This window comes from Caulobacter ginsengisoli (genome assembly GCF_030814835.1).
Classification (GTDB): Bacteria; Pseudomonadota; Alphaproteobacteria; order Caulobacterales; family Caulobacteraceae; genus Caulobacter; species Caulobacter ginsengisoli.
In genome coordinates, this window is sequence record NZ_JAUSVS010000004.1 from 1 (window position 1) to 56,478 (window position 56,478).

Consider the following 56,478-nt stretch of genomic DNA (forward strand, 5'->3'; position numbering starts at 1 on the left):
AGCTCGCCAAGCGCCTGCCGCCCCCGCTCGGCAAAGGCTAAGCCACCCTCTTACCAACCTTCCGCGGCCATCGGCGGCCTTATGCAAAGGTCTCCGGAGGGGGAGGGGGACCGCGCCGAAGGCGTGGTGGAGGGGGTTGAAGCTACAACCACTTCTGCCTGCAAATCCGCGGCTGATCGGCTGCGTTCTATCCTGATGGCTGGATGTAGCGTCGGACCCCCTCCACCATGCTCCGCATGGTCCCCCTCCCCCTCCGGGGGAGGATTTGCCGAAAGGCGTCCTGAAATTACCGCGCCAGCCGCCCGTTCTTCAGCGCCGTCTGGTCGAACGGGAACAGGATCTCCGGGTCGACCGGGTCCAGGCCCTTGAGCAGCTTGCCGGGCGCCAGCTGGTCCAGCAGGTGGCGGATCACCGCCGGGCGGGCCTTCTTCTTCCTGTCGCCGCGCACGCAGGTCCAGGGCGCCACCGCCGTGGAGGTGCGCATCAGCATCTCGTCGCGGGCGCCCGAATAGTCGTCCCACTTCTCCTGGGCGACGGCGTCCAGGGGACTGACCTTCAGGGCCTTGACCGGATCGGTGCGGCGCTCGTCCAGCCGTGAGGCCTGCTCCTCGCGGCTGATGTCCAGCCAGATCTTGATCAGCTTGACCCCGTCCTCGATCAGCATGGTCTCCAGGGTGGTGACCTGGCGCAGGAACAGCTTGTGCTCGGCCTTGGTGCAGAAGCCCATCACCGGCTCGACCCCGGCCCGGTTGTACCAGCTGCGGTTGAACAGCACGATCTCGCCGGCCGCCGGCAGGTGGTCGATATAGCGCTGGAAATACCACTGGCAGCGCTCGCGGTCCGACGGTTTGGGCAGGGAGACCGCCCGGGTGTTTCTCGGCGAAAGGTGCTCGATGATCCGCTTGATCGTGCCGTCCTTGCCGGCGGCGTCGCGGCCCTCGAAGATGACCAGGGCGCGCTCGCCCTTCTCGATCGCCTGCTGCTGCCAGCGCACCAGCGCCACCTGCAGCTTTTCCATTTCAGCGTTATAGGCCTTGTTTCCCATCCCCCAACCCTAGCCCCAAGCCGAGCCAGGCCGCAAATGATCCGCCTCTTTGTCCCCGACGATCTTCGCGCCGGCGCCGGGTTGGCGCCGGCCCCGGACCAGGCCCGCTACCTGATCCAGGTCATGCGGCTGGGGATCGGCGACGCCATCGCCGTGTTCAACGGCCGGGACGGGGAATGGCGCGCGGTGCTGACCGAGGTCGCCAGGCGGGGCTGCCGGCTAACGCTGGAGTCCCAGCTTCGCACACAGGCGGCCGGTCCCGACCTGGAGCTGGTCATGGCCCTGGTCAAACGGGGACCGCTGGAGACGGTGATCGAGAAGGCCGCCGAGCTGGGGGCGGGCCGGGTGCGGCTGGTCGCCACACGCCGCACCAACGCCGACAAGGCCAACCTGCCGCGCCTGACCGCCATCGCCATCGAGGCCGCCGAGCAGACCGGCCGGCTGGACGTCCCCGAAATCGCCGCGCCCGAAAAGCTCGACCGGCTGCTGGACGGCTGGGATCCGGCGCGGCGGCTGCTGTGGTGCGATGAGAGCGGCGCCGCGCCCGCCGCCCTGGGCGCCCTGGCGGATGGGGGTCCGTGGGCCATCCTGATCGGACCGGAGGGCGGCTTCGCGCCGGAGGAGGCGCAGCGGCTGCGGGCCCTGCCGTTCGTGGTCCCTGTCTCGTTGGGCCCGCGCATCCTGCGCGCCGACACCGCCGCCATCGCGGCCATGACGCTCTGGCAGGCGAAACTTGGCGATTGGCGCTGAATGCCCAATTCGAGCCACCCGCGCCGCAATGCCGCCCCAGTCTGAGGAGATTCCGAGCGGCGCCTGGAACAAGATTTGCTATAAGGCGTTCGCTGCCGTGCAGCGCATGGGGGAGAGACCGTCCTGAAACTGTTTGGCATCGCCGTGCCGGAGCCGCTCGAGGAAGCGGTGAAGGCGTGCAAGCAGCACCTCGGGACGTCAGCGCTCTTCAGCGCGCTGATCAACATGCTGTACATCGCCCCCTCCATCTACATGATGCAGGTCTATGACCGGGTGGTGCCGACCGACGGCAAGCTGACCCTGCTGTTCCTGACCCTCGTCGTCGCCCTGGCCATGATCACCCAGGCCCTGCTGGAGACCATGCGCTCGCGCCTGCTGGCCCGCGCGGGCCTTAGGCTGGACCGGCTGCTGTCGGGCGACATCCTGGCCCGGCTGATGTCCCAGACCCGGCCGGTCAATGTCGGCCAGGCGATGCGCGAGTTCGACACCCTGCGCCAGACCCTGGGCGGACCGGCCGCCATCGCCCTGTTCGACGCCCCCTGGACACCGATCTACCTGCTGGTCGCCACCATGATCCACCCGCTGCTGGGCCTGATGACCCTGGTCGGCGGCGCGATCCTGTTCGGCCTGGCCGTCGGCAACGAGCGGGCCACCAAGCCCGGCCTGATGAAGGCCAACATGGCCAACGCCGCCGCCTATCAGAGCCAGGACGCGGCCATGGCCAACGGCGAGGTCGTCCGGGCGCTGGGCATGCGCGACGCCATCGTCAACCGCCAGCTGATCGACCGCCGCCAGGGCCTCAGCCTTCAGACCCAGGCCCAGTTCGCCGGCGGCCGCTGGAGCGCCGCCTCGAAATTCACCCGCATGTTCCTGCAGTCCCTGGCCCTGGGGCTGGGCGCGTACCTGGCCGTGGAGCGGCAGATCTCCTCGGGCTCGATCATCGCCGCCTCGATCCTGATGAGCCGGGCCCTGCAGCCGGTGGAAATGCTGGTCAGCGCCTGGGCCAGCGTGCTGCAGGCCCGCAGCGCCCTGACGACCCTGTCCAGCCTCTACGAAAAGACCGTCTCGCCCCATCAGCTGGACCGCACCCAGCTGCCCGACCCGCGCGGCGAGGTCGAGGTCGAGAAGGTCATCGTCCGCGCCCCGGGCCGCGAGGACTATCTGCTCAAGGCCGTCTCCTTCAAGCTGATCCCCGGCGAGACCATCGGGGTGGTCGGGGCCAGCGGCGCGGGCAAGACCACCCTGGCCCGCGTGGTGGCCGGGGCCCTTGTCCCCGACGCCGGCGCGGTGCGTATCGACGGCGCCAACATGACCGACTGGGACAGCGACAAGCTGGCCCGCCACATCGGCTACCTGCCGCAGGACAGCGCCCTGATGGCCGGCTCGATCAAGGACAATATCTCGCGCTTCGGCCGCTATGTCGGCGACGACGCCGAGGCCATGGACGCCGACGTCGTCAAGGCGGCCCAGGCCGCCGGCGTGCATGAGATGATCCTCAAGCTGCCCAAGGGCTACGACTCGGTGCTGGGCCCGATGGGCCGCGGCCTGTCGGCCGGCCAGGCCCAGCGGGTGGCCCTGGCCCGGGCCCTCTATCGCGACCCGGTGCTGCTGGTGCTGGACGAGCCCAACTCGGCCCTCGACGCCGATGGCGAGGCCAACCTGACCCGGGCCCTGCAGGGGGCCAAGGCGCGGGGCGCCACCATCATGATCGTCGCCCACCGCACCGGCATCCTGGCCGGGGCCGACCGACTGATGGTGCTGCGCGACGGCGCCATCGAGCGGCTGGGCCCCAAGGACGAGGTGCTCGACAAGCTGGCCGGCAAGGAGACCAAGCCACAGGGCAATGTGGTCCGTATTGAAGGAACCGCCCGCCCGTGACCGCCGCTGCTGACGCTCCGCTGCCGCCCATCAGCATGGGGGACGAGCCCGTCCCCGATCTGATGGCCGATGACGCCAAATTCGAAATGCGCTGGGGCGGGGCGATCGCCTTCGGCTTCTTCGTGCTGTTCCTGGGCTGGGCCGCCATCACCCCGCTGGACGCCGGCGCCTATGCGGTGGGCTCCATCGCCGTCACCGGCAACCGCCAGGCCGTGCAGTACCGCGAAGGCGGCACGGTCACCGCCCTCTACGCCAAGGACGGCGACACGGTGAAGAAGGGCCAGCTGCTGGCCGAGATCTCCACCGACGAGCTGCGCGGCGCCGAGCGCGGCATCGCCGCCCAGACCATCACCCTGCTGGCCCAGCGGGCCCGGCTGATGGCCGAGCGCGACGGCCGGGCCGGCTTCGCCGCCCCGCCGGAATTCGCCGCCCTGACCGGCGAGGACCGCCAGACCGCCAACGACGCCATGATCATGCAGCGCAAGCAGTTCGAGGTGCGGCGCCTGTCCCTGGTCACCCAGCAGGGCGTGCTGAACCAGCGGATCAGCCAGCTCTCGGAACAGATCAACGGTTTCAACCGCCAGCTGGACGCCAACCGCCAGCAGCAGAAGCTGATCGCCGACGAGCTGGTCGGCATGAAGAAGCTGCGCGATCAGGGCTATGCCCCGGAGAACCGCGTCCGGTCCCTGGAACGCGACGCCGCGGGTCTCGCCGGCGAGGACGGCTCCTACCAGGCCCAGATCGCCCGCTCCGGCGAGGCGATCGGCGAGGCCAAGATGCAGGGCGTCTCCCTCATCCGGCAGATGCAGGAAGAGGTCGCCACCCAGCTGCGCGACGTGCAGGTGCAGCTGGACGAACTGCAGCCCAAATGGATTTCCGCCAAGCAGCAGCTGGCCCGGGCCGAGGTCCGCGCCCCGGCCAGCGGCAAGGTGATCGGCACCACCATCTTCACCGTCGGCGGCGTTGTCTCGCCCGGCCAGGTGTTGATGGAGATCGTGCCGCAGGACAAGGCGCTGATCATCGCCGCCAACGTCAAGCCGGACGACGCCGATGACCTGCGGGTCGGCCAGAAGACCCAGATCCGCTTTTCCGCCCTGCATGAGCGCGACCTGCCCATCCTGATGGGCCGGGTCATGGAGGTGTCCCCCGACGCCTTCACCGACGAGAAGAGCGGCCAGCGCTACTTCAAGGCCCAGGTCAGCGTGCCGCCCGAGGAGCTGGCCAAGATCGTCAAGGTGCGCGGCACGGCCACGGGCCTGACCCCCGGCCTGCCGGTCCAGGTGCTGATCCCGCTCGAGAAGCGCACGGCCCTGGCCTATCTGTTCGAGCCCCTGCTGCAGACCTTCTGGAAGGCCGGCCGCGAGCACTGATTTCCGGGACCCGCTCTTGCGTACAGAGCTGCATCAGGCCCGCCGCGACCGGATCCTGGACGTGGCGGCCGCCACCTTCGCCGAGTTCGGCTACGAGCGGACCAAGGTCGAGACCCTGGCCCACGACGCCCAGGTCTCGACGGCCACCGTCTACAACTATTTCCGCACCAAGCCGGCCATCTTCGCCGCCGTCGTGGAGCGCGCCCTGGCCCCGTTCCTGGGCCTGTTCGACGAGATCGAGACCGATGAGGGCCCGGCCGAGGCCGTGCTGCTGGCCTATGCGCGCCTCTATTTCCGCTTCATGTCCGACCCGCGCATCCGCGGCGTCTACCGCACCGTCAGCGCCGAGGTGGCCCGCGAGCCGCATCTGGGCCAGACCCTCTACAACCAGGCGCACGGCATCCTGGGCGGAGCGCTGCGGCGACTGCTGAGCCGGTTCGCCGGCCGGGGCGAGCTGGTTTTCGACGACGTCGCCGTCACCGCCCGCATCCTGCAGGGCATGCTGGAGCATGTGACCCTGACCATCCCACTGCTGACCAGCGACGACGCCCAGCCGCTGCATCCCGAGGACAGCTACTGCGTCGAGGCGGTGCGGGTCTTCCTGGCCGCCTACGGCCGCTAGAGGCCCGCCAGGAACCCCAGCACCGCCGCATTGAACGCCGCCGGCTGGTCGATATTGGCCGCGTGGCCGGCGTCCGGCAGGACAACCTTCGTCGCCCCAGGAATCTTGGCGGCCATGTAGTCGCTGGCGGCCAGGAAGGGCGTGTCGTTGGCCCCGACCAGCACCAGGGACGGGACCTTCACGTTCGGCAGGCTGTCGATAACCGCCGAATTGCGCTGGGCCAGCATGCCGCGCGCCGCCCGGGCCAGGCCGTCGGCGGTGCGGTGGCTGGCGATGGCGACCTCGCCGCCGGCCCGTTTGGCTCTAGCCAGGCCCTCGGTTTCCCAGCCCTTTGCGGTGCGCTTGGACGTCTCGTTCCAGGCGTCGCGGGCCTCGTCCTTGCGGAAGCCCGGACCGGTGTCGATGATCAGCAGGGCCTTCACCCGGTCGGGATGGGCCCGGTTGAAGGCCAGCGACATGTAGCCGCCCAGCGACAGCCCGCCGACCACCGCCCTGTCCACGCCCACCGTGTCGAGGATGGCGGTCATGTCGTCGACGGTCAGAGCCTCGGAATAAAGGGCGTCATCGGCCGGGGAGTCGGAGCGGGCGTGGCCGCGCATGTCCCAGAGGATCAGACTATGTTCCTTTGAGAGCGCCTGGACCTGGCCGGCCCACATCTCGCCGCTGGCGCTGTAGCCGTGGGTCAGCAGGATGGCGGGGCCCGAGCCGTGGACCTCGTAATAGATGTTCACGCCATCGCGGTTCAGTAGGCTCATCGCTTCAGTCCCATCCGGTTGCGGGCAATCACCCAGCGGTGGACTTCGCTTGGGCCGTCATAGATGCGCATGGTGCGGACCTGGCTGGCCATGAACTGCAGCGGCAGCTCCTTGGTCATGCCCATTGCCCCGAAGGCCTGCATGGCGTTGTCGATGACCTCCCAGGCCAGCTCGGTGCCGAACACCTTGAGCATGGAGATCTCGGAGCGGACATCGCGGCCCTGGTCGATCTTCCAGGCGACGTCATAGGCCATCAGCCGGCAGGCATGGATCTTGGTGGCGGCGTCGGCCACCCACCACTGCACCGCCTGGCGGTCGGAGAGCTTCTGGCCGAAGGTCACCCGCTGGCCGGCATGCTCGACCATCATGTCCAGGGCCCGCTCGGCCAGGGCATAGCCCCAGATGCCCATCTGCAGGCGGCGGGTGGAAAGCCGCGTCTGCATCGGCGCGAAGCCCTCGCCCTCCTTGCCCAGCAGCTTGGAGCCGGGGATGCGGCAATCCTCATAGACCACCTCGTAGGTGGTCTGGCCGCCGATCATCGGGATGGCCCGCAGCACGTTGAAGCCGGGCGTGCCCTTATCGACCAGGAAGGCCGATATGCCGCCCCGAGCGCCCTTCTCGGCGTCGGTCACCGCCATGGTGACGGTGAAGTCGGCGTAGGAGGCCTTGCTGATCCAGATCTTGCGGCCCTTGATCACCCAGTCGTCGCCGTCGCGAACCGCCTTGGTGATCATCCCGGCCGGGTCGGCGCCCGCGCCGGGCTCGGAAATGGCGATGGCCGAGATGGCCTCGCCGGCCACGTAGGGGGCCAGATACTGGGCCCGCTGCGCCTCGTTCACCGTGGCCATCAGCATGCGCAGGTTCGGGGAATCCGGCGGCAGGACATAGGGGGTGATGGTGCGGCCCATCTCCTCATAGACCCCGACCATGGCCACCATCGGCAGGTCGGCGCCGCCGACATCCTCCGGCGCATCCAGGCCCCAGAGGCCGAGCGCCTTGGAGGCCTCGTCGACCGGCGCCAGTTCTTCCTTGGTCAGCGAGACCGGCTGGCCCTTGGCGTCGCGGTCGAGGATGACCCCCTCCAGGGGGATCAGCCGGTCGCGCACGAAGCGGGCGACCAGGTCCTTGAGCATGCGGTGTTCTTCGGCGAGTTCGAAGTCCAAGCCGTATCCTTCCCTGGTTCAGGCGGCGATGGGCGTCTCGCCCGCGACGGTGACGCGGTGCATCACCCGGCGGTGACCATCGTAGCCTCCCGTCGCGTTATGCAAGGCGCAGCGGTTGTCCCACATGATCAACATGTCGGGCCGCCATTTGTGGCGGTAGATGAAGGCCTCCTGCAGCATATGCTTGTAGAGGAAGCCCAGCAGGTTTCCCGACTCCGCCTCGGTCATGCCGGCGATCCCCAGGGTGTAGATCGGGTTGACGAACAGGCTCTTGCGACCGCTCACCGGGTGCACGCGAACCAGCGGATGCTCCTGCTGCGCGTCGGCCTCGGAGCAGTTGATGATCTCCATGGAGCGATGGCCGGCCGGTTCGTAGGCATACACCCCCTGGGCGCCATAGGGTCGCGTGGCCGAATGGATGGTGGTGAGACCAGAGAGAAGTTTCTGCATCACCGGGCTGAGGGTCTCGTAGGCGCGATAGGCGTCGGCGAACTCGGTGTCGCCGCCGACCGGCGGGACGATCTTGGCATGCAGGATGGTGGCGGCGGGCGGGGCGGGCTGGAAGCTCCAGTCGCTGTGCCAGGCGCCGCCGAACACGCTGGCCGTTTCGGTGGGCTCGCGGCGGACTTCCAGGATGTGGGGGCGGTCGGCCAGGGGCTTCACATAGGGGTCGTGGCCGAAGCCGCCGAACTGCAGGGTGAAGGCCTCCAGCTGGTCGTGGTCGAGCGGCTGATCGGGGAACCAGACCACCGAATGGGCGGCCCAGGCAGCCTTGACCTCGGCCAGGGTGTCGGCCGGCAGCGGCCTGGAAATGTCGAGGCCGGTGATCTCGGCGCCGAAACCGGACGGGTTGGCCGTGACGGTGATGCTCATCGCCTCCCCTTTATTTTTTGGCGCTGGCCGTAAACCTTGCGCGAGCCCCGATTGTCTCCCACCTGCTGAGCAGCGTAAAGATCGCGGCCGTTCGGGGAATTGGGCCCTCGCCGGACAGCAAGATGAGCCTGGGAGGGCAAGGAATGGCCGTGTTGGAGGATGATCGCCCCCTGACGCTCGATGACCTGACGGCCTATTTCGCTTCAGGCGGCAAGCCGAAGTCGAAATGGAAGGTCGGGGCCGAGCACGAGAAGTTCGTCTTCCGGCTCGCGGGTCACGGGCCCGTGGAATACGAGGGCGAGGCCGGCATCAAGGCGCTGCTGGAAGGCCTGATGGAGTTCGGCTGGAAGGCCGTGACCGAGACCCGCCCAGACGGCGGCGAGACCCTGATCGCGCTGAACCGCGGCGGCGGCAATATCAGCCTGGAGCCGGGCGGCCAGTTCGAGCTTTCCGGCGCCCCGCTCGAGACCATGCACGACATCTGCCAGGAGACCGGCCAGCACCTGCAGGAGGTCAAGTCGGTGGCCGACCGGTTGGGTCTGGGGTTTCTGGGCCTGGGCTTCCATCCCACGATGCGCCGCGAAGACGCGCCGATGATGCCCAAGGGCCGCTACAAGATCATGCGCCGCTACATGCCGCTGGTCGGCAATCTGGGCCTGGACATGATGTTCCGCACCTGCACGGTGCAGGCCAATCTCGACTTCCTCGACGAAGCCGACATGGTCGCCAAGTTCCGCATGAGCCTGGCCCTGCAGCCCATCGCCACCGCCCTGTTCGCCAATTCGCCGTTCACCGAGGGCAAGCCCAACGGCTTCCTCTCGGCCCGCGCCAATGTCTGGACCGACACCGATCCGGACCGCACGGGCCTTTTGGATTTCGTCTTCGAGGACGGCTTCGACTTCGAGCGCTACGCCCGCTGGGCGCTGGACGTGCCGATGTATTTCGTCAAGCGCGAGGGCCTCTATGTCGACGTGGCGGGGCAGTCGTTCCGGCAGTTCATGGAGGGCGGCCTGCCCGGCTTCCAGGGCCAGCGGCCCTCGATCAAGGATTGGGCCGACCACACCACCACCCTGTTCCCGGAAGTCCGCCTGAAGACCTATCTGGAAATGCGCGGCGCCGACGGCGGGCCCTGGAGCCGCCTCTGTGCCCTGCCGGCCCTGTGGACCGGCCTCTTCTATGACGACGCGGCCCTGGCCGCGGCCTGGGACCTCTGCAAGCACTGGACGGCCGAGGAGCGCCACGCCTTACGCAACGACGTGCCGCGCCTGGGCCTCAAGGCCGTGGTCGCCGGCCGCACCGCCCAGGACGTCGCCAAGGACATGGTCGCCATCGCCCATGAGGGTCTGCAGCGCCGGGCCCGGCTGGACGGCGGCTTCATCGACGAGTCCACCTATCTGGGCGAACTGCACGCCATCGCCGACAGCGGCCTGACCCCGGCCGACCGGCTGCTGGAGCTGTACCGCGGGCCCTGGCAGGGGGACGTGAACCGGGCGTTCCTGGAGTGTGCTTACTAGGCCCGGTGAGGGGGTTGTGGAGGCTCCGGCCCCCGCTGGCGGCCCCACAGGGTAAAGCCTTGCTTGTGAAACGCTCCGGCGCGTGATTTTCTCCCCGGCAAATCAGTGGCCGGGCAGCGGGGGAAACGACCGCCTGGACCACCCTCACCAGTCGGGGTCTTCAAGGCACAATGAACAGTATCGTCGTCATCGTTGGCGTCCTTATCACGCTGTTGACCGGGATTCCGGTCGTCATGCAGCTGGTCAAGGGCCATCCCAGGGGCCTCTTCATCCTCTTCTTCGCCGAGATGTGGGAGCGGTTCTCCTACTACGGCATGCGCGGCCTGCTGGTCTTCTTCCTGACCAAGCACTTCCTGTTCGACGACGGCTTCGCCAACACTCAGTACGGCTCCTACACCAGCCTGGTCTACCTGCTGCCGCTGATCGGCGGCATCCTGGCCGACCGCTATCTGGGCACCCGCAAGGCCATCGCCTTCGGGGCCCTGCTGCTGGTGTTCGGCCACCTGACCATGGCCGTCGAGGGCAAGCCGGCCCAGCAGGTGCTGACCTATCCGGTCTGCGCCGCCGCCGACACCGCCTGCAAGAGCGTCGACTACGGCTTCAAGGCCGAGGGCGTCGGCTCGGCCCGCAAGGTCAATCTGCTGATCGACGGCAAGACCTACGACTACGCCAGCACCAAGGACGGTGGCTTCGAGATCAAGGGCCTGGCCCCCGGCGGCGTCCTGCCGACGGTCCTGGCCAAGGACAGCTACAAGCTTTCCGTGGTCGGCCGCGACCAGATGTATGTGAACATCTTCTTCCTGGCCCTGGCCCTGATCGTCATGGGGGTGGGCTTCCTGAAAGCCAACATCTCCTCGATCGTCGGCCAGCTCTATCCCAAGGGCGATCCGCGCCGGGACTCCGGCTTCACCCTCTACTACTACGGCATCAACCTGGGGGCCTTCTGGGCCGCCATCCTCTGCGGCTATCTCGGTGAGAACTTCGGCTGGAGCTACGGCTTCGGGGCCGCCGGGATCGGCATGCTGCTGGGCTTCCTGGTCTTCGTGCTGGGCAAGCCCCTGCTGGAAGGCCATGGCGAACCGCCCAACCCCGAACTGCTGGCCAGGCCCGTGGCCGGCCCGCTGAACCGCGAGCACATCATCTATCTCCTGGGCCTGCTGGGCGTGGCCGGGGTCTGGTTCCTGGTGCAGCGTAACAGCCTGGTGGGCCTTGGCCTGGGGATCAGCTCGATCGCCGTGCTGGCCTATGTCGGCTTCTTCATGGTCACCAAATGCGACAGCCAGGAGCGGGGGCGGCTGCTGCTGGCCCTGTTCCTGGTCGCCGGCTCGGTGGTGTTCTGGACCCTGTTCGAACAGGCCGGCACCTCGCTCAACCTGTTCGCCGACCGCAACACCAACCTGGACCTGATCAACGCGCCGACCACCCTCAACATCCTGGGCCACCCGCTGTTCCTGGGCACCCGGGCGATGTGGGACGCCGCCGGCGCGCCGGCCGGGACCTGGTGGATCGACATGGGCTTCTCGGCCGCCCAGACCCAGTCGTTCAACGCCGGCTTCATCCTGATCTTCGCCCCCATCTTCGCCGCCCTCTGGGCCTGGATGGGCCGGCGGGGCCGGGACCCCAACCCGGTCACCAAGTTCGGCCTGGGCCTGATGCAGGTGGGCCTGGGCTTCCTGGTCATCGTCGCCAGCCAGGGCATGGCCGATACGAGCTTCCGCCTGCCGCTGCTGGTGCTGGGCGTGGTCTATCTGCTGCACACCACCGGCGAGCTCTGCCTCTCGCCCGTGGGCCTGTCGCAGATCACCAAGCTGGCCCCGCCGGTGCTGGTCTCGACCATGATGGCCGTCTGGTTCCTGTCCTCGTCCTGGGCCCAGTTCGTGGGGGCCAAGATCGCCGCCCTGACCGCCAGCGAGACGGTGGGCGGGCAGGTGCTGGATCCGGGCGCGGCCCTGCAGTCCTCGATCCAGGTCTTCCTGACCATCGGCCTGATCGGCATCGGGGTCGGCGTGCTGTTCCTGATCGCCGCGCCGTTCCTCAAACACCTGGCCCACGGCGCCGACGACACCACCGGGCCGGAGGAGCCCCCCGTGGACGGCGAGCGCCAGACGGTGCCGCAGGGGTAGGGGATGTAGCCCCCTCCCGCTCGCGGCTTTGCCGCGAGTCGCCTCCCCCAGAGGGTGAGGAATAGCGTCGAAGGCCCCGGAGCGATCCGGGGCTTTCTTCGTCAGAGCCGGGCCTTGGCTGAGGGGCTGAGCGCCCGACAGTGAGGCTTTAGCCGAACGTCTTGCGCAGCTTCATGTAGACGATCGGGCCGTTCTCGTAGCGGCGCGAGGCCAGGGTATCGAGGGGGTTGGTGTTGCGCGGGCCGGTGTAGTTGAACTGGTATTTGGCCAGGTCGCGCGAGGTGGCGTTCTGCAGCTCGACCCGCAGCATCAGGTCGGGCCGGGGCTTCCACTCGATGAAGGGCACCACGAAGGTGCGCAGCTTGACCGTCTCGATCTGGTCGAGCCGGTAGTATTTCTCGCGCCAGCCGCCAAAGGCGTCGACACCCCATTTCAGGTGATGGGACGGGACGTCCTGGATGAAGGTCAGGTTCCAGTCGACCGGATGCTCGCCGGCGACGCGGCGGGTGGCCCCCGTGGTCGGGTCGGTGACCTCCGAACGGCGGATCGAGCCGTCGCCCTTCAGCTGCGCGCCTTTGAGGCCCAACCGGTCCAGGGGGAGGGTGAAGTTGACCAGGGCCGCATCGCGGAAGCCGTCGCCGATGTTGCCGGGCGCGTCGAAGGGGGCGCCGCCGCCGGACGGATAGATGGGCTTGCTGTCGATGACGTCGGTGTATTTGAAATGGCGCAGCGTGATGGTGACGCTGCCGGTGTCCCAGAACCGCCGCTCATAGGCCAGCTCGACCACCCAGTTCTGCTGCGGGTTGAGGTCGGGATTGCCGGCGGTGATCACCCCGGTGTTCAGCGACGAGGAGGCGACGAAGTCGCCGAAGTCCAGCTGGCCCACCTCGCGCTCGAGCCGGAAGCGGATCTGGTCCTTGGGGTCCGGCGACCAGGTCGCCAGCAGGCGCGGCTTGGCGAACTGCAGGGTCTTTTCCAGGGTCACGTCGCCGGACGAGGAGATCTTGGAGGTCTCGAAGCGCAGGCCGGTCTCGATGGTCAGGGTGGCGAAGGGCTTCCAGGTGGCGGTGCCGAACAGCTCGCCCCGCGTCTCCTCGACCCGGACGTTGGCGGCCGGCAGCGTCACCGCCCCGCCGTTGACGATCAGCGAGGTCTCGCTCTCCAGCCAGTTGAAGGCGCCTTCGCCGCCGGTCTCGAACGACAGGTTGTCGGACATCCGGAAGTTCAGGGTCGCCCGGCCCACCGACTCGCCGATCTTGCGGTTGTTGCTGAAGGTGACGCTGTCGGGGGCCTGGTTGAAGGCGGCGGCGTAGTCGTCGGTCTTCCACTGCTGCAGGAACAGGGCGTGGACCTTGGTGCGCGGCCCCGTTTCGCGGGTCCAGTCGGCGCCCAGTTCGCCCTGCCACTTGTCCTCGCCCTCGCGGTCGGTCGCGAAGGCCGGGCCGGGGATGAAGTTGTCGCGCTCGCCGTAGAAGAACCGGTCGTTCATCAGCCGGGCGTTGGCGCGGAAGCGGCCGCCGGCCAGCGGGAAGGCGTAGGCCCCGGTGGCCACCGCCTGGGTCCCATCGCCCTCGGTATTGAGCTTGGCCTCTTCCAACACCGTCCCGCTGGTGTTGCGCAGGCTGTAGGGACCATCGCCTGCCCCGTCGTCGAGATAAGAGGCGATGACAAACGAGCCCTCCAGCAGGGTGTCGTTGGTCCGCCGCGTGCCTTCGAAGCGGATGCCGGGGGTCTGGCGGCCGTCATAGATGGAGCCGTCGACCAGCACGAAGACGCCGCTGGTCGAGGTCCCCTTCTTGCGCACGACGTTGGCGATGACCGTCTTGCCCTGCATGTCGATGCCGGGGGCGCCGCCCCGGATCAGGTCGATGCGCTCGACCTGGCCGGCCGGGATGCGCTTGAGGATGCTTTCCAGGTCGTCGGTCTTGCTGGTCGGCCGCTCGCCGTCGATCAGCACATTGCCGGCCGCGCCGCCAAAGCCGCGCACGCCGCTGCCGCCGTCGAACGCGAAACCGGGCACGCGGTCCAGCATGTCCATGGCGGTGCTGGGCGAGGCCGAGGCGAAGAAGGCCGCCGGATAGGGCTCCACGCCCTGGACGACCGGGGGCGGCGCCGCGGCGGCCTCAGGGCTCACGGCGGCGAGCGTCACGAAAAGCGGTCCAAAGGTCATGTCAAAGGCGTCCCCACGAGCCCCCCGGCCCATGTCTTGTCGGCGCTCAAACTGGTCTGAACTGACCACCCGGCGTTAGTTACAAGCCTGAAATGTGGATTAAATCTCTGCAACAATACTGGCTCGCGCCGTTAAGCCTCGTTAAGCCTTCACCATGACCCTGCCCGTCTTCGACACTATCGCCCTGGACCAGCCGGCCCCGCATGTCCTGCGCATCCGCTTCAACCGGCCGGACGTCGCCAACGCGCTGAACACCGCCATGGCCCGCGACGTGCTGAGCCTGTTCCAGGGCTTGATCCTCGATCCACAGGACTGGCGCTGCCTGATCCTGACCGGGGCGGGCGACAAGGCCTTCTGCGCCGGGGGCGACCTGAAGGAGCGCCACGGCATGACCGACGCCGCCTGGCAGGCCCAGCATGTGCTGTTCGAACAGGCCTTCTACGCGCTGATGGACAGCCCCGTGCCGGTGATCGCGGCGGTCAACGGCGCGGCCTATGGCGGCGGCTGCGAGTTCGCCCTGGCCTGCGACTTCATCCATGCGGCCGAGACGGCGCGGTTCGCCCTGACCGAGACCCGCCTGGGCATCATTCCCGGCTGCGGCGGCACCCAGAACCTGCCCCGGGCCGTGGGCGTGCGGCGGGCCCGCGAACTGATCCTGACCGGCCGTCCGTTCTCGGCCCGGGAGGCGGCCGACTGGGGCATGGTCAACCGGGTGGTCCCGCTGGGCGATCTGGAAGACAGCGTGCTGGAAACCGCCGCCGCCATCGCCGCCGGCGGCCCCATCGCCGTGCGCCAGGCCCGCCGGGCCATGGGACTGGGGATCGAGACCGACCTGAAGACCGGGCTGGCCCTGGAGGTCGAGGCCTACAATCGGACGATCCCGACGGCGGACCGCCGCGAGGGCGTGGCGGCGTTCAACGAGAAACGGCCGGCGGTTTTCCGAGGGGAGTAGGCGAGAGTCACCCCACGCCCAACCCAAACCGTCATTCCAGGCCTTGTGCCTGGAATCCCGCCATCCGCCGCACGTGAGCAAGGCCGTGGGGCGTCCACGCTACAGCTTCATCGCCGTCATTCGCAGCGAGCGGAACGCGGGATCCTGGGCACAAGGCCCAGGATGACGGTTGAAAAGTGAATGGTCAGCGTTCCAACTTGAACGCCGCCAGCCGCTCGTAGTGGGGCCGGGCCGCTTCGGCGATGGGCTTCAGGTCCTCGCGCAGCACCGCCGCCTCCTCGCGGGGCGGGCCAAAACCCGTGGATTTCTCGACGGCGTCGTACCAGGCCGGGGCCCAGACCCCGTCGCTCATCCGGCGGCCGGCGGGCCAGGCCAGCATCGCCTCGCTGAACGGGACATCCAGGGCCGCGCACAACGCCGTCAGCATGCCCCGCGGATCGGCCAGCACGTCGCGGCCCTCGACCACGGGCGGGGCCCTGCCCAGCCGGTCGGCCTCGCGCTCGAACAGCTCGCGCTGCCGCTCAAAGCCGATATCGGCCAGGGTGACGCTCTCGCGCTTGACCGTGTAGCTGGCCAGCACCGCTTCAGGCTCGCGGATCAGGAAGGCATTGCGGCACTGCCCGGTCCAGTCCAGCGCCACACCGGGCAGCATGTGGTGGGTCATGTGCTTCTGGTAGTGGATCGCCGCCCCGCCGGGCGCCGCGCCGGTGAGGTCCGCCGCCACCTCGTCCCAGTCCCGCGACTGGCTGGCCAGCACCGCCTCGCGCATCGGATGGTCCAGGCCGGTGGCGGCCAGATAGGCGGCGTAGAAGGGCTCGTCGACGACGGTGGTGTCGGGGCGGTTCTCGAAGGCCCGCATCATCGCCGTGGAGATGTTGCGCGGCCCCGACCACATGGCGATGCGCACGGTCATCGGGCGGCTTCCGCGTCCTTGAGGGCCTCGTAGAGCGCCTTCAGCCGCGTGGTCACCGGCCCGGGCAGGGCCAGAGGCAGGGCCCGGCCGTCGATCTCGCGGATCGGGGTCAGGCCGCCGAAGGTGCCGGTGACGAAGGCTTCGTCCGCGGTCTGGGCGTCTTCGAGCGGGAAGTCGCCCAACTGGATCGGCACGCCGTTCACGCGGCAGAGCTCGATGACATTGGCCCGGGTCACGCCGTTGAAGCAGTAGTCGCCGCGCGAGGTCCGCACCTCGCCGTCCCTGACCCAGAAGAAGTTGGTGGCGTTGCAGCTGGAGACATGGCCGTGCGGGTCCAGCATCAGCGCCTCGTCGGCCCCGGCGCGGATGGCCTGCTGCAGGGCGATGATCAGATTCAGGCGGCTGTGACTGTTCAGCCGCATGTCGAACATCTCCCTGGGCGTGCAGAGGATCGAACTGGTGTGCAGCGACAGGCCCCGGGTCGCCAGGGCGGGGCTGGGCGACTTCCATTCGGCGACGATGACGACGGTGGGTTTGCCCAGCGCATTGCGCGGATCCTGGTTGCAGGCCGCCTTCTCGCCGCGGGTGACCATCAGCCGGATATGGACGCCGTCCTCCATGCCGTTGGCGGCGAAGAGTTCGTTCAGCGCCTCGACCACACCCTGGCGGGTCAGGCCGATATCCAGATCGATGGCGCCGGCCCCCTCGAACAGCCGGTCCAGATGGGTTTCCAGGAACATCAGCCGGCCCCGGTGCAGCCGCAGCCCCTCCCAGACCCCATCACCCAGCACGAACCCGGCGTCGAAGATCGAGACTTTTGCGTCCCGCTTGGGGACCAGCGCCCCGTTCAGCCAGACCAGCGCCGTCTCGTTGCGCGGGTCGGCGGCGAAATCCTGACTGCCGGCCATCTGCTTCTCCCTGAATCAGGAAGAGGCCCTTCTCGCCCCCTAGGCGTCAAGTCGCCGCAGGGGCTTCGTTTGGGGAGTGTGTCGGCTGGCAGCCGACATTGCTTGCCAATATGTTGGCGGTCGGGGGACGTGATCAGCCGTGCGAACCTGGAGCACTGAAGACACTGACCACATTCTCGATCGGGATGTGGTGGAGGCCGTGATCGCCGGGCCGGGGTTCGAGCGGGCTTTGCGCGGCTGCGTGGAATGCTGGCTGCCCAAGTCCAACGACACCAAGATGATCGAGGTCACCATGCGGGATCTGGGCCGCATGGTCAGCGGCAACTGGTCCCTCTATCTCGACTCCAGTCCCGGCGGCCTGACCCTGTCGCGCATGAGCAAGCTGCTCGAGGGCTCCTGGCTGTCCAGTCCCGGTCGGGCGCGGGCCCTGCTGCTGTATCTGCGGTTCCTCGGCTATATCGAGCCGGCGGTCAGCCAGGACAATGACGGCCGCGAAAAGCGCTTCCGGGTCACCCCCCAGCTCAAGCAGGCCTTCCACGAACGCTATCGCCGTGACCTTGGCGCCTTCATCGAGACCGACCCCGCCATCGCCGAGGTCGCCGAGCGGCTGGATGACGAGGAGGTCTTCCGCTGCCTGGCCTGGGCGCACGGCGGTCTGCTGGTCGCCCTGCTCAAGGCCTACAGGCCGGAGACCGTCTCGCTGGACATGTTCTCCAGCCGCTATTCCGGCATGATGGTGCTGGCCCACATGCTGCTGAGCGGTGAGGCGGGCGACAGCTTCCCGCCACAGCGACCGGTCCGCTACACCGTCGCGGGCCTGGCCCGTGAGACCGGCATCTCCCGCGCCCAGGTTCGCCGGCTGTTTCGCGAGGCGCAGGCGGCCGGCTTCATGACCCCTGTCGAGGAAGGGCTGATGCTGCTGACCCCGCTGCTGGCCGAGCACGTCAAGCTGCTGGTGGCGTGCGCAAGCCGCATACTGGCGGCCAGCGCCGAGGCGACGCTGACACATCTGGAAGAGTCCGGGCGCGACGTGGCCTGACGGCCTGGGACAATAGGGCTATAGTTCCAGGCTTCGGGCGGGCTTCTCACAGACATGCGAAACTGGACGCTGGCGGAAGCGGCGGAAGTCATCAGCGACGAGCAGATCAGCGCCGCGCGCCGGCTGCCGGGCCTGGTCGAGGCGGGCCGGCGCTCGGCGGCCAGCTGGCTGCCCCGGCCGGGCGACACGAAAATGGTCGCCGCCACCCTGCGGGACCTGGGGCGGATGGTCAGCGGGGTCTGGGCCATCTATCTGGACGCCAGCCCCGGCGGCCTGACCCTGGCGCGCCTGGCCAAGCTGTTGGAAGGCACGCGACTCTCCAGTCCCGGCCGGGCCCGGGCCCTGCTGATCTACATGCAGTTCCTGGGCTATGTGCAGCCCGCCCGGAGGGAGGCGGATCGCCGTGAGCGGCATTACACCATCACCCCGGCCCTGTTCGAAGCCTTCCATGAACGCTACCGCCGCGACCTGGCCACGGTCGCCGACCTGGACCCGCTGATCGCCGAGATTCTGCGGCGGATCGAGGAGCCGGGGGTGTTCCGCGCCTTCGTGCGGGTGCATGGCGACTTCCTGGCCGCCGGTTTCAAGACCTGGCGCCCCGAGGGGCCCTCGCTGGACATCTTCTCGGAGCGGTTCTCCGGCATGGTGGTGCTGTCGCTCATCCTGTTCAGCGGCGTGGAGCGCGACAGCTTCCCGCCCCGCCAACCGGCGCCGATCAATGTCGCCAGGCTGTCGCGCGACGCCGGCATCTCACGGGCCCAGGTGCGCCAACTGCTGAAGGCGGGCGAGAAGGCCGGCTTCTTCGATCTGCGGACCGAGGGCGTGGTGGTCCTGACCCAGCAGCTCTACGACAACCTGGAAATCCTCACCGCCGGGGTGATGGTGATCTTCCGCGAATGCGCCCGCCGCACGCTGGCCTACCTGGCCGAGGGCCCCGAAGAAGTCTAGCTAACCACCCGCCAGCCCCCAATCAGCGGAATGGTCGCGCAGGCCGGGCCGCCGTCCTTGCCGACGCCGGCGAAGGCCGTCTCCAGCCGTTTGCCCGGGGCCAGGGCCGCCTCGATCTGGGCCGGGGTCAGGGTTCCGATCCGCACCTTGGCCCGGCGGGTGATCGGCGTGCCGTGCTGGCCGGCGCAGGTCCCCCAGTTGACATAGATGAACCTGTCGCCGGTCGGTCCCTGGATGGCCGGGCCCACCAGCCGCGCCGCCCCGTCCGGCCCGGTGGTCACCTTGACCGGGACGTCGAAGGCGACCCGCCCGGCGCCGGCTTCACTGGGCCGGATCAGTTCGCTGGCGAAGTTCGCGCCGGTCTTGCCCCACTGCACCGCCACCATCACGCCGGGCGGCGGGTCTTCGACCACGATCCGCACGGTGGTCTCGCCCAGATTGGCCACGAACGGTCCTCCAATTCACGCCGCCTCTTGACCCCGCAGCGTCGCCGGGTGAGGGCGAAGGGAGGGAGAGCGCCAATGATCAACAATCGCATCACCGCCATGCTGGGAGTGCAATACCCCATCGTCCAGGCCCCGATGGGCTGGATCGCCCGCGCCCAGCTAGCCAGCGCCGTCTCCAACGCCGGGGGACTGGGGATCATCGAGACCTCTTCCGGCCAGCTCGACGAGGTGCGCGGCGAAATCAAAAAGATGCGCGAGCTGACCGACAAACCGTTCGGGGTGAACATCGCCCAGGCCTTCGTGCGCGATCCCGACATCGTCTCCTTCGTGGTCGACCAGGGGGTCAAGTTCGTCACCACCTCGGCCGGCGATCCCAACAAATACTGCTCGGCCCTCAAGGAAGCGGGCCTGACCGTCTTCCACGTCGTGCCTTCGCTGGCGGCGGCGCTGAAGGCCATCGAGGCCGGGGTCGACGGGCTGGTGGTCGAGGGCGGCGAGGGCGGCGGGTTCAAGAACAGCCGCGACGTGGCCACCATGGTGCTGCTGCCCCTGGTCTGCTCGAAGGTGAAGGTTCCGGTGATCGCCGCCGGCGGCATGGTCGATGGGCGCACCATGGCCGCCGCCTTCGCCCTGGGGGCCGAGGGCATCCAGATGGGAACCCGCATGGTCTCGGCGGCCGAGTCGCCGGTGCACCAGAACTGGAAGGACGCCATCCTCGGGGCCAAGGAGACCGACACCGTCTTCCTCAACCGCTTCGGTCCCGGGCCGGCCCTGCGGGCCCTGCGCACCGAGAAGACCACGGTCATGGAAAAGGACCCGCCGGAGGGCGGCGCCATGGGCGAGTTCCGCAATGCGCTGGCCCTCTATTTCGGCGGCGACATGGAGGCCTCCATCGCCCTGTCGGGCCAGGTGGCCGGCCGCATCGACGCGGTCCGCCCGGTGGCCGAGATCATCGCCGAGACGGTCGCCGAGTTTCACGAGACCTGCGCCGACCTGGGCGCTCGCTATGGAAAGGCCTGACGCCGACGCGCTCGACCGGGCGCGCCATCACGCCCAGGCCTGGCTGGACGGGCTGGGGACCCGGCCTGTCTATGCGCCGGCGTCGCTGGACGAACTGCGCCAGAGCCTGGGCCGGCCGACGCCGGAGCGCGGTCTTCCCGCCGCCCAGGTCGTCGACGAACTGGCCCGGGACGCCGAGCGCGGCCTGCACGGCTCGCAGGGCGGGCGGTTCTTCGGCTGGGTGATCGGCGGCGGCCTGCCCGCGGCCATCGGGGCCGACTGGCTGACCGCGGTCTGGGACCAGAACGCCTGCCTGCACGCCTCCGGCCCCGCCGCCGCCGTGGTCGAGGAGGTGGCCGGGGCCTGGCTCAAGGACCTGTTCGGCCTGCCGGCCGAAGCCAGCTTCGCCTTCGTCACCGGCTGCCAGATGGCCCATGTCACGGGCCTCGCCGCCGCCCGGCACGCGGTGCTGCGCGACCGGGGCTGGGACGTCGAGCGCCAGGGCCTCAGCGGCGCCCCGCCCATCCGTGTGCTGAGCAACGCCGACCGTCACGCCTCGGTCGACATCGCCCTGCGCATCCTGGGCATCGGCACCGACGCCCTCGAACCCCTGGCGATGGACGACAATCGCCAGGTTACGCCTGAGGGCCTCAGCGCCAAGCTCGCCGAGCGGGACGCCCCGACCATCGTCATCCTGCAGGCGGGCGAGCTGAACCTCGCCGCCTTCGATCCCTTCGCGCAGCTCTGTCCCATCGCCCGCGCGGCCGGCGCCTGGACCCATGTCGACGGCGCCTTCGGTCTCTGGGCCCGGGTCAGCCCCGCCCACCGCCATCTGGCCCAGGGCATCGAACTGGCCGACAGCTGGACCACCGACGGCCACAAGTATCTCAACGTCCCCTATGACAGCGGCCTGGCCTTCGTCCGCGACGCCGACGCTCATCGCGCCGCCATGACCATGACCACCAGCTACTTCCCGGCCGGCGGCGGGACCGCCCGTGACCCCTTCGACTGGAACCCAGAACTGTCGCGCCGGGCGCGGGGGTTCGCCGTCTACGCCGCCATCCGCGAACTGGGGCGCGAGGGTCTGGCGGACCTGGTTCGGCGCACCAGCCGCCACGCCCGCGCCTTGGCCGAGGGCATCGGCGCCCTGCCGGGGGCCGAACTGGTGATGGTCTCTGACCTCAACCAGGCGCTGGTCCGCTTCGGCGACGACGCCAGGACGGATGCGGTCATCGCCCAGATCAATGCGTCCGGCGAGGCGCTGTTCGGCGGCGTCAGTTGGCGGGGCCGCCGCTGCATGCGGATCAGCGTCAGCAACTGGCGCACCGGCGAGGCGGATGTGGCGCGCACGATCAAGGCTGTCGGAGCCGTCCTGGCGGGCTGAGCGGTCGGTTACGCACCCGCGCCTATGCAAACCATGCCTTACCGGCATTTCCGGCCAACCCGGCGACCCGGCATCTTCCGTTCCGCAAACGGAGATCACCCATGGCCGCGGCCACCCTCGAAAACCCCCGCAAGGCGGCGGCGAAATCCGAACCTCATTTCGACCGCGCCGCGCTTGGCCAGATCGTCCTTGTGTTCCAGGGCGGCGGGGCGCTGGGCGCCTACCAGGCCGGGGTCTATCAGGCCCTGCATGAGGCGGGCATCGAGCCGGACTGGGTGATCGGCACCTCGATCGGGGCCATCAACGCCAGCCTGATCGCCGGCAACGCTCCGGAAAACCGCCTGACCCGCATGCGCGAGTTCTGGCGGCGAATGACGCATGGCCCGCTGACCGAGATGGCCTCGGCGCTTTCGGGACCCGGCGCCGCCAACGCCATGACGGTGATAGGCGGGGTGCGCGGCTTCTTCGAGCCCAATCCCTGGGCCTTTCTGGGCCAGCATATGCCGCTGGGCCCGGATATGGCCGGCTACTACCGCACCGTTCCACTGGAACGGACCCTGGCCGACCTGATCGACACCGATCGCCTCAACAGCGGCGCGCCCCGGCTGACCGTCGGCGCCGCCAATGTCCAGACCGGCGAGATGCGCTATTTCGACAGCCGCGAGTCGCCGCTGGGCGTGCGCCATGTCATGGCCTCGGGCGCCCTGCCACCGGCCTTCCCGGCCGTGCGGATCGACGGCGAACTCTTCTGGGACGGCGGCATCCTTTCCAACACCCCGGTCGAGGCGGTGTTCGACGACAACCCCCGCCGCGGCGGCCTGGTCTTTGCCGTCCATGTCTGGAGCCCCAACGGTCCCGAGCCCGACACCATCGCCCGGGTGATGAGCCGCCAGAAGGACCTGCAGTATTCCAGCCGTGCGGTCAGCCACATCGCCCGCCAGAAACAGATCCATCGCCTGCGCCACATCATCGCCGAGCTGGCCGCCCACGTGCCCGAGGACATCCGCCAGCGGGCCGAGACCAAGGCCCTGGCCGCCTATGGCTGCCTGACCCGCATGCATGTCGTCCGCCTGCTGGCCCCGCCGCTGGCCGGCGAGAACCACGCCAAGGATATCGACTTCTCGGCCGAGGGCGTGCGCAGCCGCTGGGACGCCGGCTATCTGGACACTGTCCGTGTGCTGGCCAAGGCCCCCTGGACCCGCGAATTCGACCCGATGGAGGGCTTTATCCTCCATGAGGCGGCCGGCGGCGAAATGCTGGCCGAAGGCTGACCCATGACCAACCAACCCCTGTCGCTTTGGAAACCCGCCATGAACACCCTTGCCCGCGTCGCCCAGCTTGAGGCCGCTCCCCGTCCGCTCGAGGGCCGCGTCGCCCTGGTCACCGGCTCGACCAGCGGCATCGGCCTGGGCGTGGCGACCGAACTGGCCCGCCAGGGCGCGGCCCTGGTGCTCAACGGCCTGGGCGACCCCGACGAGATCGAGCAGATCCGCCTGGACCTGGCCCGCGACCACCAGGTCGAGGCGACCTACAGCGACGCTGACCTGCGCGATCCCGAGGCCATCCGCCAGATGATGGCGATGGCCCATGACGCCATCGGGCCGGTGGACATCCTGGTCAACAACGCCGGCATCCAGCATGTCGCGCCCATCGAGGATTTCCCGGTCGCCCGCTGGGACGCCATCATCGCCATCAACCTGACCAGCGCCTTTCATACCATCCGCGCGGTGCTGCCGCGCATGAAGGCCGAGGGCTACGGCCGGATCATCAATATCGCCTCGGCCCACGGCCTGGTCGGCTCGCCCTTCAAGTCGGCCTATGTCGCCGCCAAACACGGCGTCGTCGGCCTGACCAAGGTGGTGGCGCTGGAGGCGGCCGAGAGCGGCGTCACCTGCAACGCCATCTGCCCCGGCTATGTCTGGACCCCGCTGGTCGAACAACAGATCGACGACCAGGCCAAGGCCTTCAAGATCACCCCCGAACAGGTGATCAAGGACGTGCTGCTCAAGGCTCAGCCCAACAAGCGCTTCGCCACGGTCGAGGAGATAGGCATGCTGACCGCCTACCTCTGCGGTCCCGGCGGCGCCTCGATTACCGGCGCCGCACTGCCGGTCGATGGAGCCTGGACGGCGCACTAGGCGCTCTCGGTTCCCATATGTGCTATGGCCTAGCCGACAGAGGACGCCACGCCGTGACCCAGCCGCAAACCGCTCCCGCCCGGCCCCGCGTGGTGATCGTGGGAGCCGGTTTTGGCGGGCTGGCCCTGGCCAAGGGCCTGGCCGACGCGCCCTGCGACGTCACCCTGATCGACCGCCGCAACCATCACCTCTTCCAGCCGCTGCTGTATCAGGTAGCGACGGCGGGCCTGGCCCCCACCCAGATCGCCAGCCCGATCCGCAGCGTGGTGCGCGGCCAGGCCAACACCCGGGTGATCCTGGGCGAAGTCGCTGGGGTGGATCGGGCGCGCCGACAGGTGAAGCTCAGCGACCGGGTCATCCCCTATGACATCCTGGTGCTGGCCACCGGGGCGACCCACGCCTATTTCGGGCATGACGACTGGGAGGCCTTCGCCCCCGGCCTCAAGACCCTGGAAGACGCCATCGACGTGCGCCGCCGGGTGCTGCTGGCCTTCGAACGGGCCGAGCTGACCGACGATGCGGCCGAGCGCGAGCGGCTGCTGACCTTCGTGATCATTGGCGCCGGCCCGACCGGGGTCGAGCTGGCCGGGGCCATAGCCGAGCTGGCGCGGCGGGCCATCAGCTGCGATTTCCGGGTCATCCAGGGCGCCATGGCCCGGGTCTATCTGGTCGAGGCCGGGCCGCGCGTGCTGACCGCCTTTCCGCCCCACCTGTCGGCCTATGCCGCCCGGGCGCTGGAGAAGCTGGGCGTCACCGTCGCCACCGGCCGGGCGGTCACCGCCTGCGACGCCCTGGGCGTGGAGCTGGATGGCAAGAGCCGCATCGAGGCCCGCACCCTGGTCTGGGCCGCCGGCGTGCGCGCCTCGCCGGCTGCGACCTGGCTGGAGGCCGAGCGCGACCGGGCCGGCCGGGCCATGGTCGGCGCCGATCTGTCGGTCGCCGGCGCGCCCGACATCTTCGTCATCGGCGATGCGGCCCATGCCCAGGCCGACGGCAAGCCCCTGCCCGGCGTCGCCCCGGTCGCCAAGCAGCAGGGCGAGTACCTGGCCCGGCTGATCAAGGCTCGTCTCGCCGACCGCCCCGCGCCGGGGCCATTCCGCTACAAGGACTACGGCAATCTCGCCACTGTCGGGCGCCAGGCCGCCGTGGTCGCCATCGGCAAGGCCAGCCTGAAGGGCTTCATCGCCTGGCTGTTCTGGGGCGCGGCCCACGTCTATTTCCTGATCGGGTTCCGCAACCGCATCGCCGTCACCCTGGACTGGCTGTGGGCCTACATCACCTTCGACCGCGGCTCGCGGCTGATCACCGGCGACATCATGCCAAAGACGCCCGAGCCGGCCCCCAGGGCGGCGGCCAGGCGCCCGCTCGAACCCGTCCACTAGCCAGGATCGGGGGGCCAAGACCATGGAAATGCAGCAGGTCCGCTACTTCCTGGCGCTGTCGGAGACGCTCAACTTCACGCGCGCGGCCGAGCAGTGCCACGTCACCCAGCCGGCCCTGACCCGCGCCATCCAGCAACTCGAGGCCGAGCTGGGCGGGCCGCTGTTCCATCGCGAGCGGCGCCGCACCCACCTGTCCGAACTGGGCCGGATGATGCTGCCCTACCTGCAGTCGATCCAGGACCAGAGCGAGGCGGCCCGCAACCACGCCCGATCGCTGAAGACCCTGGACGAGGCGCCGCTGAACATCGGGGCCATGTGCACCATCGGCCCGGCCATGCTGACCGACCTGATCGTCCGTTTCCGCGCCGCCAATCCCGGCGTGCAGCTGGTGGTCAAGGATCTGGGGGCCAAGTCGCTGATCGAGGCGCTGAGCGACGGCGACCTGCATGTCGGGCTGATCGGCCTGCCCGAGCCGCTGGACATGCGCTTCCACAGCCTGCCGCTCTTCGACGAGCGTTTCGTGGTGGCCATCGCCCCGGGCCATCCGCTCGCCAGCCGCAACACCATCAGCGCCCCGGACCTGCACCGCGAGTCCTATGTCAACCGCCACATGTGCGAGGTCTTCGACCACATCCGCGACAACTATCTGGGCCGGGGCATCAAGATGCGCCAGGTGTTCTCCAGCGACCGCGACGACTGGGTCCAGGCGATGATCAAGGCCGAGATGGGCCTGGGGCTGTTCCCCGAGTTCTGCGTCACCGATCCGGGCCTGACCACCCGGCCGCTGACCGACCCGCCGTTCAACCGCACCATCATGCTGGTCACCGTGCGCGGCCGGCCGCATTCGCCGGCCCTGGGCGCCTTCGTCTCGCAGGCCAGGACCTATGACTGGCGCAAGGCGGCGGCGCGCTAGCTACTCGCGCAGCACCGAGGCCAGGGCCGCGATCGCCGCCAGGGCCAGGGCCACGCCCGCCACGCAGGCGCCCCAGCCGAAGCGGTCGAAGGTCTGACCCAGCACCGCCGCCCCGGCCAGGCCGCCCAGATAGTAGCTGGCCAGGTAGAGCCCGCCGGCCGTCGCCCGGTCCGCGCCGGCGATCCGTCCGACATAGCCGGTGGCCGCCGCCTGGGCGAAGAAGGTCCCCACGCCCACCAGCACCAGCCCGGCCAGCACCGGGACCAGGCTGTCCAGCACCAGCAGCGGCAGCCCCGCCCCCGCCACCGCCATGGCCGCCCAGAACACCGGCCGCGCCCCCAGCCGGGCGGCGATCCGGCCGGCGAACGGCGTGGTGATCATCGAGGGCAGGAAGACGAAATAGACGATGCCCAGCTTCATCGGCGACAGGGCGACCGGCGGGGCGGCCAGCACGAAGTTGACGTAGGTGAATACGCCCAGGAAGGCGAACAGGATCAGAAAGCCGATGCCGTAGCCGGCCAGCAGCCTGGGGTTTCGCAGCGGTGAGAGCCAGGCGGCCAGGGTTCGCCGCATGGCGGGGCCCGGCATGGCCAGGGTCCGCTGCAGGCTGACATAGACCAGGGCCGCGCCGGCCAGGTTCAGAAGCGCGAAGACATAGAAGTTGGCCGACAGTCCCAGCAGATCGGCCACCGAGCCGCTGATCAGCCGTCCCACCAGGTTGGACGCCACCCCGCCGGTGACATAGGCGGCCGTGGCGGTGGCGGATTCCGCCGGGGTGCAGTGCTCGCCCAGCCAGGCCAGGGTCAGGGTGAAGGCGGCCGACATGCAGACCCCCTGGACGATGCGAAGGGCGGTGAAGGCCATCAGGTCGGGCGCATAGGCCAGCAGGGCGGTGGGGATGGCCAGCAGGGCCAGGCTGATCCAGATCCCCCGCCGATGATCCCAGCGGCCGCCGAACGCGGCGACGGCCAGGCCGCTGACCGCCATGCCGATGGTCGAGGCGTTGACCGCGAACCCCATGGCCGCCCGGCTGACCCGGTAGTGGCCGACCAGGGTGGGCAGGATGGCCTGGGCGGCGAACAGATCGACAAGAGTCAGGAAGCCGATCAGCCCGATGACCAGGGTGCGGCGCAGGGCCTGGGACGGATGGGCGGGATGGTGTTGGCTCATGGTCAGGGTCATGGCGGGGCTCCGGAAATGGAAGAGCCCGCGGCGCTGGGGGTGCGCGCCGCGGGCTCCAGACGCCTCAGGGAAGGGGGTGGCCTGAGGCAGTCCGTCTGATCGGGAACGGGATCGGCCCTTGTCCGGATCAGACGGGGTCTCGACTACATCGCGTTGTCGGAGGGCTTGGGCGCCCCGTCGTTCTTGATGTCGGCGGCGTAGAGCACGGCCACCTTGTCGGTGTTGTTCTTCCACCAGTGCGAGATGCCGCCCGACTCCAGCGAGATGTCGCCGGCCGGATGCTCGATGCCGACCGCGCAGGTGCTGCGGTATTCGGTGATCGAGCCCTCGATGGTCAGGATCAGGGCCGGGCGGTCGCCGTGGCTGTGCCAGGGCACCACGCCGCCGGGCTGGATGACCAGCTTGCGGAAGCGAAGGTTGCGGCCGGCCAGGCCCTGGATTTCCGGGCCCAGGTCGACGCTGCCCAGCACGGTGTCGGTGACGCCGAGCGGCATCATTTCACCGGTCAGGCGGGCGTTCGGGCGGGTCTGGTCGGCCGGGCATTCGCCGGCCGAGGCGGAGGTGGCGGCCAGGGCGCCGGCGCCCAGGACAGCGCAGGCGGCGAGCGCCTTGAAGGAGGTGGTCAGTCGGGTCATAGCTCTTTTCAGTTCAGGTTGGAGGGCCGTGCGGCCCGGCGTTTCGATGACGCCAAACTACCGGCGGCGAGTGCTGTTCTGAATTCGAATTGGGTTATGGGTTCCATGCGCCGAGGCCATGGTTGGCGGGGCGGAAGAGGGCAGGAATGACGATCCGCGAAGGCCTGTTCATCGCCGGCGAGTGGCGCGCCAAAGGCTCGGCCGGCGTCCTGGAACTGGAAGATCCGTCCACCGGCGACGTGCTGGGCGAAGCCGCCGCCGCCGGACCGGCCGAGGTCGACGAAGCCGTCGCCGCCGCCCGCTCGGCCCTGACCGGGCCCTGGGGCGGGCTGACCGCCGCCGAGCGCGGCCGGGTCCTGTCGAAGATCGGTTTCGCCGTCGCCGAGCGGGCCGATGAGCTGGCGCAGCTCGAGGCCCGCGATGTCGGCAAGCCGCTGCGCCAGGCCAAGGCCGACGCCCTGGCCCTGGCCCGCTACCTGGAATTCTACGGCGGGGCGGCCGACAAGCTGATGGGCCAGACCATCCCCTATCTGGCCGGCTACACGGTCTACACCCTGCGCGAGCCGCACGGGGTGACCGGCCACATCATCCCCTGGAACTATCCCATGCAGATCCTCGGCCGCTCGGTGGTCGCGGCGCTCGCCATGGGCAACGCCGCCGTGCTCAAGCCGGCCGAGCAGGCCTGCCTGACCGCGCTGGCCTTCGCCCGCATCGCCCACGAGGCGGGGCTGCCGGCCGGCGCCCTCAGCGTCATCCCGGGAACCGGGGCCGCGGCCGGCGCGGCGCTGGCGTCTCACCCCGGCGTCGACCACATCTCCTTCACCGGCTCCACCGGCGTGGGCGCCGCCATCCAGGCCGCCGCCGCCCGCAACACGGTGCCGGTCACCCTGGAGCTGGGCGGCAAGTCGCCTCAGCTGGTCTTCGAGGACGCCGACCTCGACAAGGCGCTGCCCTTCCTGGTCAACGCCGCCATCCAGAACGCCGGCCAGACCTGCTCGGCCGGCTCGCGCATCCTGGTGCAGCGGTCCATTCATGACCGGCTGGTCGAGCGGCTGGCCGAGCGCTTCAGCGCCCTGACCGCCGGCCCGGCGATGAGCGACCTGGACCTGGGCCCGCTGATCTCGGCCAAGCAGAAGGCCATGGTCGAGGGCTTCCTCAGCCAGGGCCGCGCCGACCTGACCCTCGCCGCCCAGGGCCGCATCGCCGCCGGCGCCCCGTCCGGCGGCCACTATGTCCCGCCCACCCTGTTCACCGGCGTCGATCCCGGCCACCGCCTGGCCCAGGACGAGATCTTCGGCCCCGTCCAGGTGGTCATCCCGTTCGAGGACGAGGCCGACGCCGCCCGCATCGCCAACGGCACCGCCTATGGCCTGGTGGCCGGGGTCTGGACCGCCGATGGCGGGCGCCAGATGCGGCTGGCCAGGGCGTTGCGGGCCGGCCAGGTGTTCATCAACAATTACGGGGCCGGCGGCGGGGTCGAGCTGCCGTTCGGCGGCGTCGGCCGCTCCGGCCATGGCCGCGAGAAGGGCTTCGAGGCCCTCTACGCCTTCTCCACCCTCAAGACCGTGGCGGCGCATCATGGCTGACACTGCTTTTTCTGGAACCCTTCCTCCTCGATGGAGGAAGGGCAGGGTTGGTGGTGCGCGCTCGGAATTTGGGCGACTGGCTCAGGGTGGCGTGGTCGCCTCCCCGCGTTCTTCCGGAGACGCACTGCCACCACCACCATCCCCGCCCTTCCTCCATCGAGGAGGAAGGGAGACCGTGAGCGCATTCCCATGAATCGACTTCAAAACAGGTTGGCCATCGTCACCGGTGGCGCGTCCGGCTTTGGCGAGGGCATCGTGCGCCGCTTCGTCGCCGAGGGCGCGCGGGTGATCATCGTCGACCGCAACGGCGAGGCCGCCGCCGCCCTGGCCGCCGAGCTGGGCGACCAGACCCGGCCCTTCACCGCCGACGTCTCGAAGGACGCCGACATCGCCGCCCTGGCGCAGGCGGCTGGGGCGGTCGACATCCTGGTCAACAACGCCGGCATCGGCCACCTGCCCCAGCCGCTGGACGGCCTGCCCGAGGACGAGTTCGACCGGCTGTTCGCCGTCAACGCCAAGTCGGTCTATCTGACCGCCCGCCATTTCGTGCCAGGCATGAAGGCGCGGGGGTCCGGCGCCATCCTCAACATCGCCTCGACCGGCGGGGTCAGTCCCCGGCCGAACCTGACCTGGTACAACGCCACCAAGGGCTGGATGATCACCGCCACCCGGGCCATGGCCGTCGAGCTGGCCCCCAGCGGGGTGCGGGTCAACGCCCTCAACCCGGTGGCCGGCGAGACGCCGCTGTTGGCCACCTTCATGGGCCAGGACACACCGGAGATCCGCGCGAAGTTCCTGGCCTCGATCCCGCTGGGCCGCTTCTCGACGCCGGCCGACATGGGCGCGGCGGCGGCCTTCCTGTGCTCGGACGACGCGGCGATGATCACCGGGGTGGCGATGGAGGTGGACGGGGGACGGTGTATCTAGGGCCCTGCCCGAGATTCCTGGCGAAGGCCAGGATCCATACGGGGCTGGCCGCCCTGCCCGCGCCTTTTCAGGATCCTCCGCTTGGACCCTGGCCTTCGCCAGGGAAACCGGGGATGGGGCTATGTGCGGAGCTGCTAGGGGTTGTTCCGATCCGTCTATTTCGATCCTGCCGCGGCGAACCGGGCGGCGGCGTCCTTGCGGACCGCCGCCACATCCGGAAGGGCCGCCGCACCCGGCTTGGCCACGCCGCACGCTAGGTCCAGCCCCTTGCCCATCACCGGGTCATCGGTCGCCTGCCAGCCGGCGTTCACGGGGCCGCTCCAACCGACCCGTTCGCCCGGTCCCATGAATACCTGCACGCTCTGGGGACTGATCCTGCGACCGGCGCAGTCAAGGGTCTGGTCCAGCATCCAATACATGGCGCGGCCGTCGGTCGGCGGGAACACGATGACCATCCAGGTCCTGCTGACGCCGTCGACGGGCGGGCTGTCCGGGGTTCGCAGGTAGAGGAAGACCGGACCCGCTGAACTGTCCGAAACATCCGCGGAGCCCGCGCCCATGTACAGGAACTGTCCGGCCATCGGCGGCAGGGGTGGCGGCGGACCCGATGCTTGGCCCATCATGATCGGTGCGCCTTGCTCGGGGGCCTGAAAGACGATCGGGATACGCACCTCGGCGCCCTCGACCGGCGTGCCGTCCAGAGTCTTGGGCTTCATCCGGAAGGCCGGGGCCATGCGCACCGCCGCCGCGCCGAAGTCCTCGCCCGGTGGCGATTCCGAGATCACCTTGCAGTTGGTCAGCAGGCCCTCAGCCGAGACGAAGCAGCCGATGACAGCCCTGCCGCTGATGCTGTTGCGCATGGCGTGTTCGGGATAGTAGCGGGCGATGTCGTCCGGGCTGGGCAGGGCGGCCCAGTCGGGATTGGTGATCACCGGCTTGCGGTTCTTCGGCGGCGCAGTCCGCACCGGCGGCGTCGTGCCGGCCGACCAGGCCGGCGATGCGGCGGCGACCACCGCCGCAAGAAGTCCGACCATCAACCCGCGCATGGCGCCTTTCTACTTCGCCGCCTCGGCGCCGCCGCTCTTGGGCAGGCCGATAAGGCTTATCAGATAGCCGATGACGCCGCTGCCACCATAGCCGACGACAGGAGTCGGATAGTGGCCCAGGACCGTCGCCGCGAGGATCGCCAGCCAGACAGCGCCGAAGACGGCCATGGTGGGACGGGTCCGCGGCGAGCCGGTCAGGGCCGGGAGGATCATCAGCCCCGCGCCGAGGATCACGGCCGGTCCGGCCAGGGGATGGGCTGCGAACGCCGTGAGGAAGACCTGCTCGACGAAGGGCTGGACCGGCAGCTGGTCGGCCTGCAGCAGGCTCGCCGTGAAGCCGGTCACGGCGGCGGCCAGCGCGATCATCACCGTCTTGGCGCGGCAGACCAGGGCCAGCACGATCAAGCTCACCACCAGCGCGCCGGCCATGGCCCGGTCGGGCTGCAGCGCCAGGGCCAGGGCGGCCACGATCATGCCGGTCGTCGATAGGGTGTCGCGGCGGCCCGCGAAGCCCACCGCCATCACCGGCAGGAGCAGCAGGCTGGGCTGGACGACCAGCCCATGGATCACGATCCAGCGCTGGGCGCCGTCCAGGCTGGCCCCGAACTGGCTGGTCAGCAGCAGCAGGACGCCACCAGCGAGGATCAGGGGACCGGACCATCGACGGGTCACCCGTTCCGCCAGACATCCGGCTCCAAGCAGGACCAGGCCCAGCAACATCGCCCCGATATTGATCGACACATATCGGCCCGGCGCCCCGGCCAGCACTAGGTAGGCCAGACCTAGCCCCGTTGCCAGGACGGCGCACAGGGTGGCGGTCCTGCGAGGACGCTCAGCGAGATTGCACCAGACCGGCAGCGCCTGCATATGCCGCGCTACGGCGCGCTCGGCGCCGGCGCCTCGGCCGGCGGGTTGAAGGCGATGGGGATGCGCACCACGCCGCCGGCGACGGGCGCGCCGTCGAGTGTCTTGGGCTTCATCTTGAACTTGCCGGCCATCTTCAGCGCCGCAGCCCCGAACCCTTCGCCCGGCGGCGTTTCCGAGACCAGGGTGCAGTCCTTGAGCCGTCCCGCCCTGGTGACCTTGCACTGGATCAGGGCCTTGCCACCGTCCCCGCGCCTGGCGGCCTGCGGCATGAACTGGGCGATGACCGCGGCGGAGGGAAGTTCGGCCCAGTCGGGTCTGGTGATCCTCGGCGCTGGCGATTCAGCGAGGCCCGGTCCCGCGAGGGCCACCAAGGCCAGGCCCAGAACAACGATGCGGCGCATGGCGATCCCCTTCATGGCGCACAGATTGGCGCCAATCCAGTCCCCTGGCCACCGGCTGCATCCGCATTCAGTTTTTCTGCGCTATCAAACCCTATAATTTTCCTAGGAAATGACTGTCACCGCATTGCAGCATTTCCGTTGCGTTGCGGTCGGGGTAGGCTGCGCCGCCGCGGCAGGGAGGCCAGGGGATGGGCAGGCTCGTGATTGGCCAACTCGTTGTGGGATTGGGTGTTGTCGTCCTGGTCATCGCCGTCGTGCTGGTGGCGACCTGGCTGGTCCTGCGGCGGCCGGATATCCCCTTCGAGAAGCTGGAAGCCAAATACGCCGTCCCGACTTCGCACTATGTCGACCTGGGCGAGGGCGTCAGGGTCCACTACCGCGACGACGGCGATCCCAAGGCGCCGGTCATCGTGCTGGTGCATGGCTTTGGCGATTCCTTCCTGACCTGGGAGGGCTGGATCAAGGCGCTGTCGCCCCACTACCGGGTGATCACCCTGGACCTGCCCGGCCACGGCCTGACCCGCGCTCCGGCCACCTACGCCCCCGAGCCCGACCGCTACGCCGACCTGATCGACGCCTTCGCCGCCAAGTTGGACCTGCCGCCCTTCGCCATCGCCGGCAACAGCATGGGCGGGGGCGTGGCCTGGCGGTTTGCGCTGCGCCATCCCCAGCGGTTGACCGCCCTGGTGCTGGTCGACGCCGCGGGCTGGGCGCCGCCCGCCAATTCGCCGCCGCCGCCCCTGGCCTTCAAGGTCATGCAGAGCGGGTTCGGCAAGTTCCTGCTCAAGACCATCGAGACCCGGCCCCTGACCGCCCAGGGCCTGAAGGCCGATGTCGTCGACCAGAGCCTGATCACCCCCGCCTTCGTCGACCGCTGGGTCGAGGTGCAGCGCGCGCCTGGCCACCGGCCGATCCTGATGGCCGTGTTCACCGCCAGACAGGCCCCGGCGACCAAGGAAACCCTGGCGAAGATCACGACGCCCACCCTGGTCCTGTGGGGCGAGCAGGACCACCTCATCCCGGTCGCCAACGCCAAGGCCTTCGCCGACGCGATTGGTGGCGCGAAACTGATCATCTACCCGGACGCCGGCCACCTGCCGCAGTTCGAGAATCCCACCCGCTCGGCCGGCGATGTCGACGCCTTCCTCAAGGGTCTCGCCAAATGAACAAGCCGCTCAATCCGCCGGCTAACGCCCTTGAAGCCTTCTGGATGCCGTTCACGCCCAACCGGCGGTTCAAGGCCGATCCGCGCTTCGTCGAGCGGGCCGAGGGCATGTTCTACTACACCCCCGACGGCCGGCCCGTGCTGGACGCCACCTCGGGCCTGTGGTGCGTCAACGCCGGCCACAACCGTCCGCGCATCGTTGAGGCCATCCAGAAACAGGCGGCCGAGCTGGACTATGCCACCAGCTTCAACATGGGCCACCCCAAGGCCTTCGAGTTCGCCTCGCGCCTGGCCAACATCCTGCCCGGCGACCTGGACCATGTGTTCTTCTGCAACTCCGGCTCGGAGGCGGCGGACACGGCGCTGAAGATTGCGCTCGCCTATCACCGGGCCCGCGGCAAGGGTGGGAAGACCCGGCTGATCGGCCGCGAGCGGGGCTATCACGGGGTCGGGTTCGGCGGCATCTCGGTTGGCGGCATCGTCGCCAACCGCAAGTATTTCGGCGGGCTGCTGGGTGGGGTCGACCATCTGCCCCACACCCATGACCTGGCCCGCAACGCCTTCTCGCGCGGCCAGCCCGAGCATGGCGCGGACCTGGCCGACAATCTCGAGCGCATCGTGGCGCTGCACGACGCCTCGACCATCGCCGCGGTCATCGTCGAGCCGCTGGCGGGTTCGACCGGCGTCCTCGTGCCGCCCAAGGGCTATCTGGAGCGGTTGCGGGCCATCTGCGACCGGCACGACATCCTGCTGATCTTCGACGAGGTCATCACCGGCTTCGGGCGCCTCGGCGCGTCCTTCGCCAGCGAACTGTTCGGCGTGCAGCCCGACCTGATCACCCTGGCCAAGGGCCTGACCAACGCCGCCGTCCCGGCCGGCGCCGTCGGGGCCAGCGCCCGCATCTACGACACGCTGATGGACGGCGCCGACGCCCCCATCGAGCTCTTCCACGGCTACACCTACAGCGCCCACCCGCTGGCCTGCGCCGCGGGGCTGGCGACCCTGGACACCTATCGCGACGAGGGGCTGTTCGAGCGGGCGGGCCAGCTGTCGCCGCTCTGGGAGGAAGCCGCCCATAGCCTCAAGGGGGCCCGCCACGTCATCGACATCCGCAACCTGGGCCTGGTCGCCGGGATCGAGCTGGAGTCCCGGCCCGGCGCGGTCGGCGAACGGGGCCAGGAGATCTTCAAGGCCGCCTTTGACTCCGGCCTGATGATCCGGGTCGGCGGCGACATCGTAGCCCTGTCGCCGCCGCTGATCATCGAAGAGACCCAGCTCGACCAGATTTTCAGTCAGCTGCGTAACCTGCTGTCGACCATCGACTAACGCACTAGCTCGCAATTGGGCGCGCTCCCCCGCGCCCACGGAGGGGACCATGATCCAACGCCTGCTGAAGACCACCGCCCTTGGCCTGACCCTGGCGGGTCTGGCCGCGCCCGCCTTCGCCCAGGATGCGCCGCCGCCAAAAGCTGAAAGGGGAGACACCACGACGCTCTCCGACCTGGTCGTCACCGCCCAGCGGCGCGAGGAGGCGGCCCAGGACGTCGCCGTCGCCCTGACCGTGCTGAAGGGCGACGACCTGGCCGACCGCGGCGTCGTCAACGTCAACCAACTGCAGTACGCGGTGCCCGGCCTGGAGGCGGTCCCGGCCTTCGGCGGCGGCCAGCCGCAGTTCCGCCTGCGCGGGGTGGGCTTCGACGACTATGCCTCCAACAACACCTCGACCGTCGGGGTCTATGTCAACGAAGTCGCCTATCCCTTCCCGGTCCAGACCCAGGGGGTAATCTTCGACATCGGCCGGGTCGAGGTGCTGCGCGGGCCGCAGGGCACCCTCTATGGCCGCAACACCACCGGCGGGGCGATCAACTTCATCACCAACCGCCCGACCAGCACGTTCACCGCCGGCGCGACGCTGGAGGCCGGCAGCAACGACCAGGTCAAGGCCGAGGCCTATGTCTCCGGCCCGCTGGCCGACACCCTGCGCTTCCGCCTCTCGGGGATCACCCAGCAGGGCGGGGCCTGGCAGTCCAACCGCACCACCGGCGAGTCCATCGGCGACAAGGACCGCTCGGCCATCCGCGGCCTGCTGCAATGGGACATCACGCCGAAGGTCGACCTGACCATCGACGCCCACTGGTCGCAGGACCAGTCGGACGGGGCCGGCCTCTACCTGTTCGCCCCCCTGGCCTTCGCGCCGCCGACCATTCCGGCGGATGCCAGCCCCTCGAAGACCGGTTGGGGCGGCTCGACCACCTTCACCGGCTTTACCGGCATCGGAACCACCGACAAGCCGTTCAAGGACAATACGGCCAAGGGGATCGACATCACCCTGAACGCCGACCTCGGTTTCGCGACCCTGACCAGCATCACCGCCTTCGAGAAGTTCGACCGGCGCGAGTTCAACGACTGGGACGCTTCGGCGAGAGCCTTCGCCGGCACCTATTTCGACACCGACGCCAAGGTGTTCTCGCAGGAACTGCGGCTGGCCAGCGCCCCCAGCGACGGCCCCACCGACTGGGTGATCGGCGCCTATTATTCCAAGGAGGACCTGGACGAGGAGTTCGCCTCGGACTTCTTCGAGTCGCTGCTGTTCGACACCGACACCCTCTACAAGCAGCATGTCCGCTCGGGCAGCGTCTTCGGCCAGATCGGCTACAGGATCACCCCGACCGTCCGCCTGGTCGGCGGCCTGCGCTACGAGAGCGAAAAGCGCGGCCTCGACAACTTCATCACCCAGGGGGTGTTCGCGCCCGGCGGGGCGGGGATCGGCTTCATCCCGCCGTCGGATGTCTCCAAGACCAACAACGAATGGTCGGGCAAGCTGGGAATCGAGTGGCGGCCCAACGACGACACCCTGGTCTATGCGACCATCAGCCGGGGCATCAAGTCGGGCGGTTTCACTGCCTACAACACCCCCGACGTCACCCTGCTGCACCCCATCGCGCCGGAGAAGCTGCTGGCCTATGAGCTGGGCTTCAAGACCGACTTCGCCGGCGACACGGTGCGGCTGAACGGGGCGGTCTTCTACTACGACTACAAGGACCAGCAGGTGCAGTCGGCCATCTACACGGCCTTCGGACCGATCGGTAACATCGTCAACGCCGACGCTCACATCTGGGGGGCCGAGGCCGAGCTGCAGTGGAAGCCGACTCGCGAACTGCAGATCAACCAGTCGCTGAGCTACAAGACCGGCGAGTTCGATGATTTCGTCGACCTGGACATCGCCGCCTCCATCCTGGCGGGCCATGCGGTGTTCAAGCAGCGGGCCGGCGAGAACGAGGGCTTCCCGGCCTGGAGCTATATCGGCGATGTCTCCTACATCTGGGACCTGGGCGGCTACGATCTGGAGGCCGAGACCAACTACGCCTTCCACGACAAGGCCAAGCCGGTCTTGCTGGGCCCGACCTACAATGTCGACAGCTACTGGTTGGCCAACGCCAACCTGACCCTGACCCCCCATGACGGGCCCTGGTCGGTCAGCCTGTGGGGCCGCAACATCCTGGATGAGAAATACGACCTGACGCGGAACTTCTTCCTGCCCGGCATCAGCATCGCCGCGCCGGGCGAACCGGCGACCTGGGGGATCCGGGTGGGGGTGAAATACTAGGAGGCAGGTGGCGCGGCCCCCTCTTACGAAGGGAGAGTGGCCGCGCCCGCCGCATCAGCCCTGGGTTCGGGCCCGCAGCTGTTCTTCCTTCTCGATCAGCTCCGGCGTCAGGGCGTCGCCGAAATCGGCCGCCTCGAAGTAGGGGCGGATCTCCAGTTCGCTGGGGCCGGGCATCGGATTGGGGCAGCGCTTGGCCCACTGGACGGCGTCGTCCATGTCCTTGACCTCCCAGATCCAGTAGCCGGCGATCACCTCGCCCACGGGGAAGGGGCCGTCGATCACGGTGCGGCCGGCGCCGTTGAAGGCGATCCGCTTGCCGGCCGAGGAGGGCTTCAGGCCATCGCCGTCCTTCATGACGCCGGCGTTGACCAGCTCCTCATTGAACCGGCCCATCGCCTCGAAATCCTCGGTGCGCGGCATGACGCCGGCTTCGCTGTCGGCCGTGGCCTTCACAAACACGATCACACGCATTTCGTTTCTCCTTCGATCCCACGAGGCGCTTTAGGCCTCCTTGTCCAGATGACGAACCGGGATCGGCCATGCCGACAGCAGACAGGAAAATTTTTAGCGGAGCCAGCCTACTCGATCTTCAGGCGCACGAAGGCCATGGCGCCGTCCGGGCTGTCGCCGTAGGCGCTCTTCAACCCGCCGGGCACGAAGTTGACGGAATAGAGCCCGCCCAGCCCGAACTTCACACGCTCGGACACCGACCAGTCCCGCACCGCCCCGATCGAGGCCTTGCCGACCGTGTAGATCGTCCCGCCGGGGACCAGCTCGTCATTCTCCGTCCGCTCGAGCCGTGAGAACACCGTCCACCGGTCGTTGGGCCTGACCGCGCTTTCCAGCGCCCAGGCGTCCAGCTCGTCCGTGCCGTCCGACCGCCGGCCCCAGGCCGCCGTGGTCGACCACCAGCCGCCGTCGCCGAACGGCACGGTGTAGATGGCGCTGGCCGACCAGCGGGTCTGGTCGACCAGGGGCTCCAGCTGCTCGGGGCTCTTCACATCGGCCCAGGAGGCCTGCAGGGCCCAGTTCCGGGTCGGGTTCCAGCTCACCCGGACGGCGGTGGAATCCAGCGCCCCGGTCTCGATGTTGAAGCGATACTGGTCCGGCTCGCGGCCGCGGAAGCGCGAGGCCTCGATCTTCCAGGGGCCCTGGCCGTAGCCCAGGGTCACCACCCCGAAGGTGATGTGGGTCGAGTCCAGCCAGTGATGGCTGATCGGCGCCTCGGGGCTGTCCAGGATGGAGAGGCGGTGCATGAAGGCCGGCGGCCCGAAGGCCGGCTCGCCCGGCAGGCCGGCATAGAGGAAGACACTGCCGTCCTCGCCGATCCGCTTCGCATAGCTGGCCGACAGCTCCATGAAGAGGTCGTGCGGGTGCTGGCGGTCGACCAGGTGGGTGGTCCCGTCCGCAGTCTCGCCGCTGGCCAGCAGCAGCGGATAGCCCGACTTCCCCATGAACGGGTCAGGGCTGAACATCGCCTTGAACTGGATCATGTCGCCGTTGGCCAGGGGTCGCTTGGCGCTGGCCATGACCATGCCCGAGACAAAGGCCTTGTCGTCGCCGCGCGGCCCCGACTGGCTGTCCCAGACCCCGTTCAGGGTGACATGGACCATGGTCATCCAGTCGCCGCTCATGCCGTGGATGCCGGGATGCTCGCTGGCGTCCGGCTGCCAGGCGGTGCCGGAGGCCTCACGGCTCATGGGATAGTAGGGCCCGAACGCGCCCTTCATCATCCACTTCATGTCCGAAGGCGACTGTTGGCCGGCCATGTCCATGCCAGCCATGTCGTCATCCTGCTTGGCCGGCGGCGAGGCGGCGGGCGCCGGCGTCGCGGTGGGCATGCTCATCCCCGGCATGTCCTGGGCCATGGCCGCGGATCCTCCCACCAAGGCCAGGGCGCTCGCCAGCAGCAGGGCGCGGCGGGAGGCGGGCGGCGGGGTGGTCGTCATGGCGGTCATCCGGATCCAGGCAGGTGAATGCTGGTTATACGCGGCCGTTCCGCCTAGCCCTCGCCAATAGGGGCCAGCATCGCGGTCAGGTCACGCCGGGCGCGGTAAAGGCGCATCTCCACGGCCTTGGCGCTGAGGTTCAGCACCCGGCCGGCCTCTTCGTGGCTCAGCCCACCGGCGGTGGTCAGTAGGAGCGGGGCGCGATAGCGGTCGGGCAGGCGGGCGATGGCCTGGTCCAGCCGGGCCAGGGCCGCGTCCCGTTCATCGTCCAACGGTTCCGCGGGCGGGGCCGGCGGCTCGGCGGCGAAGGCGCCCAGGAACAGTCGCCGCACCTTGGCCCGGCGGGCATGGTCGCGGCACTTGTTGAGGGCGATGGCCCGCAGCCAGACCCCGAACGGCCGGGCAGGGTCGTAGCGGCCGATGGCCCGCCAGGCGGCGACGAAGGCCTCCTGGGTGACGTCGACCGCCTCATCGGCGTCCCCGACATAGCGGCGGACGAAGGCGTAGAGTCCGGCCTTCTCGCGGCGCATCAGGGCGTCGAACGCCCCACGCTCGCCCCGGCGCGCCGCCGCGGCCTGCGGATCGCCGGACGCGGGGGTCATCGCCCGGCCGGCGCCAGGGTCTCGGAGATGGTGGCGTCGAAGGTCTTGGCCTGCTCGGGGGTCAGCACCGCCCGCATGGCCAGGATGTGCTGCACCGTCGCCTCCTGCAGGGCGCCCATGGCCGCATGGAAGCGGCCGATGGCCTGGCGGGCCTCCGGGCCATAGCTGTGCTGGCGGGTGAGGGCGAGGGCCAGGTCGCGGTTGGCCGCCTCCATCTCGGCCTCCAGGGCGCGGCGGCGGGTGTGGAAGCCGGTCTCCAGCGCCTCGATGCGGGCATTCTGGGCGGGGGTCAGGTTCAGTTGGTGGTGGAGCACCTCGTCGAGGCTGGCCTCGTCGCGGGCCTGATGCAGGCCATACTGCACGCCGGCCCAGCCGCCGACGGCGCCGCCCAGGCCGGTCAGCAGGATGGCGGCCAGGATCAGTCCAGGTCCGATCCTCATCCCAGGCTGCCCAGCATGCGGCTGGAGGGGGCCAGCACGGCGTGGGGCGAGAAGACCCCCAGGTCCGAGGTCCGGGCGGCCAGCCGGCCGGCCGAGACGCCGCCGAACGCAGCGCTGCCGCCGACCGCGACGACGAACAGCAGGGCCTGGGCCGAGGCGAGCGGCGTCAACCGGCGCTGGTTGGCCTCCAGGGCCGAGACGCGGTTCCACACCGCGCCCTCCAGCCCCTCCAGGCCCCGGTCGGGGGTTGTGTCGCGCAGCAGGTCGAGATCGATTGGCGTCATTGGCCGGCTCCGGTCATATCCGTCTCCTTACGCGCACCGCGGCGTCACCCCTCGCGAGGGGTGCGGGCCCCGTCTGCGTATAGCCCCAAACCTGTCTCAGAGAGTATTCCGCATGAAGGCCCCCTATCTCGCCCTCGCCGCCGCCCTGGTCATGGCCGCCCCGCCGGCCTGGGCCCATCCGGCCCTGGTCGCCTCCACCCCCGCCGCCGGCGCGACCGTCAGCGGCGTTCGGCAGATCGAACTGCGCTTCAGCGAGCCGCTGGTGGCCAAGCTGTCGTCCGCCAGCCTGGTCGCCACCAAGATGGACATGGGCGAGGGGATGATGGACCACCGGATGGGCATGGGCGGAACGGTCCGTTTCGACCCTGCCGACGCCAAGGTCATGCGACTGGTCTTCAAGGGGCCGCTGCCGGCCGGCGTCTATCACCTGGACTGGAAGGCGGTCTCCACAGACACCCACCACCTCAAGGGTGGCTTCGACTTCACCGTGCGCTGAGCCGATGGCGGGGGCCGAGATCGCCGTCAGGCTGGCCCAGTACGCGGCCCTGACCCTGCTGTTCGGCCTGTCGGCGATGCGGCTCTATGCACCGGTCGAGCCGATGCGGCGGGGTCTCACGATCAGTCTGGCGGTCGTCGCGGCGCTGGCCAGCCTGGCCGGGCTGCTGCTGCTGGCCGCCCTCCTGGCCGAGGACCCCGCCATCCTGCTTTCGCCGTCCGGGACCTGGTCGATGGTCACCGCCATGGGAGCAGGCTTGGCCGGGCTGGCGCGGCTGGGGCTGCTGGCGGCCCTGGCGACCATCCCCCCGCTGTGGCGGCCCTGGCCGACCCGGCTGATGTCGGGGCTGGCGCTGGCCAGCCTGGCCTGGTCCGGCCACGCCGCCGCCGGCGAGGGCGCGCTGGGGCTGCTGCAGTTGGCCGCTGACAGCCTTCACCTGCTGGCGGCCGGCGTCTGGATTGGCGCCTTGGCCGGTTTTGTCGCCCTGGTTTGGCCTGGGCGGAGTGTCGCCAACGCCGAGAGGGCGCTGAGTTCATTCTCCGGCGTTGGCACGGCCTGCGTGGCGCTGTTGCTCGCCACCGGCTTGATCAACCTGTTCGCCGACACCCAAGGCCGGCCGCTGACGGCCCTCGGCCACAGCGCCTGGGGGGTGTTGCTGGTCGTCAAGCTGGCCGGGGTCGCGGCCATGCTCGGCCTGGCCAGCTTGAATCGCTGGGTCCTAACTCCCCGATTGCGGGCCGGCGGCCGGCCCGTCGGTATCCGGCTCAGCCTGACGCTGGAGTTCGGCCTTGGCCTGGGCGTTCTGTTGCTGGTGGCCATCCTGGGACGGCTCTCGCCGCTTGGGGATGGCTGAGGCCGCGCCCCAGCACCTGCGCCAGCTGACCGCCCTGCGGTTCTTCGCGGCGGCCTGGGTGGTGCTCTACGACTACCTGCCGCTGCTGACCGGCGCCCGGCCGGCGGTGATCGACAAGGGCTATCTGGGGGTCGAGCTGTTCTTCGTGCTTTCCGGCTTCATCCTCTGCCACGTCTATCTGGCGGCCTTCGGCGAGAAGCGGGCGCGCTATGCCGACTTCCTCTGGGCCCGGCTGGCGCGGATCTATCCGGTGCATCTGGCCATTCTGATCGGCCTGGCCCTGCTGGTCCTGGCCGCCAGGCTCGCTGGCCTGGACATCGGCGGCAAGCTGGCCGTTGTCGCCTCGCTGCCCGCCCAGATCCTGCTGCTGCAGGCCTGGGGCCTGGCCCCGCACGGCGGCTGGAACCACCCCGCCTGGTCGATCTCGGCCGAGTGGTTCGCCTACCTGACCTTCCCCGCCTTCGCCTTCGTCTTCTGGCGGCTGCGCCGGCGTCCCTGGCTGGCCCTGGTCCTGACCGGGCTGGGCGGGGTGGCCGTCAATCTGGGCTTCCAGGCCCTGACCGGCGCGGCCCTGACCCACGCCACCATCGCCTGGGGCGCCCTGCGCATCGTCCCCTGCTTCGCCCTGGGCTGCGCAGTCTGGCTGATGTGGTCGGCCGGCCTGCCCAAGGGAAGGCCGGCCGCGATCCTGCTGACCCTGGCCGCCGTCGCGGCCATCGGGCTGCTGACCGCCGTGCAGGCCCCGGACTGGACCGCCATCCTGGCCTTCGGGGCGCTGATCCTGGGGCTGGGGGCGATGGCGCGGGAGGGGTCGGCCCGGCTGACCCATCCGATCCTGGTCTATCTGGGCGAGGTCAGTTTCGCCATCTACATGGTCTGCATCCCCTGGCAGTTGCTGGTCCAGGACGGGGCCGGCCACTTGCTGGGCCTGCAGGGCGAGCGCCTGCCCTGGCCCCTGTGGCTGGTCCTGGTCGCCGGCGTCGTTCCGGCCGCCATGATCGTCCATCACCTGGTCGAGCGGCCGGCCCGCGAGATCATGCGCCGCCACGGGGTCCCGTTCCTGCGCCGGCCCGCGCCGCCAGAACAGCCCGCGCCGGAGGCCGATCCGCACCAGGTCCTGGCCGCCGAACTCTGGCGCCATACCTATGGCCGGCCCCCGACGCCGGGACTAAGTCCGGCCCTGCTGCTGCGGATCATCGCCTTCACCCGGTCCAGGCGATGACCCTAGCGCGCCCGTTCCAGCAGCTGGATCAGTTCGGCCGCCTTCTTCCGCTGCTCGCCGGCGTCGCCGGCGACAATAGCGCTCTCGATACAGTGGGCCATGTGGCCCTTGAGCAGTTCGCTCTCGACCCGGCCGAGCGCGGCCTTCACCGCCTGCAGCTGGGTCAGGACGTCGATGCAGTAGCGATCCTCCTCGACCATGCGGGCAATGCCGCGCACCTGGCCTTCGACCCGGTTCAGCCGGTTGAGGATCTGGGGTTTGTCAGGTCTGTCCATGACCGGATTTATATACCCTGCCGGGGTAATTGCAATATGCCCCCATGGGGTATATGTGAGACCGCATGAGCCACGATCACGCCTGCCATCATCACGACCATGATCAGTCCCTCGCAACGGCCGCCGACGCACCGCCGGGGACGATCTACACCTGCCCGATGCACCCGCAGATCCGCCGGACCGAGCCGGGGGCCTGTCCGATCTGCGGCATGGCGCTGGAGCCCGAGACGCCCAGCCTCGACGACGGGCCCAGCCACGAGCTGATCGACATGACCCGGCGGTTCTGGATCGGCCTGGCGCTGTCCGTGCCGCTGCTGGTCATCGACATGGGCGGTCACATCTTCGGGCTGACCATGCCCTGGCCCCATGCCGCCACCGCCTGGATCGAGCTCGCCCTGGCGACGCCGGCGGTGCTCTGGGCCGGCTGGCCCTTCTTCCAGCGCGGCTGGGCCTCGGTCGTGAGCCGCAACCTCAACATGTTCAGCCTGATCGCCCTGGGGACGGGCACGGCCTATCTCTATTCTCTGGTCGCCACCCTGGCGCCCGACGCCCTGCCGGCGACCTTCCGTGACGCGGAAGGCATGCCGCCGGTCTATTTCGAGGCGGCGGCGGTGATCACCGTACTGGTGCTGCTGGGCCAGGTGCTGGAGCTGCGGGCCCGCGAGCAGACCGGCGGGGCCATCCGCGCCCTGCTCGACCTGGCCCCCCGGACCGCCCGCCGTGTCGCGGAGGACGGGACAGAGGCCGAGATCGGCATCGACGAGATCGCGCTGGGCGACCGGCTGCGGGTGCGGCCCGGAGAGAAGATCCCGGTCGACGGCGAAGTCCTCGAAGGCCGCAGCCATGTCGACGAATCCATGGTCACCGGCGAATCCATGCCTGTGCTCAAGGCGGCGGGCGCCCAGGTGGTCGGCGGGGCGATCAACCAGACCGGCGCCTTCCTGATGCGCGCCGACCGCATCGGCCGCGACACCCTGCTTTCCCGCATCGTGCAGATGGTCGCCGACGCCCAGCGCTCCCGCGCCCCCATCCAGCGGCTGGCCGACACCGTCTCGGGCTGGTTCGTGCCGGCGGTGATCCTGGCGGCCGTCGTCGCGGCGGTGGTGTGGGCCGTGGCCGGGCCCGAGCCGCGCCTGGCCAACGCCCTGGTGGCGGCGGTCTCGGTGCTGATCATCGCCTGTCCCTGCGCCCTGGGCCTGGCCACCCCGATGTCGATCATGGTCGGGGTCGGGCGCGGGGCCCGGGCCGGGGTGCTGGTCAAGAACGCCGAGGCCCTGGAGCGGCTGGAAAAGGTCGACGTGCTGGTGGTCGACAAGACCGGGACCCTGACCGAGGGCAGGCCAGCGGTCACCGGCCTCAAGGCGGTCGGGGTTTCCGAGGACGACCTGCTGCGGTGGGCGGCCAGTCTTGAGCGCAGCAGCGAGCATCCGCTGGCCAGCGCCATCGTTGCGGCGGCCGAGGCCAAGGGCCTGACCGTGGTCGAGCCCACGGAGTTCGACAGTCCGGTCGGCAAGGGCGTCACGGGCCTGGTGGAGGGCCGCCGTCTGGTCATCGGCGCGGGCCGCTATCTGGACGAATTGAAGATCGACGCCTCGGCCCTGGCCGACGACGCCGAGGCGTTGCGGCGCGAAGGCGCAACCGTCGTCTTTGTCGTCGTCGACGGCCAGGCGGCCGGCCTGATCGCCATCACCGACCCGGTCAAGGCCACCACCCCCGCCGCCATCGCGGCGCTGAAGGCCGAGGGCGTGCGGCTGGTCATGCTGACCGGCGACAACCGGGTCACCGCCGAGGCGGTCGCCCGGCGACTGGGCATCGAGGAGGTCGAGGCCGATGTGCTGCCGGACCGCAAGGCCGACGTGGTCAAGCGCCTGCGGGCGGAAGGCCGGGTAGTGGCCATGGCCGGCGACGGGGTCAACGACGCCCCGGCCCTGGCGGCGGCCGATGTCGGCATCGCCATGGGGGCGGGGACCGATGTCGCCATCGAGAGCGCCGGGGTGACCTTGCTGCGCGGCGACCTGACCGCCATCGTCGCGGCCCGGCGGCTGTCGCGCCAGGTGATGGGCAATATCCGCCAGAACCTGGTCTTCGCCTTCGTCTACAACGCCGCCGGGGTGCCGATCGCCGCGGGCCTGCTCTATCCCGCCTTCCACCTCCTGCTCTCGCCGGCCCTGGCGGCGGGGGCCATGGCCCTGTCCTCGTTCAGCGTCATCGCCAACGCCCTGCGGCTGCGCACCGCGCGTCTCTGACAGCGCTGTGAGGAAATCGGAGGGCCCGCGGGACTGGACCGGACGGGTGGGCGCCCTATGGTTTGCTCATGAGCGAGGTCAGCGATTTTCTGGGCGCCCCCCTTTACGATCCGGGGCCTGAGGCGCTGGCGGCCATCGACGACTTCATCGGCGGCTTTCTGACCTACCAGACCAGAGCCACCCGCATCATCGCCGCCGCCGAAGCCCATCCGCAAAGCTGCCTGACCAACGCCTATGCCGGCGTCCTCTGGATGCTGCTGGAGTCGCCCCAGGCCCCCGCCAAGGCCGCCCCCTATCGCGACCGCGCCCTGGCCGCGGCGCCGACCGCCCATCCGCGCGAGGCCCAGGCGGCGGCCTTCCTCGACGCCTGGGCGCGGGGCGATCTGGCCGAGGCCGAGCGGCTGAGCGAGGAGGCGCTGCACCACTGGCCCCGCGACCTGGCCATGCTCAAGCTGAACCAGTACCTGACCTTCAACCGCGGCGACTTCCCGGCCATGCTGCGCATCGCCCTGAAGGGCCTGGAGAGCGCCGCCGACGTGCCGCAGATGCACGGCATGGCCGCCTTCGGCTACGAGCAGTGCCACCTGCTGGCCGAGGCAGAAGCCGCCGCCCGCCGGGCCCTCGAACTGGAGCCCAACGAGCCCTGGGCCCAGCACGCCCTGGCGCACGTCATGCTCACCCAGGGCCGCATCGACGAGGGCGAGGCCTTCATGCGGGCCGCCTCGCCGGGCTGGGCTGAGCTCAACAGCTTCATGCTGACCCACAACTGGTGGCATTTGGCGCTGTTCCTGATCAGCCAGGGCCGGCTGGATGAGGCGCTGGCGGTCTATGACCAGCATTGCTGGGACGCCGCCAAGGACTACAGCCAGGACCAGATCGGGGCGGTGTCGCTGCTGGCCCGGCTGGAGTTCGCCGGCTGCGATGTCGGCGACCGCTGGGCTGAGGTCGGCGAGTATCTGAAGGCGCGCGGCTGCGACACCGTCTCGCCCTTCCTCAGCCTGCAATACCTCTATGGCCTGATCCGCACCGGCCAGCCCGAGGCCGGACCGCTGCTGGCGGCCATCCGCGCCGAGACGGCCCCCGTCTGGCGCGAGGTGGCGCTGCCGGCGGCCGAGGCCATCAGCGCCTACCTGACCGGTGACGACGCCGGCGCCATCGCGGGCCTGGAGCGAGCCCTGCCGCGCCTCTTCGAGATCGGCGGCAGCCATGCCCAGCGGGACCTCTTCGAGCAGATCCACCTGGCCGCCCTGCTGCGCTTGGGCCGCTGGACCGCCGCCCAGCAGGCGCTCGAACAACGCCGCGGCTTCGATCCTGACGGGGTCCCCCTGAACCGCGACCTGGCCCGCGTCTATGCGGCTCTGGGCCTGCCGGTCCAGGCGCGCGAGGCCGCGGCCCGGGCCCGCCGCACTCTGGAGAACCACGCTTGAGCACGCACCCCAACGAGGCCGCGCTGCTCGCCATGATCACCGGCCGGGCCGATGAGCTGGCCGAGATCACCCGCGACCTGATCCGCTTTCCGACCATCAACCCGCCCGGCGACGCCTATCGGCCGTGTGCGGAGTATCTCGGCGAGCGGCTAAGGAAGCGCGGCTTCGATGTGCAATACATCCGGGCCGAGGGCGCGCCGGGCGACACCGACAGCCACCCCCGCATCAACGTCATCGCCCGCTATGAGGGCGGCCCCGGCCCCTGTGTCCACTTCAACAGCCATATCGACGTGGTCGAGGCCGGCGAGGGCTGGACCCTGCCGCCGTTCGAGGGGGTGATCCGCGACGGCAAAGTCTACGGACGCGGCGCCTGCGACATGAAGGGCGGCCTCGCCGCCTCGGTCGTGGCGGTCGAGGCGCTGCTGGACGCCGGGGTCCCGATCCCCGGCAAGCTGGAAATCTCCGGCACCGCCGACGAGGAGTCCGGCGGCTATGGCGGCGTGGCCTGGCTGGCCGAGCGCGGCTGGTTCTCCAGGCCCCGGGTCGACCACGTCATCATCCCCGAACCCCTCAACGTCGACCGCGTCTGCATCGGCCATCGCGGGGTCTGGTGGGGCGAGATCGAGACCCTGGGCCGCATCGCTCATGGCTCCATGCCCTTCCTGGGCGACAGCGCCATCCGCCACATGGGGGCGGTGGTCGAGGCCTTCGAGGAGCGGCTCTATCCCCGCCTCGCCGATCATACGACCGTCATGCCCGTCGTCCCCGACGGCGCCCGCACCCCGACCCTGAACATCAACAGCGTCCACGGCGGCCAGGCCGAGCCGCAGGAGGGCCGGCTGCCCTCGCCGGTCGTCGCGGACAGCTGCCGGATGGTCTTCGATCGCCGCCTGCTGATCGAGGAGGACCTCGAGGCGGTGAAGGGCGAGATGCGGGCGTTGCTCGACAGTCTGTCCCAGACCCGGTCGGGCTTCCGCTATCACCTGCGCGATCTCTTCGAGGTGCGTCCCAGCATGACCGAGCCGGACCGCCCGGTCGTCACCCAGACCGCGAGGGCCGTGCAACAGGTGCTGGGCCGCCCCGCCGCCCTGGTCTGCTCGCCCGGCACCTACGACCAGAAACATGTCGACCGCATCGGCAAGCTGCGCGACTGCATCGCCTATGGGCCGGGGATTTTGGACCTGGCGCACCAGCCGGACGAGTATGTCGAGATCGAAGCCATGGTGCAGTCGGCGCAGGTCATGGCGCTGAGCGCCTGGGCGTTGATGAGTGGCGGCAAGTGAAGTCCATCCTGAAATTCCTCCCCCGGAGGGGGAGGGGGACCGCCGCGAAGCGGTGGTGGAGGGGGGCGGCCACTACATCCACCTCTGTCGAGAAAATCTCGGCTGATCCGGCGCGTTCCACCCTGACGCCTGGATGTAGGCTCAAACCCCCTCCACCATGCTTCGCATGGTCCCCCTCCCCCTCCGGGGGAGGATTGGCTCTGTTGGCCGCACTGCTTCTGATTTTTGCAGGCCACGCCGCCGCCCAGCCCCCGCCCACAACCCTGCGCCTGGGCATGCAGCTGGAGCCCCCCAACCTCGACCCCACCGCCGGCGCCGCCGCCGCCATCGACGAGGCCGTGACCGGCAATGTCTTCGAGAGCCTGGTCCGCATCGGCCGCGACGGCCAGGTCGCCCCGGCGCTGGCCGAGTCCTGGGAGATCTCTCCCGACGGCCTGATCTACCTCTTCCACCTGCGCCGGAACGTCCGCTTCCACGACGGCGCCCCGTTCGACGCCTCGGTGGTCAAGTTTTCCCTCGACCGCGCCCGCGCCGAAAACTCCGCCAACGCCCAGAAGGCCTATTTCGACCCCATCGACCGGGTCGAAATCCTCGATCCCCTGACCGTCCGCCTGGTCCTCAAGCGCCCGTCCAGTTCGCTGATCTACGTCCTGGCCTGGGGCGATGCGGCCATGGTCTCACCGGCCAGCGTGGCGCACGACGACACCAATCCCATCGGCACGGGACCCTTCAGGTTCGCCGGCTGGCGGCGCGGCGAATCCATCACCCTGGAGGCCAACCCGGCCTACTGGGGCGCCAAGCCGCGCACTCAGCGCATCGTCCTGAAATTCATCGCCGATCCCACCGCCGCCTTCGCCGCCATCCGGGCCGGCGACCTGGACGCCTATCCCGGTTTCCCAGCTCCGGAGAACCTGCCTGAACTGGCCAAGGACCCGCGCTTTCGCGTCGTAGTCGGCTCGACCGAGGGCGAGACCATCCTGGCCCTGAACAACGCCCGCCCGCCATTCAACGACATCCGGGTGCGCCGGGCCCTGGCCTACGCCATCGACCGCAAGGCCATCATCGACGGGGCCATGTTCGGCTATGGCCAGCCGATCGGCAGCCATTATCCGCCGCAGAACCCCGGCTATGTCGACCTGACCGGCCGCTATCCGCATGACGTCGCCAAGGCCAAGGCGCTGCTCGCCGAGGCCGGCTACGCCAGCGGCCTGGACGTCACCCTGAAACTGCCGCCCCCCAGCTACGCCCGCCGTTCTGGCGAGATCATTGCGGCGCAACTGGCCGCCGCCGGGGTGCGGGTCAGAATCGAAAACCTGGAATGGGCCCAGTGGCTGGACCAGGTGCTGAAGAACCATAGCTTCGACATGACCATCGTCTCCCACACCGAGCCGATGGACTACGACATCTATGGCCGAGACTATTATTTCGGCTACCGCAGCGCCGATTTCGACGCCCTGCTGAAGCGTCTTGACGCCGCCGTCCTGCCCACTGAGCGCAACGCCATCCTCGGCGATATCCAGCGCAAGCTGGCCGAGGACAGCCCCAATGTCTTCCTGTTCGAACTGCCCAAGCTTGGCGTCTATGACGCCCGGCTGCGTGGCTACTGGGTCGATGCGCCGGTGCAGGCCAGCGAGGCCGTCGACCTCTATTTCGAGGGGGCCGGCGCGGCGGCTGGTCCGGCGGCTGCCCAGGCCAAGGCTGGCGGTTTCTGGGGCTGGCTGGCCCTGGCCGGGCTCGGCGCCCTGGTTGTCGCCGGGGTCTGGAAGCTGGGCGCCCGCTATGTCGCCGGCCGGGCGGTGGCGCTGGGCCTGACCTTCCTGGCGGCCACGATTATCGTCTTCCTGTTGATCCAGATCCTGCCGGGCGACCCGGCCGCCTACATGATGGGCCTCAACGCCAATCCCCAGGCGGTGGCGGCCCTGCGCAGCCAGATGGGTCTGGATCAACCGGCGACGGCCCGTTACCTCGCCTGGCTGGTCGGCATGCTGCATGGCGACCTGGGGACCAGCTACACCTACCACGTGCCCGTGGCGGGCCTGATCGGCGAGCGGCTGCAGGTCTCCCTGGCCCTGGCCCTGATCGCCATGGCGCTATCCATCGCCGTCGCCCTGCCCATCGGCATCCTGGCCGCGGCCCGGCGCGGCAAGGCCTCCGATGTCGTCAGCATGGGCTTGGCCCAGATCGGCGTCGCCCTGCCCAACTTCTGGTTCGCCATGCTGCTGGTGCTGGTCTTCTCGGTCGGCCTGCGCTGGCTGCCGTCCGGCGGCTTCCCCGGCTGGGACGCCGGCCTGGTCCCTGGCCTCAGGGCCCTGGTCCTGCCGGCCATAGCCCTCGCCCTGCCGCAGGCGGCCATCCTGGCTCGCGTGCTGCGCTCGGCCCTGATCGAGACCCTGGGCGAGGACTATGTCCGCACCGCCCGCGCCAAGGGCCTGTCGCCCACCCAGGCCCTCGTCCGCCACGCCCTGCGCAACGCGATGATCCCCGCACTGACGATCCTGGGCCTGCAGTTCCCCTTCCTGCTGGCTGGCAGCGTCATCGTCGAGAACGTCTTCTTCCTGCCGGGCCTGGGCCGGCTGGTCTTTCAGGCCATCACCCAGCGCGACCTGATCGTCGTGCAGGGCGTGGTCATCCTGCTGGTCTTCCTGGTCGTCGCCGTCACCTTCCTGATTGACCTCGGCTACGCGGCCATCGACCCGCGCCTGCGGACGAGGCGCTCATGAAGCCTACGCCCGGACTCATCATCGGTATCCTGCTCACCGGCCTCTTCGTCGCCGCCGTGGCGCTGTCCTTCGTCTGGACGCCCTATGACGTCAGCACGCTGGACGTCGCCCAACGCCTGCTTCCGCCGTCGGCCGCCCACTGGTTCGGCACGGACCATTTCGGCCGCGACCTGGTCTCGATGATCCTGCTGGGGGCCCGCAACTCCCTGGCCGTGGCCCTGGTCGCGGCGGGGCTGGGCCTCTTGATCGGCGTGCCGCTGGGCCTGCTCGGCGCGGCGCGCGGCGGTCTGGTCGACGAGCTGGTCATGCGGACCAACGACCTGATCTTCGCCTTCCCCTCGCTGCTGCTGGCCATATTGATCACCGCCGTCGCCGGCCCCGGGGCGATCAACGCCATCATCGCCATCGGCGTCTTCAACATCCCCGTCTTCGCCCGCGTGGCGCGGGGCGGGGCGCTGTCCTTGTGGAAGCGCGACTACATCCTGGCCGCCCGCGTGGCCGGCAAGGGCCGCTGGCTGATCTCGCTGCAGCACATCCTGCCCAACATCGCCGGGCTGCTGATCGTCCAGGCCACCATCCAGTTCTCGCTCGGCATCCTGGCCGAGGCGGGCCTCAGCTATGTCGGCCTGGGCGCCCAGCCGCCGACCCCCAGCTGGGGCCGGATGCTCAACGAGGCCCAGACCATGATCGGCTTCGCGCCCTGGTTGGCCATCTTCCCGGGCCTGGCGGTGGTGCTGACCGTGCTGGGCCTCAACCTGCTCGGCGACGGCCTGCGCGACCGCTATGACCCGCGGCTGGCGGAGGGGCGGTCATGAGCCTGCTCAGCGTCGACCATCTCACCCTGACCATCCACGGCCGGCCGGTCCTGAACGGCCTCAGCTTCACCGTCGAACCCGGCGAAATCGTCGGCCTGGTCGGCGAGTCCGGCTCGGGCAAGTCGCTGACCGCCCTCAGCATCCTGGGTCTCACCCCGCCCGGGTCGGTGGCCACCGGCGCCGTGAAGCTGGACGGCCAGAATCTGCTGAACCGCCCCGACCGCGATCTTCAGGCCGTGCGCGGCAAGGATATCGGCATCGTCTTCCAGGAGCCCGCCACCGCGCTTAACCCGCTGCTCACCATCGGCGCGCAGGTCGCCGAGACCGCCCGCATCCACGGCCACTCGAAAACCGCCGCCCGCGCCCTGGCCGCCGAGGCTCTGGTCCGCGCCGGGCTGTCGCCGGACCTGACCGACCGCTACCCGCACGAACTTTCCGGCGGCCAGCGTCAGCGGGCGGCCATCGCCATGGCCACGGTGCTGAAGCCCAGGCTGCTGATCTGCGACGAACCGACCACGGCGCTCGACGTCACCACTCAGGCCCAGATCCTCGAGCTGCTGAAAGCCCTGGCCCGCGAGCAGGGCTGCGGCCTGATCCTGATCACCCACGACCTGGCGGTGGTGGTGGGCCTGGCCGACCGCACGGTGATCCTCAAGGACGGCGCTATCGTCGAGCAAGGTCCGACCGTCGCCCTGTTCCGGAACCTGACCCATCCCTACAGCCGCCAGCTGGCCGCCGACTCCGCGCCGCAGCCCGCCACGGCTCGGGCGGAGGCGAAGGGCGATCCGTTGCTGGAGGCTCGCGACGTCGTCCGTTCCTACCCGGGCGCCAAGGGCCGCGCCGTCGACGGGATCAGCCTGGCCATCCGACCTGGCGAGCGGGTCGGGCTGGTCGGCGAGTCCGGCTCGGGCAAGTCGACCCTGCTGCGCGCCCTGCTGGCCCTCGAACCGGTCCAGGCCGGCGAGATCGCCCTGGCCGGCGCGCCGTTCAGGCCAAGTGGCGGCAAGGACCGCCGCGTGCTGATCCAGGCGGTGTTCCAGGACCCGGTCGGCAGCTTCGATCCCCGCTGGCGGGTCGAGGATCTGATCGCCGAGCCGCTGCACCTGTCGGCCACGCCGGTCCCCAAGGCCGAACGCCGGGCCCGTGTCGCGGCCCTGCTGGACAAGGTCGGCCTGCCCGCCGACGCCATTGACCGCTATCCGCACCAGTTCTCCGGCGGCCAGCGCCAACGCATCGCCATCGCCCGGGCCCTGATCGTCGAACCCCGTATCGTGGTGCTGGACGAGGCGGTCTCGGCGCTCGATGCGACGGTGCGGGGCCGCATCCTCGAATTGTTGGACAAGCTGTCCGACGAACTGGGCGTCGCCTGGCTGTTCGTCACCCATGACCTGACCGTGGTCCGCGCTGTCACCGACCGGGTGCTGGTCATGCAGGCCGGCAGGATCGTCGAGGAGGGGCCGACGGCGCGGGTGTTCGCCGCGCCGAAGCATCCCTACACCCAGGCCCTGCTGGCGGCGGCGCCGGACCTGGAGACGGCCCTGGCCGGGCGAGAACAGCCATGACCGCCTCTGGAACCCTTCCTCCTCGATGGAGGAAGGGCAGGGTTGGTGGTGAGGGCTCGGAGCCTGGGCGAGAGGCTCAGGGTGGCGTGGTCGCCTCCCCGAGCGCTTCGGGAAGCGCACTGCCACCACCACCATCCCCGCCCTTCCTCCATCGAGGAGGAAGGGAGTCTGTCGGGGTGTTCCCGTGACCTCTCACGTCCTGGGCGATTTCGACTTCATCATCGTCGGCGCGGGCAGCGCCGGCTGCGTGCTGGCCAACCGGTTGAGCGCCGATCCCCGCAATCGGGTGCTGCTGCTGGAGGCCGGCGGGCATGACCGGCTGTTCTGGGTCAAGGTGCCGATCGGCTATCTCTATACGCAGGGAAATCCGCGCACGGACTGGCGGTTCTCGACCGAACACGAGCCGGCGCTGGGCCGGGCGCTCAGCTATCCGCGCGGGCGGCTGCTGGGCGGATCGTCGTCGATCAACGGCATGATCTACATGCGCGGCCAGGCGGCGGACTACGACCATTGGCGCCAGCTGGGCCTGGTCGGCTGGGGCTGGGACGATGTGCTGCCGATCTTCCGCAAGTCGGAGGACCATCACGGCGGGGCCAATGAATTCCACGGGGCCGGCGGGCCGCTGAAGGTGGCGACCCAGCGGCTGAGCTGGCCGATCCTGGAGGCCTTCCGCGAGGCGGCCGTCGAGGTGGGCATTCCCCGCACCGCCGACTTCAACACCGGCGACAATTTCGGCAGCGCCTATTTCGACGTCACCCAGAAGGACGGCCTGCGCTGGAGCGCCGCCGACGCCTTCCTGCGGCCGGTGCAGCGGCGGCCGAACCTGGCCATCGTCACCGGGGCGCAGGTCCAGGGTCTGATCATCGAAGCGGGCCGGGCGGTCGGCGTGCGGTATCGTCAGGGAACGGAAGACCGCGAGGCGCGGGCGGGGCGGGCGGTGGTGCTGGCGGCCGGCGCCATTGGCTCGCCGCACCTGCTGCAACTCAGCGGCATCGGTCCCGCCGAACGGTTGCGGGCGGCCGGCGTTGAGGTCGCGGTCGACGCGCCCGGCGTCGGCGCCAACCTGCAGGACCATCTGCAGATCCGCACCGTGTTCAAGGTCTCCGGGACCCGCACCCTCAACAGTCGGGCACAAAGTCTGCTGGGCCGGGGGCTGATCGGCCTGGAATACGCCCTGCGCCGCTCAGGTCCGATGTCGATGGCCCCCAGCCAGCTGGGCCTCTTCGCCCGCTCCTCGGAGCGGCAGGCGACGGCGGACCTGGAATACCATGTCCAGCCGCTGAGCCTGGACGCCTTCGGCTCGCCCCTGCATGCCTTCGACGCCATCACCGCCTCGGTCTGCAACCTGCGGCCCGCCAGCCGGGGCGAGGTGATGCTGAAGGGGCCCGACCCGGCCGCCGCGCCGGCGATCCGGCCTAACTATCTCAGCGACGTGGCCGACCAGCAGACAGCGCTGGACGCGGTGGCCCTGACCCGCCGCATCTGCGGCGCGCCGGCCCTGGCGCCCTATCGGCCGGAGGAATACCGCCCGGGCGACGCCCCGGACCTGCTGGCCGAGATCGGCAAGATCTCCACCACCATCTTCCACCCGGTCGGCACCTGCCGGATGGGCGCCGACCCAGGCTCGGTCGTCGATGGGTCGCTACGGGTGCGCGGCGTCGAGGGCCTGCGGGTCGCCGACGCCTCGGTGATGCCGACCATCACCTCCGGCAACACCCACGCCCCGACCGTGATGATCGCCGAGAAGGCGGCGCAGATGCTGCTGGCCGATTGAACCGCCCGGCGCGCGGCGCGCTATGGCAGCATGTCCAGCGAAACCCTTCACGTCCCCCGAGAGAGCCTCAGCCGGGCGACCCTGCACCTGCACTACGCCATCACCTCGCTGATGGAGGAGATGGAGGCCGTCGACTGGTACCGCCAGCGGGCCGACGACACGGCTGACGAGTCCCTCAAGGCCATCCTGATCCACAACGCCAACGAGGAGATGGAGCACGCCTGCATGATCCTCGAATGGATCCGCCGCAACGACGCCAAGTTCGACGAGCAGCTGCGGGAGTATCTGTTCACCGACAAGCCGATCACCGAGGTCGAGCAGGCGGCGGAGAAGCCTTGAGGCGGATAAGGGAACCCCGGCGCAAGGGCCGGGGTTGGCAACGGCAGGGAGTCCGCGCCGAGTCTCAGTCTATTTCAGCGCCACCTTCACCTTGGCTGACAGCCCTGGCCTTAAGCGCGCCACGTCCGCCTGGCCGGGGTCGAAGACGATGCGGACCGGAACGCGCTGGACGATCTTGGTGAAGTTGCCGGTGCCCGGTTCGAAGGGCAGCAGGGCGAATTCCGAGCCGGTGCCGGGGGCGATGCTTTGCACACGGCCCTTCAGCTTGACGCCGGGCAGGGCGTCGACCCGGACCTCGGCCCGCTGGCCGGTCAGCATGCGGCCGGTCTGGGTCTCCTTGAAGTTGGCGGTGACATAGACCTGGGCGACCGGGGCGATGGTCAGCAGGCGCGAGCCGGGCTGGACGTAGTCGCCAGGCCGGGCCTGCAGGTCGCCGACCACCCCATCGATGGGCGCGCGGATCAGGGTGTGGGTCTGGTCCTGTTTGGCC

Annotated in this window: 51 protein-coding genes (1 of these 51 only partly in view); 31 read left to right on the plus strand and 20 right to left on the minus strand. The window is 69.6% G+C overall.

Going from position 1 to position 56,478, the window contains the following annotated elements; all coding sequences use genetic code 11:
• Positions 1-286: 286 nt before the first annotated feature.
• A complete protein-coding gene (gene ppk2, locus QO010_RS11675) occupies positions 287-1,045 on the minus strand; it encodes a polyphosphate kinase 2 (RefSeq protein ID WP_307349310.1) in 759 nt (252 codons plus the stop codon).
• Between the two features lie 36 nt (positions 1,046-1,081).
• Here ppk2 and QO010_RS11680 point away from each other — a divergent pair, with 36 nt between their 5' ends.
• The 4 genes from QO010_RS11680 to QO010_RS11695 all read left to right on the plus strand — a co-directional run bounded on the left by QO010_RS11680 (position 1,082) and on the right by QO010_RS11695 (position 5,665).
• The gene (locus QO010_RS11680; protein WP_307349312.1) at positions 1,082-1,795 is read left to right on the plus strand and encodes a 16S rRNA (uracil(1498)-N(3))-methyltransferase; all 714 of its coding nucleotides are present in this window, start codon (positions 1,082-1,084) and stop codon (positions 1,793-1,795) included.
• A gap of 144 nt (positions 1,796-1,939) precedes the next feature.
• On the plus strand, positions 1,940-3,673 hold the full coding sequence (locus QO010_RS11685; RefSeq protein WP_307349313.1) for a type I secretion system permease/ATPase: 1,734 nt from the start codon (positions 1,940-1,942) through the stop codon (positions 3,671-3,673).
• Complete coding sequence (locus QO010_RS11690) at positions 3,670-5,043, plus strand: HlyD family type I secretion periplasmic adaptor subunit (RefSeq protein WP_307349314.1); 1,374 nt, start codon at positions 3,670-3,672, stop codon at positions 5,041-5,043. Before QO010_RS11685 ends, QO010_RS11690 begins: the two co-directional genes overlap by 4 nt.
• A gap of 16 nt (positions 5,044-5,059) precedes the next feature.
• The gene (locus QO010_RS11695; protein ID WP_307349317.1) at positions 5,060-5,665 is read left to right on the plus strand and encodes a TetR/AcrR family transcriptional regulator; all 606 of its coding nucleotides are present in this window, start codon (positions 5,060-5,062) and stop codon (positions 5,663-5,665) included.
• Here the strand turns inward: QO010_RS11695 and QO010_RS11700 are convergent.
• From QO010_RS11700 to QO010_RS11710, 3 genes are read right to left on the minus strand one after another with little or no spacing between them, the layout of a single operon-like run.
• Positions 5,662-6,420, minus strand: coding sequence for an alpha/beta fold hydrolase (locus QO010_RS11700; protein ID WP_307349319.1), 759 nt, complete (start codon positions 6,418-6,420; stop codon positions 5,662-5,664). The two genes, QO010_RS11695 and QO010_RS11700, sit on opposite strands and share 4 nt — an antisense overlap.
• Entirely contained in the window at positions 6,417-7,583 is a 1,167-nt protein-coding gene (locus QO010_RS11705; protein WP_307349321.1) for an acyl-CoA dehydrogenase family protein, read from the minus strand. The genes QO010_RS11700 and QO010_RS11705 overlap by 4 nt, the downstream gene beginning before the upstream one ends.
• 18 nt (positions 7,584-7,601) lie before the next feature.
• Complete coding sequence (locus QO010_RS11710) at positions 7,602-8,456, minus strand: TauD/TfdA dioxygenase family protein (protein ID WP_307349323.1); 855 nt, start codon at positions 8,454-8,456, stop codon at positions 7,602-7,604.
• 143 nt (positions 8,457-8,599) lie between these two features.
• Here QO010_RS11710 and QO010_RS11715 point away from each other — a divergent pair, with 143 nt between their 5' ends.
• Together QO010_RS11715 and QO010_RS11720 are read left to right on the plus strand one after the other, a co-directional pair.
• Positions 8,600-9,970 carry a glutamate--cysteine ligase gene (locus tag QO010_RS11715; protein ID WP_307349324.1) on the plus strand — a complete coding sequence of 457 codons (1,371 nt, stop codon included), beginning with the start codon at positions 8,600-8,602 and terminating at the stop codon, positions 9,968-9,970.
• 170 nt (positions 9,971-10,140) lie between these two features.
• Entirely contained in the window at positions 10,141-12,093 is a 1,953-nt protein-coding gene (locus tag QO010_RS11720; RefSeq protein ID WP_307349326.1) for a peptide MFS transporter, read from the plus strand.
• A gap of 148 nt (positions 12,094-12,241) precedes the next feature.
• Here the strand turns inward: QO010_RS11720 and QO010_RS11725 are convergent, their stop codons facing one another.
• On the minus strand, positions 12,242-14,242 hold the full coding sequence (locus tag QO010_RS11725; protein ID WP_307349327.1) for a TonB-dependent receptor plug domain-containing protein: 2,001 nt from the start codon (positions 14,240-14,242) through the stop codon (positions 12,242-12,244).
• Positions 14,243-14,417: 175 nt separating this feature from the next.
• On the opposite strand from QO010_RS11725, the gene QO010_RS11730 reads away from it, so the two are divergent.
• Entirely contained in the window at positions 14,418-15,215 is a 798-nt protein-coding gene (locus tag QO010_RS11730; protein ID WP_307349329.1) for an enoyl-CoA hydratase-related protein, read from the plus strand.
• A 184-nt stretch (positions 15,216-15,399) separates the two neighbouring features.
• Here the strand turns inward: QO010_RS11730 and QO010_RS11735 are convergent, their stop codons facing one another.
• Entirely contained in the window at positions 15,400-16,128 is a 729-nt protein-coding gene (locus tag QO010_RS11735) for a sulfotransferase-like domain-containing protein (protein ID WP_307349331.1), read from the minus strand.
• The gene (locus tag QO010_RS11740; RefSeq protein WP_307349332.1) at positions 16,125-17,036 is read right to left on the minus strand and encodes an aminotransferase class IV; all 912 of its coding nucleotides are present in this window, start codon (positions 17,034-17,036) and stop codon (positions 16,125-16,127) included. The genes QO010_RS11735 and QO010_RS11740 overlap by 4 nt, the downstream gene beginning before the upstream one ends.
• A gap of 190 nt (positions 17,037-17,226) precedes the next feature.
• On the opposite strand from QO010_RS11740, the gene QO010_RS11745 reads away from it, so the two are divergent.
• The gene (locus tag QO010_RS11745; protein WP_307349334.1) at positions 17,227-18,075 is read left to right on the plus strand and encodes a hypothetical protein; all 849 of its coding nucleotides are present in this window, start codon (positions 17,227-17,229) and stop codon (positions 18,073-18,075) included.
• A gap of 54 nt (positions 18,076-18,129) precedes the next feature.
• The gene (locus tag QO010_RS11750; RefSeq protein WP_307349336.1) at positions 18,130-19,023 is read left to right on the plus strand and encodes a hypothetical protein; all 894 of its coding nucleotides are present in this window, start codon (positions 18,130-18,132) and stop codon (positions 19,021-19,023) included.
• On the opposite strand, the gene QO010_RS11755 is transcribed toward QO010_RS11750, so the two are convergent.
• Positions 19,020-19,469 (minus strand): DUF5990 family protein, encoded by a 450-nt coding sequence (locus QO010_RS11755; RefSeq protein ID WP_307349338.1) that lies wholly within the window; start codon positions 19,467-19,469, stop codon positions 19,020-19,022. The genes QO010_RS11750 and QO010_RS11755 overlap by 4 nt on opposite strands.
• A 27-nt stretch (positions 19,470-19,496) precedes the next feature.
• Between QO010_RS11755 and QO010_RS11760 the strand changes: the two genes are divergently transcribed.
• The 6 genes from QO010_RS11760 to QO010_RS11785 all read left to right on the plus strand — a co-directional run bounded on the left by QO010_RS11760 (position 19,497) and on the right by QO010_RS11785 (position 26,285).
• Positions 19,497-20,489, plus strand: coding sequence for an NAD(P)H-dependent flavin oxidoreductase (locus QO010_RS11760; protein WP_307349340.1), 993 nt, complete (start codon positions 19,497-19,499; stop codon positions 20,487-20,489).
• The gene (locus tag QO010_RS11765; protein ID WP_307349342.1) at positions 20,476-21,852 is read left to right on the plus strand and encodes a pyridoxal phosphate-dependent decarboxylase family protein; all 1,377 of its coding nucleotides are present in this window, start codon (positions 20,476-20,478) and stop codon (positions 21,850-21,852) included. Before QO010_RS11760 ends, QO010_RS11765 begins: the two co-directional genes overlap by 14 nt.
• Positions 21,853-21,953: 101 nt before the next feature.
• Positions 21,954-23,123 carry a patatin-like phospholipase family protein gene (locus QO010_RS11770; RefSeq protein ID WP_307349344.1) on the plus strand — a complete coding sequence of 390 codons (1,170 nt, stop codon included), beginning with the start codon at positions 21,954-21,956 and terminating at the stop codon, positions 23,121-23,123.
• A 39-nt stretch (positions 23,124-23,162) separates the two neighbouring features.
• Positions 23,163-23,990, plus strand: coding sequence for a 3-hydroxybutyrate dehydrogenase (locus QO010_RS11775; protein ID WP_307349826.1), 828 nt, complete (start codon positions 23,163-23,165; stop codon positions 23,988-23,990).
• A 53-nt stretch (positions 23,991-24,043) separates the two neighbouring features.
• Positions 24,044-25,372 carry an NAD(P)/FAD-dependent oxidoreductase gene (locus QO010_RS11780; protein ID WP_307349346.1) on the plus strand — a complete coding sequence of 443 codons (1,329 nt, stop codon included), beginning with the start codon at positions 24,044-24,046 and terminating at the stop codon, positions 25,370-25,372.
• 22 nt (positions 25,373-25,394) lie between these two features.
• A complete protein-coding gene (locus tag QO010_RS11785) occupies positions 25,395-26,285 on the plus strand; it encodes a LysR family transcriptional regulator (protein ID WP_307349348.1) in 891 nt (296 codons plus the stop codon).
• Here the strand turns inward: QO010_RS11785 and QO010_RS11790 are convergent, their stop codons facing one another.
• Together QO010_RS11790 and QO010_RS11795 are read right to left on the minus strand one after the other, a co-directional pair.
• Positions 26,286-27,467, minus strand: a complete 1,182-nt coding sequence (locus QO010_RS11790; protein WP_307349350.1) for an MFS transporter — start codon at positions 27,465-27,467, stop codon at positions 26,286-26,288.
• Positions 27,468-27,610: 143 nt separating this feature from the next.
• On the minus strand, positions 27,611-28,102 hold the full coding sequence (locus tag QO010_RS11795; RefSeq protein ID WP_307349352.1) for a cupin domain-containing protein: 492 nt from the start codon (positions 28,100-28,102) through the stop codon (positions 27,611-27,613).
• Positions 28,103-28,248: 146 nt separating this feature from the next.
• Here QO010_RS11795 and QO010_RS11800 point away from each other — a divergent pair, with 146 nt between their 5' ends.
• Positions 28,249-29,688, plus strand: a complete 1,440-nt coding sequence (locus tag QO010_RS11800; RefSeq protein WP_307349354.1) for an aldehyde dehydrogenase family protein — start codon at positions 28,249-28,251, stop codon at positions 29,686-29,688.
• 189 nt (positions 29,689-29,877) lie between these two features.
• Positions 29,878-30,615, plus strand: a complete 738-nt coding sequence (locus QO010_RS11805) for a glucose 1-dehydrogenase (RefSeq protein ID WP_307349356.1) — start codon at positions 29,878-29,880, stop codon at positions 30,613-30,615.
• A gap of 155 nt (positions 30,616-30,770) precedes the next feature.
• Here QO010_RS11805 and QO010_RS11810 read toward each other — a convergent pair whose 3' ends face one another.
• Genes QO010_RS11810 through QO010_RS11820 form a run of 3 tightly spaced genes read right to left on the minus strand, consistent with a single transcriptional unit; the run spans position 30,771 to position 32,944 of the window.
• Complete coding sequence (locus tag QO010_RS11810) at positions 30,771-31,649, minus strand: energy transducer TonB (RefSeq protein ID WP_307349358.1); 879 nt, start codon at positions 31,647-31,649, stop codon at positions 30,771-30,773.
• A 21-nt stretch (positions 31,650-31,670) separates the two neighbouring features.
• Positions 31,671-32,528, minus strand: a complete 858-nt coding sequence (locus tag QO010_RS11815; RefSeq protein WP_307349359.1) for a hypothetical protein — start codon at positions 32,526-32,528, stop codon at positions 31,671-31,673.
• 8 nt (positions 32,529-32,536) lie between these two features.
• Complete coding sequence (locus QO010_RS11820) at positions 32,537-32,944, minus strand: energy transducer TonB (RefSeq protein WP_307349361.1); 408 nt, start codon at positions 32,942-32,944, stop codon at positions 32,537-32,539.
• A 173-nt stretch (positions 32,945-33,117) separates the two neighbouring features.
• On the opposite strand from QO010_RS11820, the gene QO010_RS11825 reads away from it, so the two are divergent.
• From QO010_RS11825 to QO010_RS11835, 3 genes are read left to right on the plus strand one after another with little or no spacing between them, the layout of a single operon-like run.
• Positions 33,118-34,095 (plus strand): alpha/beta fold hydrolase, encoded by a 978-nt coding sequence (locus QO010_RS11825; protein ID WP_307349363.1) that lies wholly within the window; start codon positions 33,118-33,120, stop codon positions 34,093-34,095.
• The gene (aptA, locus tag QO010_RS11830) at positions 34,092-35,420 is read left to right on the plus strand and encodes an omega-aminotransferase AptA (RefSeq protein WP_307349364.1); all 1,329 of its coding nucleotides are present in this window, start codon (positions 34,092-34,094) and stop codon (positions 35,418-35,420) included. The genes QO010_RS11825 and aptA overlap by 4 nt, the downstream gene beginning before the upstream one ends.
• A 49-nt stretch (positions 35,421-35,469) precedes the next feature.
• Positions 35,470-37,701, plus strand: coding sequence for a TonB-dependent receptor (locus QO010_RS11835; protein WP_307349366.1), 2,232 nt, complete (start codon positions 35,470-35,472; stop codon positions 37,699-37,701).
• 54 nt (positions 37,702-37,755) lie between these two features.
• Here QO010_RS11835 and QO010_RS11840 read toward each other — a convergent pair whose 3' ends face one another.
• From QO010_RS11840 to QO010_RS11860, 5 genes are all read right to left on the minus strand, one after another.
• A complete protein-coding gene (locus tag QO010_RS11840) occupies positions 37,756-38,172 on the minus strand; it encodes a YciI family protein (RefSeq protein WP_307349368.1) in 417 nt (138 codons plus the stop codon).
• A gap of 107 nt (positions 38,173-38,279) precedes the next feature.
• Positions 38,280-39,650, minus strand: coding sequence for a hypothetical protein (locus QO010_RS11845; protein ID WP_307349371.1), 1,371 nt, complete (start codon positions 39,648-39,650; stop codon positions 38,280-38,282).
• Between the two features lie 53 nt (positions 39,651-39,703).
• Positions 39,704-40,252 (minus strand): RNA polymerase sigma factor, encoded by a 549-nt coding sequence (locus QO010_RS11850; protein WP_307349373.1) that lies wholly within the window; start codon positions 40,250-40,252, stop codon positions 39,704-39,706.
• Positions 40,249-40,692, minus strand: a complete 444-nt coding sequence (locus QO010_RS11855) for a Spy/CpxP family protein refolding chaperone (protein WP_307349375.1) — start codon at positions 40,690-40,692, stop codon at positions 40,249-40,251. Before QO010_RS11855 ends, QO010_RS11850 begins: the two co-directional genes overlap by 4 nt.
• Complete coding sequence (locus tag QO010_RS11860; RefSeq protein WP_307349377.1) at positions 40,689-40,976, minus strand: hypothetical protein; 288 nt, start codon at positions 40,974-40,976, stop codon at positions 40,689-40,691. The genes QO010_RS11855 and QO010_RS11860 overlap by 4 nt, the downstream gene beginning before the upstream one ends.
• A 112-nt stretch (positions 40,977-41,088) precedes the next feature.
• Between QO010_RS11860 and copC the strand changes: the two genes are divergently transcribed.
• From copC to QO010_RS11875, 3 genes are read left to right on the plus strand one after another with little or no spacing between them, the layout of a single operon-like run.
• Positions 41,089-41,472 carry a copper homeostasis periplasmic binding protein CopC gene (gene copC / locus QO010_RS11865; RefSeq protein WP_307349379.1) on the plus strand — a complete coding sequence of 128 codons (384 nt, stop codon included), beginning with the start codon at positions 41,089-41,091 and terminating at the stop codon, positions 41,470-41,472.
• Positions 41,473-41,476: 4 nt separating this feature from the next.
• Complete coding sequence (locus tag QO010_RS11870; protein ID WP_307349382.1) at positions 41,477-42,325, plus strand: CopD family protein; 849 nt, start codon at positions 41,477-41,479, stop codon at positions 42,323-42,325.
• The gene (locus QO010_RS11875; RefSeq protein ID WP_307349385.1) at positions 42,318-43,547 is read left to right on the plus strand and encodes an acyltransferase family protein; all 1,230 of its coding nucleotides are present in this window, start codon (positions 42,318-42,320) and stop codon (positions 43,545-43,547) included. The genes QO010_RS11870 and QO010_RS11875 overlap by 8 nt, the downstream gene beginning before the upstream one ends.
• Positions 43,548-43,549: 2 nt before the next feature.
• Here the strand turns inward: QO010_RS11875 and QO010_RS11880 are convergent, their stop codons facing one another.
• On the minus strand, positions 43,550-43,822 hold the full coding sequence (locus QO010_RS11880; protein WP_307349386.1) for a metal-sensitive transcriptional regulator: 273 nt from the start codon (positions 43,820-43,822) through the stop codon (positions 43,550-43,552).
• A 65-nt stretch (positions 43,823-43,887) separates the two neighbouring features.
• Here QO010_RS11880 and QO010_RS11885 point away from each other — a divergent pair, with 65 nt between their 5' ends.
• The 8 genes from QO010_RS11885 (at position 43,888) to QO010_RS11920 (ending at position 55,988) form a co-directional block, all read left to right on the plus strand.
• A complete protein-coding gene (locus tag QO010_RS11885) occupies positions 43,888-46,068 on the plus strand; it encodes a copper-transporting P-type ATPase (protein ID WP_307349388.1) in 2,181 nt (726 codons plus the stop codon).
• Between the two features lie 68 nt (positions 46,069-46,136).
• Positions 46,137-47,495 carry a tetratricopeptide repeat protein gene (locus QO010_RS11890; RefSeq protein WP_307349389.1) on the plus strand — a complete coding sequence of 453 codons (1,359 nt, stop codon included), beginning with the start codon at positions 46,137-46,139 and terminating at the stop codon, positions 47,493-47,495.
• Complete coding sequence (locus tag QO010_RS11895; protein WP_307349390.1) at positions 47,492-48,778, plus strand: acetylornithine deacetylase/succinyl-diaminopimelate desuccinylase family protein; 1,287 nt, start codon at positions 47,492-47,494, stop codon at positions 48,776-48,778. The genes QO010_RS11890 and QO010_RS11895 overlap by 4 nt, the downstream gene beginning before the upstream one ends.
• 203 nt (positions 48,779-48,981) lie before the next feature.
• Positions 48,982-51,498, plus strand: a complete 2,517-nt coding sequence (locus tag QO010_RS11900) for an ABC transporter substrate-binding protein (protein WP_307349391.1) — start codon at positions 48,982-48,984, stop codon at positions 51,496-51,498.
• The gene (locus QO010_RS11905; RefSeq protein ID WP_307349392.1) at positions 51,495-52,313 is read left to right on the plus strand and encodes an ABC transporter permease; all 819 of its coding nucleotides are present in this window, start codon (positions 51,495-51,497) and stop codon (positions 52,311-52,313) included. The genes QO010_RS11900 and QO010_RS11905 overlap by 4 nt, the downstream gene beginning before the upstream one ends.
• Entirely contained in the window at positions 52,310-53,875 is a 1,566-nt protein-coding gene (locus QO010_RS11910) for a dipeptide ABC transporter ATP-binding protein (RefSeq protein WP_307349394.1), read from the plus strand. Before QO010_RS11905 ends, QO010_RS11910 begins: the two co-directional genes overlap by 4 nt.
• Positions 53,876-54,059: 184 nt before the next feature.
• Positions 54,060-55,649 carry a GMC family oxidoreductase gene (locus QO010_RS11915; protein WP_307349396.1) on the plus strand — a complete coding sequence of 530 codons (1,590 nt, stop codon included), beginning with the start codon at positions 54,060-54,062 and terminating at the stop codon, positions 55,647-55,649.
• 30 nt (positions 55,650-55,679) lie between these two features.
• On the plus strand, positions 55,680-55,988 hold the full coding sequence (locus tag QO010_RS11920) for a ferritin family protein (protein WP_307349398.1): 309 nt from the start codon (positions 55,680-55,682) through the stop codon (positions 55,986-55,988).
• Positions 55,989-56,057: 69 nt separating this feature from the next.
• On the opposite strand, the gene QO010_RS11925 is transcribed toward QO010_RS11920, so the two are convergent.
• On the minus strand, positions 56,058-56,478 hold the end of the coding sequence (locus tag QO010_RS11925) for an HlyD family secretion protein (protein ID WP_307349400.1). 701 nt of this gene lie beyond the right edge of the window; 421 of the gene's 1,122 nt are visible here — the last part of the coding sequence; its start codon lies beyond the right edge, outside the window — the gene reads right to left on this strand; its stop codon occupies positions 56,058-56,060.

Bases quoted from the DNA above. Each gene is read 5' to 3' on its own strand.
- QO010_RS11805 (WP_307349356.1), top strand. From the start codon at position 29,878: ATGAATCGACTTCAAAACAGGTTGGCCATCGTCACCGGTGGCGCGTCC.
- QO010_RS11785 (WP_307349348.1), top strand. From the start codon at position 25,395: ATGGAAATGCAGCAGGTCCGCTACTTCCTGGCGCTGTCGGAGACGCTC.
- QO010_RS11825 (WP_307349363.1), top strand. From the start codon at position 33,118: ATGGGCAGGCTCGTGATTGGCCAACTCGTTGTGGGATTGGGTGTTGTC.
- QO010_RS11775 (WP_307349826.1), top strand. From the start codon at position 23,163: ATGAACACCCTTGCCCGCGTCGCCCAGCTTGAGGCCGCTCCCCGTCCG.
- QO010_RS11875 (WP_307349385.1), top strand. From the start codon at position 42,318: ATGGCTGAGGCCGCGCCCCAGCACCTGCGCCAGCTGACCGCCCTGCGG.
- QO010_RS11870 (WP_307349382.1), top strand. From the start codon at position 41,477: ATGGCGGGGGCCGAGATCGCCGTCAGGCTGGCCCAGTACGCGGCCCTG.
- QO010_RS11730 (WP_307349329.1), top strand. From the start codon at position 14,418: ATGACCCTGCCCGTCTTCGACACTATCGCCCTGGACCAGCCGGCCCCG.
- QO010_RS11905 (WP_307349392.1), top strand. From the start codon at position 51,495: ATGAAGCCTACGCCCGGACTCATCATCGGTATCCTGCTCACCGGCCTC.
- QO010_RS11740 (WP_307349332.1), bottom strand. From the start codon at position 17,036: ATGGCCGGCAGTCAGGATTTCGCCGCCGACCCGCGCAACGAGACGGCG.
- QO010_RS11750 (WP_307349336.1), top strand. From the start codon at position 18,130: ATGCGAAACTGGACGCTGGCGGAAGCGGCGGAAGTCATCAGCGACGAG.
- QO010_RS11715 (WP_307349324.1), top strand. From the start codon at position 8,600: ATGGCCGTGTTGGAGGATGATCGCCCCCTGACGCTCGATGACCTGACG.
- QO010_RS11820 (WP_307349361.1), bottom strand. From the start codon at position 32,944: ATGAAGGGGATCGCCATGCGCCGCATCGTTGTTCTGGGCCTGGCCTTG.
- ppk2 (WP_307349310.1), bottom strand. From the start codon at position 1,045: ATGGGAAACAAGGCCTATAACGCTGAAATGGAAAAGCTGCAGGTGGCG.
- copC (WP_307349379.1), top strand. From the start codon at position 41,089: ATGAAGGCCCCCTATCTCGCCCTCGCCGCCGCCCTGGTCATGGCCGCC.
- aptA (WP_307349364.1), top strand. From the start codon at position 34,092: ATGAACAAGCCGCTCAATCCGCCGGCTAACGCCCTTGAAGCCTTCTGG.
- QO010_RS11885 (WP_307349388.1), top strand. From the start codon at position 43,888: ATGAGCCACGATCACGCCTGCCATCATCACGACCATGATCAGTCCCTC.
- QO010_RS11860 (WP_307349377.1), bottom strand. From the start codon at position 40,976: ATGACGCCAATCGATCTCGACCTGCTGCGCGACACAACCCCCGACCGG.
- QO010_RS11840 (WP_307349368.1), bottom strand. From the start codon at position 38,172: ATGCGTGTGATCGTGTTTGTGAAGGCCACGGCCGACAGCGAAGCCGGC.
- QO010_RS11790 (WP_307349350.1), bottom strand. From the start codon at position 27,467: ATGACCCTGACCATGAGCCAACACCATCCCGCCCATCCGTCCCAGGCC.
- QO010_RS11710 (WP_307349323.1), bottom strand. From the start codon at position 8,456: ATGAGCATCACCGTCACGGCCAACCCGTCCGGTTTCGGCGCCGAGATC.
- QO010_RS11835 (WP_307349366.1), top strand. From the start codon at position 35,470: ATGATCCAACGCCTGCTGAAGACCACCGCCCTTGGCCTGACCCTGGCG.
- QO010_RS11795 (WP_307349352.1), bottom strand. From the start codon at position 28,102: ATGACCCGACTGACCACCTCCTTCAAGGCGCTCGCCGCCTGCGCTGTC.
- QO010_RS11735 (WP_307349331.1), bottom strand. From the start codon at position 16,128: ATGACCGTGCGCATCGCCATGTGGTCGGGGCCGCGCAACATCTCCACG.
- QO010_RS11880 (WP_307349386.1), bottom strand. From the start codon at position 43,822: ATGGACAGACCTGACAAACCCCAGATCCTCAACCGGCTGAACCGGGTC.
- QO010_RS11680 (WP_307349312.1), top strand. From the start codon at position 1,082: ATGATCCGCCTCTTTGTCCCCGACGATCTTCGCGCCGGCGCCGGGTTG.
- QO010_RS11815 (WP_307349359.1), bottom strand. From the start codon at position 32,528: ATGCAGGCGCTGCCGGTCTGGTGCAATCTCGCTGAGCGTCCTCGCAGG.
- QO010_RS11850 (WP_307349373.1), bottom strand. From the start codon at position 40,252: ATGACCCCCGCGTCCGGCGATCCGCAGGCCGCGGCGGCGCGCCGGGGC.
- QO010_RS11765 (WP_307349342.1), top strand. From the start codon at position 20,476: ATGGAAAGGCCTGACGCCGACGCGCTCGACCGGGCGCGCCATCACGCC.
- QO010_RS11845 (WP_307349371.1), bottom strand. From the start codon at position 39,650: ATGACGACCACCCCGCCGCCCGCCTCCCGCCGCGCCCTGCTGCTGGCG.
- QO010_RS11800 (WP_307349354.1), top strand. From the start codon at position 28,249: ATGACGATCCGCGAAGGCCTGTTCATCGCCGGCGAGTGGCGCGCCAAA.
- QO010_RS11720 (WP_307349326.1), top strand. From the start codon at position 10,141: ATGAACAGTATCGTCGTCATCGTTGGCGTCCTTATCACGCTGTTGACC.
- QO010_RS11770 (WP_307349344.1), top strand. From the start codon at position 21,954: ATGGCCGCGGCCACCCTCGAAAACCCCCGCAAGGCGGCGGCGAAATCC.
- QO010_RS11810 (WP_307349358.1), bottom strand. From the start codon at position 31,649: ATGGTCGGACTTCTTGCGGCGGTGGTCGCCGCCGCATCGCCGGCCTGG.
- QO010_RS11855 (WP_307349375.1), bottom strand. From the start codon at position 40,692: ATGAGGATCGGACCTGGACTGATCCTGGCCGCCATCCTGCTGACCGGC.
- QO010_RS11890 (WP_307349389.1), top strand. From the start codon at position 46,137: ATGAGCGAGGTCAGCGATTTTCTGGGCGCCCCCCTTTACGATCCGGGG.
- QO010_RS11920 (WP_307349398.1), top strand. From the start codon at position 55,680: ATGTCCAGCGAAACCCTTCACGTCCCCCGAGAGAGCCTCAGCCGGGCG.
- QO010_RS11910 (WP_307349394.1), top strand. From the start codon at position 52,310: ATGAGCCTGCTCAGCGTCGACCATCTCACCCTGACCATCCACGGCCGG.
- QO010_RS11700 (WP_307349319.1), bottom strand. From the start codon at position 6,420: ATGAGCCTACTGAACCGCGATGGCGTGAACATCTATTACGAGGTCCAC.